Source organism: Streptomyces diastatochromogenes (genome assembly GCF_002242805.1).
Classification (GTDB): Bacteria; Actinomycetota; Actinomycetes; order Streptomycetales; family Streptomycetaceae; genus Streptomyces; species Streptomyces diastatochromogenes.
In genome coordinates this window covers 112367-170037 of the sequence record NZ_MCGQ01000020.1, presented here as the reverse complement: position 1 = coordinate 170037, position 57671 = coordinate 112367, and the positions used below count along the sequence as shown (strand labels likewise).

49 protein-coding genes and 1 tRNA gene (2 of these 50 running past the window's edge) are annotated in these 57671 nt (G+C 69.5%); 27 read left to right on the top strand and 23 right to left on the bottom strand.

The genetic code is table 11. The features are described from left to right. Positions 1-839, bottom strand: partial view of a replicative DNA helicase gene (gene dnaB / locus BEK98_RS23765; RefSeq protein WP_094218675.1) — the 5' portion only. Its footprint begins 640 nt before the window's first position; the window shows 839 of its 1479 coding nt (coding positions 1-839); the start codon lies at positions 837-839; its stop codon lies beyond the left edge, outside the window. Positions 840-1297: 458 nt separating this feature from the next. Here dnaB and BEK98_RS23760 point away from each other — a divergent pair, with 458 nt between their 5' ends. Beyond that, on the top strand, positions 1298-2635 hold the full coding sequence (locus BEK98_RS23760) for an MATE family efflux transporter (protein ID WP_094218893.1): 1338 nt from the start codon (positions 1298-1300) through the stop codon (positions 2633-2635). Between the two features lie 138 nt (positions 2636-2773). Here the strand turns inward: BEK98_RS23760 and rplI are convergent, their stop codons facing one another. From rplI to rpsF, 4 genes are all read right to left on the bottom strand, one after another. Next, positions 2774-3220 carry a 50S ribosomal protein L9 gene (rplI, locus tag BEK98_RS23755; RefSeq protein ID WP_094218674.1) on the bottom strand — a complete coding sequence of 149 codons (447 nt, stop codon included), beginning with the start codon at positions 3218-3220 and terminating at the stop codon, positions 2774-2776. Between the two features lie 18 nt (positions 3221-3238). Then, entirely contained in the window at positions 3239-3475 is a 237-nt protein-coding gene (rpsR, locus tag BEK98_RS23750) for a 30S ribosomal protein S18 (RefSeq protein WP_003949403.1), read from the bottom strand. Between the two features lie 41 nt (positions 3476-3516). Then, positions 3517-4107 (bottom strand): single-stranded DNA-binding protein, encoded by a 591-nt coding sequence (locus tag BEK98_RS23745; protein WP_094218673.1) that lies wholly within the window; start codon positions 4105-4107, stop codon positions 3517-3519. Between the two features lie 74 nt (positions 4108-4181). Next, positions 4182-4472, bottom strand: a complete 291-nt coding sequence (rpsF, locus tag BEK98_RS23740) for a 30S ribosomal protein S6 (RefSeq protein WP_094218672.1) — start codon at positions 4470-4472, stop codon at positions 4182-4184. 263 nt (positions 4473-4735) lie between these two features. Here rpsF and BEK98_RS23735 point away from each other — a divergent pair, with 263 nt between their 5' ends. The 3 genes from BEK98_RS23735 to BEK98_RS23725 all read left to right on the top strand — a co-directional run bounded on the left by BEK98_RS23735 (position 4736) and on the right by BEK98_RS23725 (position 7466). Then, complete coding sequence (locus BEK98_RS23735; protein ID WP_094218671.1) at positions 4736-5050, top strand: hypothetical protein; 315 nt, start codon at positions 4736-4738, stop codon at positions 5048-5050. A 179-nt stretch (positions 5051-5229) separates the two neighbouring features. Next, the gene (locus BEK98_RS23730; protein WP_094218670.1) at positions 5230-6351 is read left to right on the top strand and encodes a lipid II:glycine glycyltransferase FemX; all 1122 of its coding nucleotides are present in this window, start codon (positions 5230-5232) and stop codon (positions 6349-6351) included. Positions 6352-6434: 83 nt separating this feature from the next. After that, entirely contained in the window at positions 6435-7466 is a 1032-nt protein-coding gene (locus BEK98_RS23725) for an alanine racemase (protein WP_094218669.1), read from the top strand. A gap of 81 nt (positions 7467-7547) precedes the next feature. Here BEK98_RS23725 and BEK98_RS23720 read toward each other — a convergent pair whose 3' ends face one another. Together BEK98_RS23720 and BEK98_RS23715 are read right to left on the bottom strand one after the other, a co-directional pair. After that, positions 7548-9080: a glycosyltransferase family 87 protein gene (locus BEK98_RS23720; RefSeq protein ID WP_208643203.1), complete on the bottom strand. Its 1533-nt coding sequence runs from the start codon at positions 9078-9080 to the stop codon at positions 7548-7550. A gap of 129 nt (positions 9081-9209) precedes the next feature. Beyond that, positions 9210-11873, bottom strand: coding sequence for a transglycosylase domain-containing protein (locus BEK98_RS23715; protein WP_244201946.1), 2664 nt, complete (start codon positions 11871-11873; stop codon positions 9210-9212). 364 nt (positions 11874-12237) lie between these two features. On the opposite strand from BEK98_RS23715, the gene BEK98_RS23710 reads away from it, so the two are divergent. The 3 genes from BEK98_RS23710 (at position 12238) to BEK98_RS23700 (ending at position 15453) form a co-directional block, all read left to right on the top strand. After that, a complete protein-coding gene (locus tag BEK98_RS23710) occupies positions 12238-12921 on the top strand; it encodes a PadR family transcriptional regulator (protein ID WP_094218666.1) in 684 nt (227 codons plus the stop codon). A 43-nt stretch (positions 12922-12964) separates the two neighbouring features. Next, a complete protein-coding gene (locus BEK98_RS23705; RefSeq protein WP_094218665.1) occupies positions 12965-14047 on the top strand; it encodes an inositol-3-phosphate synthase in 1083 nt (360 codons plus the stop codon). A 95-nt stretch (positions 14048-14142) separates the two neighbouring features. Continuing rightward, positions 14143-15453, top strand: a complete 1311-nt coding sequence (locus tag BEK98_RS23700) for an MFS transporter (RefSeq protein ID WP_094218664.1) — start codon at positions 14143-14145, stop codon at positions 15451-15453. A gap of 45 nt (positions 15454-15498) precedes the next feature. On the opposite strand, the gene BEK98_RS23695 is transcribed toward BEK98_RS23700, so the two are convergent. Further along, positions 15499-16965 carry a CCA tRNA nucleotidyltransferase gene (locus BEK98_RS23695; RefSeq protein WP_094218663.1) on the bottom strand — a complete coding sequence of 489 codons (1467 nt, stop codon included), beginning with the start codon at positions 16963-16965 and terminating at the stop codon, positions 15499-15501. Positions 16966-17222: 257 nt separating this feature from the next. Here BEK98_RS23695 and BEK98_RS23690 point away from each other — a divergent pair, with 257 nt between their 5' ends. The 7 genes from BEK98_RS23690 to trxA all read left to right on the top strand — a co-directional run bounded on the left by BEK98_RS23690 (position 17223) and on the right by trxA (position 27010). Next, a complete protein-coding gene (locus tag BEK98_RS23690) occupies positions 17223-19589 on the top strand; it encodes a DUF6049 family protein (protein ID WP_094218662.1) in 2367 nt (788 codons plus the stop codon). Between the two features lie 46 nt (positions 19590-19635). Beyond that, entirely contained in the window at positions 19636-22002 is a 2367-nt protein-coding gene (murJ, locus tag BEK98_RS23685) for a murein biosynthesis integral membrane protein MurJ (RefSeq protein WP_094218661.1), read from the top strand. A 118-nt stretch (positions 22003-22120) separates the two neighbouring features. Next, entirely contained in the window at positions 22121-23821 is a 1701-nt protein-coding gene (locus tag BEK98_RS23680; RefSeq protein WP_094218660.1) for a protein kinase family protein, read from the top strand. A gap of 21 nt (positions 23822-23842) precedes the next feature. Continuing rightward, positions 23843-24568, top strand: coding sequence for an RNA polymerase sigma factor SigM (gene sigM / locus BEK98_RS23675; RefSeq protein WP_094218892.1), 726 nt, complete (start codon positions 23843-23845; stop codon positions 24566-24568). Further along, positions 24565-25500, top strand: coding sequence for an anti-sigma factor family protein (locus BEK98_RS23670; RefSeq protein WP_094218659.1), 936 nt, complete (start codon positions 24565-24567; stop codon positions 25498-25500). Before sigM ends, BEK98_RS23670 begins: the two co-directional genes overlap by 4 nt. 171 nt (positions 25501-25671) lie before the next feature. Then, positions 25672-26637, top strand: coding sequence for a thioredoxin-disulfide reductase (trxB, locus tag BEK98_RS23665; protein WP_094218658.1), 966 nt, complete (start codon positions 25672-25674; stop codon positions 26635-26637). Between the two features lie 46 nt (positions 26638-26683). After that, the gene (trxA, locus tag BEK98_RS23660) at positions 26684-27010 is read left to right on the top strand and encodes a thioredoxin (RefSeq protein WP_094218657.1); all 327 of its coding nucleotides are present in this window, start codon (positions 26684-26686) and stop codon (positions 27008-27010) included. Positions 27011-27087: 77 nt separating this feature from the next. Here trxA and BEK98_RS23655 read toward each other — a convergent pair whose 3' ends face one another. From BEK98_RS23655 to rpmH, 9 genes are all read right to left on the bottom strand, one after another. Continuing rightward, entirely contained in the window at positions 27088-27705 is a 618-nt protein-coding gene (locus tag BEK98_RS23655) for a GNAT family N-acetyltransferase (protein WP_094218656.1), read from the bottom strand. Positions 27706-28023: 318 nt separating this feature from the next. Further along, the gene (locus BEK98_RS23650) at positions 28024-29124 is read right to left on the bottom strand and encodes a ParB/RepB/Spo0J family partition protein (protein ID WP_094218655.1); all 1101 of its coding nucleotides are present in this window, start codon (positions 29122-29124) and stop codon (positions 28024-28026) included. Continuing rightward, on the bottom strand, positions 29121-30194 hold the full coding sequence (locus BEK98_RS23645; protein WP_094218891.1) for a ParA family protein: 1074 nt from the start codon (positions 30192-30194) through the stop codon (positions 29121-29123). The genes BEK98_RS23650 and BEK98_RS23645 overlap by 4 nt, the downstream gene beginning before the upstream one ends. Before the next feature lie 265 nt (positions 30195-30459). Then, the gene (rsmG, locus tag BEK98_RS23640; RefSeq protein WP_094218654.1) at positions 30460-31176 is read right to left on the bottom strand and encodes a 16S rRNA (guanine(527)-N(7))-methyltransferase RsmG; all 717 of its coding nucleotides are present in this window, start codon (positions 31174-31176) and stop codon (positions 30460-30462) included. 118 nt (positions 31177-31294) lie between these two features. Beyond that, the gene (locus BEK98_RS23635; protein WP_094218653.1) at positions 31295-31807 is read right to left on the bottom strand and encodes a Jag family protein; all 513 of its coding nucleotides are present in this window, start codon (positions 31805-31807) and stop codon (positions 31295-31297) included. Positions 31808-31822: 15 nt separating this feature from the next. After that, positions 31823-33094, bottom strand: a complete 1272-nt coding sequence (yidC, locus tag BEK98_RS23630) for a membrane protein insertase YidC (RefSeq protein WP_094218652.1) — start codon at positions 33092-33094, stop codon at positions 31823-31825. Positions 33095-33097: 3 nt separating this feature from the next. Continuing rightward, positions 33098-33463: a membrane protein insertion efficiency factor YidD gene (gene yidD, locus BEK98_RS23625; protein WP_094218651.1), complete on the bottom strand. Its 366-nt coding sequence runs from the start codon at positions 33461-33463 to the stop codon at positions 33098-33100. After that, on the bottom strand, positions 33460-33831 hold the full coding sequence (gene rnpA, locus BEK98_RS23620; protein ID WP_094218650.1) for a ribonuclease P protein component: 372 nt from the start codon (positions 33829-33831) through the stop codon (positions 33460-33462). Before rnpA ends, yidD begins: the two co-directional genes overlap by 4 nt. Positions 33832-33852: 21 nt before the next feature. Then, positions 33853-33990, bottom strand: coding sequence for a 50S ribosomal protein L34 (gene rpmH / locus BEK98_RS23615; RefSeq protein WP_005482975.1), 138 nt, complete (start codon positions 33988-33990; stop codon positions 33853-33855). A 374-nt stretch (positions 33991-34364) separates the two neighbouring features. On the opposite strand from rpmH, the gene dnaA reads away from it, so the two are divergent. From dnaA to BEK98_RS23565, 9 genes are all read left to right on the top strand, one after another. Further along, entirely contained in the window at positions 34365-36326 is a 1962-nt protein-coding gene (gene dnaA, locus BEK98_RS23610; protein WP_094218649.1) for a chromosomal replication initiator protein DnaA, read from the top strand. A gap of 918 nt (positions 36327-37244) precedes the next feature. After that, the gene (dnaN, locus tag BEK98_RS23600; RefSeq protein WP_094218648.1) at positions 37245-38375 is read left to right on the top strand and encodes a DNA polymerase III subunit beta; all 1131 of its coding nucleotides are present in this window, start codon (positions 37245-37247) and stop codon (positions 38373-38375) included. Positions 38376-38575: 200 nt separating this feature from the next. Continuing rightward, the gene (gene gnd, locus BEK98_RS23595; protein WP_094218647.1) at positions 38576-39451 is read left to right on the top strand and encodes a phosphogluconate dehydrogenase (NAD(+)-dependent, decarboxylating); all 876 of its coding nucleotides are present in this window, start codon (positions 38576-38578) and stop codon (positions 39449-39451) included. A gap of 52 nt (positions 39452-39503) precedes the next feature. After that, entirely contained in the window at positions 39504-40625 is a 1122-nt protein-coding gene (recF, locus tag BEK98_RS23590; RefSeq protein ID WP_094218646.1) for a DNA replication/repair protein RecF, read from the top strand. Further along, on the top strand, positions 40622-41176 hold the full coding sequence (locus tag BEK98_RS23585; RefSeq protein ID WP_094218645.1) for a DciA family protein: 555 nt from the start codon (positions 40622-40624) through the stop codon (positions 41174-41176). The genes recF and BEK98_RS23585 overlap by 4 nt, the downstream gene beginning before the upstream one ends. A 364-nt stretch (positions 41177-41540) precedes the next feature. Then, the gene (gene gyrB / locus BEK98_RS23580; protein WP_094218644.1) at positions 41541-43610 is read left to right on the top strand and encodes a DNA topoisomerase (ATP-hydrolyzing) subunit B; all 2070 of its coding nucleotides are present in this window, start codon (positions 41541-41543) and stop codon (positions 43608-43610) included. 42 nt (positions 43611-43652) lie between these two features. Beyond that, positions 43653-46247, top strand: a complete 2595-nt coding sequence (gene gyrA / locus BEK98_RS23575) for a DNA gyrase subunit A (protein WP_094218643.1) — start codon at positions 43653-43655, stop codon at positions 46245-46247. An 18-nt stretch (positions 46248-46265) separates the two neighbouring features. After that, positions 46266-46994: a DUF3566 domain-containing protein gene (locus BEK98_RS23570; protein ID WP_094218642.1), complete on the top strand. Its 729-nt coding sequence runs from the start codon at positions 46266-46268 to the stop codon at positions 46992-46994. 112 nt (positions 46995-47106) lie between these two features. Beyond that, positions 47107-47180: transfer RNA gene (locus tag BEK98_RS23565), tRNA-Ile, on the top strand. A gap of 225 nt (positions 47181-47405) precedes the next feature. Here the strand turns inward: BEK98_RS23565 and BEK98_RS23560 are convergent. Then, positions 47406-51617 (bottom strand): NACHT and WD repeat domain-containing protein, encoded by a 4212-nt coding sequence (locus BEK98_RS23560; RefSeq protein ID WP_094218641.1) that lies wholly within the window; start codon positions 51615-51617, stop codon positions 47406-47408. 395 nt (positions 51618-52012) lie between these two features. Next, complete coding sequence (locus BEK98_RS23555) at positions 52013-52504, bottom strand: hypothetical protein (protein ID WP_094218640.1); 492 nt, start codon at positions 52502-52504, stop codon at positions 52013-52015. Between the two features lie 244 nt (positions 52505-52748). On the opposite strand from BEK98_RS23555, the gene BEK98_RS23550 reads away from it, so the two are divergent. Both BEK98_RS23550 and BEK98_RS23545 read left to right on the top strand, forming a co-directional pair. Next, entirely contained in the window at positions 52749-53165 is a 417-nt protein-coding gene (locus tag BEK98_RS23550) for a hypothetical protein (RefSeq protein WP_094218639.1), read from the top strand. A 68-nt stretch (positions 53166-53233) separates the two neighbouring features. Next, a complete protein-coding gene (locus BEK98_RS23545) occupies positions 53234-53422 on the top strand; it encodes a ferredoxin (protein WP_094218638.1) in 189 nt (62 codons plus the stop codon). 97 nt (positions 53423-53519) lie between these two features. On the opposite strand, the gene BEK98_RS23540 is transcribed toward BEK98_RS23545, so the two are convergent. From BEK98_RS23540 to BEK98_RS23530, 3 genes are all read right to left on the bottom strand, one after another. Continuing rightward, positions 53520-54278 carry a glycosyltransferase family 2 protein gene (locus tag BEK98_RS23540; RefSeq protein ID WP_094218889.1) on the bottom strand — a complete coding sequence of 253 codons (759 nt, stop codon included), beginning with the start codon at positions 54276-54278 and terminating at the stop codon, positions 53520-53522. A gap of 8 nt (positions 54279-54286) precedes the next feature. Next, positions 54287-54934, bottom strand: coding sequence for a GntR family transcriptional regulator (locus BEK98_RS23535; RefSeq protein ID WP_094218637.1), 648 nt, complete (start codon positions 54932-54934; stop codon positions 54287-54289). 169 nt (positions 54935-55103) lie between these two features. Beyond that, entirely contained in the window at positions 55104-55436 is a 333-nt protein-coding gene (locus BEK98_RS23530) for a DUF6344 domain-containing protein (protein WP_094218636.1), read from the bottom strand. A gap of 348 nt (positions 55437-55784) precedes the next feature. Here BEK98_RS23530 and BEK98_RS50100 point away from each other — a divergent pair, with 348 nt between their 5' ends. Both BEK98_RS50100 and BEK98_RS50095 read left to right on the top strand, forming a co-directional pair. Next, positions 55785-55913: a DLW-39 family protein gene (locus BEK98_RS50100; RefSeq protein WP_003999697.1), complete on the top strand. Its 129-nt coding sequence runs from the start codon at positions 55785-55787 to the stop codon at positions 55911-55913. A 210-nt stretch (positions 55914-56123) separates the two neighbouring features. Beyond that, complete coding sequence (locus tag BEK98_RS50095; protein ID WP_244201945.1) at positions 56124-57476, top strand: hypothetical protein; 1353 nt, start codon at positions 56124-56126, stop codon at positions 57474-57476. Here the strand turns inward: BEK98_RS50095 and BEK98_RS23515 are convergent. After that, a protein-coding gene (locus BEK98_RS23515; protein WP_094218633.1) for a serine/threonine-protein kinase crosses the window boundary here: on the bottom strand, positions 57440-57671 show its 3' portion. The gene runs 1289 nt beyond the window's last position; only the last 232 of its 1521 coding nucleotides appear in the window; its start codon lies beyond the right edge, outside the window; the stop codon is at positions 57440-57442. The genes BEK98_RS50095 and BEK98_RS23515 overlap by 37 nt on opposite strands.

The following is a 57671-nucleotide window of genomic DNA, read 5'->3' as shown; positions in this document are numbered from 1 at the left end:
AGGTTGTGCTTGATCGACGCCGCACGCGCGAAGTCCAGCGCGAGCGTGGACTTACCCATGGCGGGACGGGCCGCGATGACGATCATCTGGCCCGGGTGCAGACCGTTGGTCAGCGAGTCGAGGTCCGTGAAGCCGGTGGGCACACCGGTCATCTCGCCGCTGCGCGAGCCGATCGCCTCGATCTCGTCGAGGGCGCCCTCCATGATGTCGCCGAGCGGCAGATAGTCCTCGCTGGTCCGCTGCTCGGTGACCGCGTAGATCTCGGCCTGGGCGCGGTTGACGATCTCGTCGACGTCGTCGTCGGCCGCGTATCCCATCTGCGTGATACGGGTGCCCGCCTCGACCAGACGGCGCAGGACCGCCCGCTCGTGGACGATCTCGGCGTAGTACTCGGCGTTCGCCGCCGTCGGCACCGTCTGGACGAGGGTGTGGAGGTACGACGCGCCGCCGACCTTGTTGATCTCGCCGCGCTTGGTGAGTTCGGCGGCGATCGTGATGGGGTCGGCCGGCTCACCCTTGGCGTAGATGTCGAGGATCGCCTGGTAGATCGTCTCGTGCGCGGGCTTGTAGAAGTCGTGGCCCTTGAGGATCTCGACCACGTCGGCGATGGCGTCCTTGGACAGCAGCATGCCGCCCAGGACGGACTGCTCGGCGTCCAGGTCCTGCGGTGGCACCCGCTCGAAGGAGGAGCCGCCGCCGTCCCAGCCGCCGTTCTCCCGGCCCCGGTCGTGCTGTTCGTCACGGCCCCGGCCGCCGTCACTTCGGCGACGGGAGGCGGGCAGACGATCGCTGGGTCCGCTGTCGGCCCACGGATCGTCCAAGGGCTCGGAAATGCTCACCGAGCCACCTCCTCCCGTCCGCACGGCGGACCTCGCCGTGCCCTCTGTTGTACGGCACGACACTGACAATTGAGAGGCCCAACTCCGCTTCTGGCGCGTCGGTTTTGTGACGTTTCCCAGGCCGAGGAAAGGAGCGGGCGCCGGACAACGGTAGGCCTGTCGGCACCGTCAGCCAATCTGGTTATCCACAGGCCATGTGGACGACGGCCCGGATGCTGTGGAGAACCCGCCGAAACCTGTGCACGACCCGGTGGACAGCCCTGTGAACAAGCCCTCGATCCCCTCGATCACAACGCCCTGACCTGCATCTTTACCGTCCACCGGCTGTGCAGAAGAAAAACTTTCCCAGTCGGACCAAGATCGCCTCGAACGATGCGTTCATGTGCACGGATCGAGACGGGAAGTAAGGGGCACTATGCAATTGCATCTCTTACCTGTGGACGATTAGATTAGTGCTCATGACACAGGCTCCAGCGATACCCCAGGCCACCCGCCGCCGGCACGACCGAGAGATCATCGCGCTGGCTGTCCCGGCCTTCGGTGCACTCGTCGCCGAGCCTCTGTTCGTCATGGCCGACAGTGCCATCGTCGGCCACCTCGGGACCACCCAGCTCGCCGGTCTGGGCGTGGCCTCGGCCCTCCTCATGACCGCCGTGAGCGTCTTCGTCTTCCTCGCCTACGCCACCACGGCCGCCGTGGCCCGGCGCGTCGGCGCCGGCGACATCCAGGCTGCCATCCGCCAGGGCATGGACGGCATCTGGCTCGCGCTGCTCCTCGGTGGGGCGGTCATCGCCCTCGTCCTCCCGCTGGCCCCGGGCATCGTGGACCTCTTCGGCGCCTCCGCCACCGCGGCCCCCTACGCCACGACGTATCTGCGCATCTCCGCACTCGGCATCCCGGCCATGCTGATCGTGCTCGCCGCCACCGGTGTACTGCGCGGCCTGCAGGACACCAGGACCCCGCTGTACGTCGCCGTCGCAGGCTTCGTCGCCAACGCCGGACTCAACGCGGGACTCGTCTACGGCGCCGGACTCGGCATCGCCGGATCCGCCTGGGGCACCGTCATCGCGCAGTGCGGCATGGCGGCCGCCTATCTGGCCGTGGTCGTTCGCGGGGCCCGCCGTCACGGGGCCTCCCTGCGCCCGGACGCCGCCGGTATCCGGGCCTCGGCCCAGGCCGGAGTCCCCTTGCTCGTCCGCACGCTGTCGCTGCGGGCGATCCTCATGATCGCCACGGCTGTCGCGGCACGCCTCGGTGACGCCGACATCGCCGCCCACCAGATCATCCTGTCCCTGTGGAGCCTGCTGGCCTTCGCCCTCGACGCGATCGCGATCGCCGGGCAGGCCATCATCGGCCGCTACCTCGGCGCGAACGACGCCCAGGGCGCCCGCGAGGCCTGTCGGCGCATGGTCCGGTGGGGCGTCGCCACCGGTGTCGTACTGGGCCTCCTCGTGGTGGCTGCCCGGCCGCTGTTCCTCCCGCTGTTCACCAGCGACTCCGTGGTCAAGGACGCGGCACTGCCCGCACTGCTGATGGTGGCCCTCTCCCAGCCCGTCTGCGGGATCGTCTTCGTCCTGGACGGTGTCCTGATGGGTGCCGGGGACGGGCCGTATCTGGCCTGGGCGATGGTGGCGACCTTGGCGGTGTTCGCCCCGGTGGCACTGCTCGTCCCCACGCTGGGCGGAGGACTGACCACCCTCTGGGCCGCCATGACCCTGATGATGACCGTCCGCATGCTCACCCTGTGGCTGCGGACGCGCGCGGGCAGCTGGATCGTCACGGGCGCCACCCGCTGAGCAGCTTGCCGGACTCACCGCGTCCCGGTTTCACGTGAAACATGACGCGGCCCGCGCGCAGCCGTCCTGACATCGAACGCGAAGAGGGGCCGCCCCGTAGGAGGCGGCCCCTCTCAGCTGCTCAAGCTGAGCGCAGCGTCACGCCGCGACGACCTCGATGTTGACCTTGGCGGCAACCTCGGGGTGCAGACGCACGGACGTCTCGTGGGCGCCCAGGGTCTTGATCGGAGCGGACAGCTCGATGCGGCGCTTGTCGACCTCGGGGCCACCGGAGGCCTTGATCGCGGAAGCGATGTCGGCCGGGGTGACGGAACCGAAGAGACGACCGGCGTCGCCGGAGCGGACGGCCAGACGGACCTTGACGCCCTCGAGCTGGGCCTTCACAACGTTGGCCTGCTCGATGGTCTGGATCTCGTGGATCTTGCGGGCGCGGCGGATCTGCGCCACGTCCTGCTCGCCACCCTTGGTCCAGCGGATAGCGAACTTCCGCGGGATGAGGTAGTTGCGAGCGTAGCCGTCCTTGACGTCGACGACGTCGCCAGCGGCACCGAGGCCGGAGACCTCGTGGGTGAGGATGATCTTCATGTTTCGGTCACCCTTCCCTTAGCGCGCGGTGGACGTGTAGGGCAGCAGCGCCATCTCACGGCTGTTCTTGACGGCCGTGGCGACGTCACGCTGGTGCTGCGTGCAGTTGCCGGTCACGCGGCGGGCACGGATCTTGCCGCGGTCGGAAATGAACTTCCGCAGCATGTTCGTGTCCTTGTAGTCCACGTACGTGACCTTGTCCTTGCAGAAAGCGCAGACCTTCTTCTTAGGCTTGCGCACAGGCGGCTTCGCCATGGTGTTTCTCCTGTGTGATCAAGAAGTGGGGATGCGAGCCCTTAGAAGGGGGGCTCGTCCGAGTAGCCGCCGCCACCGCCGCCGGAGTTTCCACCCCAGCCGCCACCGCCGCCGCCCTGGTTGCCACCGGCGGGAGCGCCGGTCGCCCACGGGTCGTCGGCAGGAGCGCCGCCGCCCTGCTGGCCGCCGCCGGAGTTTCCACCCCAGCCGCCGCCACCCTGGCCGCCACCGCCGCCGTAACCGCCCTGGCCACCGCGGCCGGCACCGCCGGCGGTCTTGGTGACCTTGGCCGTGGCGTTCCGCAGGCTGGCGCCGACTTCCTCGACGTCCAGCTCGTAGACCGTGCGCTTGACGCCCTCACGGTCCTCGTAAGACCGCTGCTTCAGCCGGCCCTGCACGATGACGCGCATGCCTCGCTGGAGCGACTCGGCGACGTTCTCCGCCGCCTGACGCCAGACCGAGCAGGTCAGGAAGAGGCTCTCGCCGTCCTTCCACTCGTTCGTCTGGCGGTCGAAGGTGCGGGGAGTGGACGCGACGCGGAACTTCGCGACCGCCGCACCGGACGGGGTGAAGCGCAGCTCGGGGTCATCGACAAGGTTGCCGACGACCGTGATGACGGTCTCGCCTGCCATGGGGGAACCTCTCGGCGGGTTTGCTGCTGGCTGCTTGCTGCTACTCGAATCCCGAGATCAGCTGAGCAGAAGGCTCAGTGGGTCTCGGGGCGGAGGACCTTGGTCCGGAGGACCGACTCGTTCAGGTTCATCTGGCGGTCGAGCTCCTTCACGACCGCAGGCTCGGCCTGCAGGTCGATGACCGAGTAGATGCCCTCGGGCTTCTTCTTGATCTCGTACGCGAGACGACGACGGCCCCAGGTGTCGACCTTCTCCACCTTGCCGTTGCCCTCACGGACGACGGCGAGGAAGTTCTCGATCAGGGGGGCGACAGCGCGCTCCTCCAGATCGGGGTCGAGGATGACCATCACCTCGTAGTGACGCATGTAGAACCCACCTCCTTTGGACTCAGCGGCCACGGTCGTTCCGTGGCAGGAGGGTTGTGATGCGTACGCAACGGTATCGGCCACCACTGACAATCGGGGCTCCTCGGGGGATCCCCGCAGCGGCCTGGGCAGACACCGGTGCAGACGGTACAGACTACCTGCACACGTGCTTCCGGTTGAAATCCGGCGGCGAGGGCCCTTCAATCTGTACACATCGGGTGTGTAAGGCGCTACCGTGCGCCGCGATCCGCAGGAGGTGCCTCATGGCACAGGCATTGCGACCCAACACCGCCGGATCCCTCTTCGCCACCGACGGCAAGGTCCGTCCACTCCAGGACACGCTGATGGCGGTGACCCTGGTCCTGGGCCTTGTCTCCTTCATCACGGCCTTCTTCCACGGCCTGCACCTGCTCACGTCCTGGACCGGCCTGCTGGGCATCTTCACCGGCGTGTACGGGCAGTGGATCTCGGAGACCACGCGTGAGCGGACCGGTCTGATCCTGGGTCTCGGTGCCGCCGGAGTCGGCTTCATGCTCGGCATGGCACACGGTGGACTGTTCGGCGGCCTCATCGGCTGACCCGTCCGGCCGTCGGTCCGGCACCTTTCCCGACACCGTGAAAACGCCTCGGCGGCCAGAAGCCGGGGCGAAGGTGCCGTACGCCCCAGTCGGGGTGCGTGCAAGGCGCAGTAGGCTTCGGCGCGAGAGCCGGAGCCCCTGTACCCATGGGGACACACCAGCCCGAGGAGCGCCCCGACATGAGCCTGACCCTGAGGACCATCAGCCGCGAGCAGCATCTGGCCTACATCCAGAGCCTGCCGTCGGCTAGCCACATGCAGGTCCCGGCCTGGGCCGACGTGAAGGCGGAGTGGCGTTCGGAGCACCTCGGCTGGTTCGACGAGCGCAACGGCGAGATGGTCGGCGCGGGCCTGGTCCTCTACCGCCAGCTGCCCAAGATCAAGCGCTACCTCGCCTACCTCCCCGAGGGCCCGGTCATCAACTGGTTCGCGCCGAATCTGGACGACTGGATCCAGCCGATGCTGGCGCACCTCAAGCAGCAGGGTGCCTTCTCCGTGAAGATGGGCCCGCCGGTGATCATCCGCCGCTGGAACGCGGAGACCATCAAGAGGGGCATCCAGAGCCCTGACGTGAAGCGCCTGCGCGACATGGAGGCCGACTTCATCGAGCCCCGCGCCTTCGAGGTCGCCGACAAGCTGCGCCGGATGGGCTGGCAGCAGGGCGAGGACGGCGGCGCCGGCTTCGGCGACGTACAGCCCCGCTACGTCTTCCAGGTGCCGCTGGCGAACCGTTCCCTGGAAGAGGTCCACAAGAACTTCAACCAGCTGTGGCGCCGCAACATCAAGAAGGCCGAGAAGGCCGGCGTCGAGGTCGTCCAGGGCGGCTACCAGGACCTCGCCGAGTGGCAGCGGCTGTACGAGATCACTGCCGTGCGCGACCACTTCCGGCCCCGCCCGCTGTCGTACTTCCAGCGCATGTGGACGGCCCTCAACACCGAGGACCCCAACCGGATGCGGCTGTACTTTGCCCGCCACAACGGCGTGAACCTCTCCGCCGCGACCATGCTGATCGTCGGCGGGCACGTCTGGTACTCCTACGGCGCCTCCGACAACATCGGCCGTGAGGTCCGGCCGTCGAACGCGATGCAGTGGCGGATGCTCCGCGACGCCTACGCGCTCGGCGCCACCGTCTACGACCTGCGCGGCATCTCCGACTCGCTGGACGAGACGGATCACCTGTTCGGCCTCATCCAGTTCAAGGTCGGCACGGGCGGGCAGGCCGCCGAGTACCTGGGCGAATGGGACTTCCCGCTGAACAAGCTGCTCCACAAGGCGCTCGACATCTACATGTCGCGCCGCTGAGCCGCGGGCGTTTGATTCCATAGCCCTCACAGCTTTCGCATTTCTGACACACGGCAGCCACGAGAAAGGTTCCGGGTCCGGCCATGGCGCTCACGCTCTACGTCGACACCGCGCGCTGGCGGGCGCACCACAAGCACGTGCAGGAGCAGTTCCCGGGCCTCGTCCCGGTCTGCAAGGGCAACGGCTACGGCTTCGGACACGAACGACTGGCCGAGGAGGCCACCCGCCTGGGCGCGGACATCCTCGCCGTCGGCACCACGTACGAGGCCGCGCGCATCAAGGACTTCTTCAGTGGCGACCTGCTGGTGCTGACGCCGTACCGGCGCGGTGAGGAGCCCGTCCCGCTGCCGGACCGGGTGGTCCGGTCGGTGTCGTCGATCGACGGCGTGTACGGCCTCGTGGGCGCCCGTGTCGTCATCGAGGTGATGTCCTCGATGAAGCGGCACGGCATCAGCGAGCAGGACCTGCCCCAACTGCACCAGGCCATCGAGAACGTCCGGCTGGAGGGCTTCGCCATCCATCTGCCGCTGGACCGCACCGACGGCTCGGACGCCGTCGAGGAGGTCATCGGCTGGATGGACCGGCTGCGTGCGGCCCGGCTGCCGCTGCACACCATGTTCGTCAGCCACCTCAAGGCTGATGAACTCGCCCGGCTCCAGCAGCAGTTCCCGCAGACCCGGTTCCGCGCCCGCATCGGCACCCGGCTGTGGCTGGGGGACCACGACGCCACCGAGTACCGCGGCGCCGTCCTGGACGTCACGCGCGTGGCCAAGGGCGACCGCTTCGGCTACCGGCAGCAGAAGGCGGCCTCGGACGGCTTCCTGGTGGTCGTGGCGGGCGGTACGTCGCACGGGGTGGGCCTGGAGGCCCCGAAGGCCCTGCACGGCGTCATGCCGCGCGCCAAGGGCGTCGCACGGGCCGGCCTCGCCACGGTCAACCGGAACCTTTCTCCGTTCGTCTGGGGCGGCAAGCAGCGCTGGTTCGCCGAGCCGCCGCACATGCAGGTGTCGATCCTGTTCGTCCCGTCGGACGCCCCCGAACCGACGGTCGGTGACGAGCTGGTGGCCCATCTGCGGCACACCACGACCCAGTTCGACCGGATCGTGGACCGCTAGTCCGATCCGAGATGCCGAAGCGGAAAGGCCGTACACGACGTTCGTGTACGGCCTTCTTCATGCCCAACCAGGGGTGTTCGCTCAGAGCGAACGGTCCTCGTACGGTGGCGGTTCCGGCCTTCCCCAGTTCACCTGAGGAGCCTCGAAATGGGCGGCGTGCCGCGGGGGATGGGCCGCCGCTCCGAGCACGAAGACGTCCTCCGCACCGTCGAGAACCCCGCCCGAGGGATCGTCGTCGCCGGACCGGCGCACCACGTCCCGCTCGGGCATCAGGATGTCCCGTACGACGACGGCGCACAGGTACAGCGTGCCCAGCAGGTGCAGGGCGATCGCCCACTGGTAGCCCTGCGTCGGCAGACCCTTGTGGGCGTCTCCGCTGGTCGTGTACGCGAGGTACATCCAGATGCCCAGGAAGTACGCCACCTCGCACGCCTGCCAGATCAGGAAGTCCCGCCACTTGGGCCGGGCGAGGACGGCCAGCGGCACCAGCCACAGGACGTACTGCGGGGAGTAGACCTTGTTGGTGACGATGAAGGCCGCCACCATCAGGAACGCGAGCTGGGCGAAGCGCGGCCGGCGCGGGGCGGTGAGCGTCAGCGCCCCGATACCGAGGAAGCACAGCACCACCAGCACGGTGGCCGAGGTGTTGACGAAGTCGATGGAGGGCGGGTTGCTGGTGTTCTGCGCCCAGATCAGCCAGAAGGATCCGAAGTCGACGCCCCGGTCGTGGCTGAACGTGTAGAACTTCGACCAGCCCTGGAAGGCGAAGACCATCACCGGCAGGTTCACGACGAGCCAGGCGACGACGGCTCCGCCCACGGCCTGGAAGAACTCCCGCCACTTGCCGGCCCGCCAGCACAGCACGAGCAGCGGGCCGAGCAGAAAGATCGGATAGAGCTTGGCGGCCGTGGCGAGCCCCAGGAGAACTCCGAAGGCCAGGGCGCGGCCCCGCGACCACATCAGCATCGCGGCGGCCGTCAGGGCCACCGCCAGCAGATCCCAGTTGATGGTGGCGGTGAGAGCGAAAGCGGGCGCCAGAGCGACCAGCAGGCCGTCCCAGGGGCGCCGCTGGTGGGTGCGGGTGACACAGACGGCGATGACGGCCGCGCACACCATCAGCATCCCGGCGTTGACGAACCAGTACACCTGCTCCTGGTGCTGGATGGTGCCGCTGCCGGGCGTGAGCCAGGCGGCCACCTCCATGAACACACCGGTCAGCACCGGGTACTCGAGGTAGTCCATGTCGCCCGGGAGCTTGTCGAAGTACGGCACCAGCCCGTCGGCGAAGCCGCGCCCCTGATAGAGGTGCGGGATGTCCGAGTAGCAGGCGTGCGTGTACTGCGAGCTCGCTCCGAAGAACCAGCCGCTGTGGTAGCAGGGCGCCTTCTGGACGAGACCGAGCGCGAACATGCCGATCGCGACGATCGTGATGACCCGTACGGGGGTCCACCAGCCCGTCCCGAGCAGGGCGTACCGCCCGATGGGGCCACCGATCAGCTCACTCCCGGCCGCGGCGACCTCGTCCTCCCTGGTCGGCCGCACCGGCTCCGCGTCGGCAGGCCGCACGGGCTCGGGCTCGTGCATGCTCGCGGGCGTCATCTCTGCACTGGGCATGGGCCACATCCTGCCGTACCTGCCTAGGAATACGCCGAGGGCCGCCGCACCTCGTGGGTGCGGCGGCCCGTGTTTCACGTGAAACACCCTTGGCGGGCGATATGACCGCCAACCGGTCAGACTGCCTGGCTATCCGTTCTGACCTGCGAAGATGCCTCCGTTGCCGTTACCTCTGGTGTTTCCGGTGCCAGTGGTGTCGGTCGCTGTCGGCGTGGGCGTCGTCCCACCGTCCGTGCCACCGGTGTCCGTGCCGCCGCCGTTGCCGTTGCAGTTGTTGCCCCAGCCGAGCTGGCAGGAGTCGCTCGGCGTCGGAGACGGGGACGTGGCCGTGTCGCTCGGCGTCGGGCTCGGCGAGTCGTCCGGCGTCTGGCTCGGCGTGATGGTGACCGACGGGGTCGGGGAAGGCGCGCCCGCCTCGTCCTGGACCTTGCCGATCTCGATGGCGTCCGGGAAGCCCGAGTCGTTCGCGTTCTTCAGCGCGGCCTTCATGTACTCGGTCCACACCAGCGTCGGGATGTCACCACCGTGGATGGAGTCCTTGCCCGCCGTGCCGTTCATCGAGAGCAGCTCGTGGTCCTTGGGGTTCTCACGGAACATCGCGATCGAGGTCGACAGCTGCTGGGTGTAGCCAACGAACCAGGCCGACTTGTTGCTGTCGGTGGTACCGGTCTTGCCGGCCGCCGTACGGCCCAGGGCCTTGGCGTTCTGAGCCGTACCGTTCTGGATCACGTTCTCCAGGACGTTCGTGACGTTGTTGGCGATGTTCGACTCCATGACCTGCTTGGGCTTGGGCTTATCAAAGCCCGGCCAGTCCTGGCCGTCCTTCTTGAGGGCGGTCACCGAGTACGGATCCACCTGCTTGCCGGAAGCCGCGAAGGTCGCATAGGCGTCGGCCATACGGATCGCGCTGGGAGTGGACGTACCGATGGCGAACGACGGGTTGAGGTCCTTCGACATGCTCTGGTCGAGGATGCCGGCCGACTTGGCGACGTCCCGCACGTGCGTCATTCCCACGTCTACGCCGAGCTGGACGAACGGCGTGTTGATGGACTGCTCCATCGCCTTGCGCAGGGTGATGTAACCCCACTTGTGAGGGCTCTCGTTGTTCTGGAAGAAGGTCGAGTTGTCCTTGTTCAGGTAGAACGACCCGTCTGGCTTCATCACCTTGAGGTGGTCGTTGCCGTTGTACTTGCTCAGCGGCGAGACCGGCGTGCCGGGAGACTTGTACGTGCCGTACTCCATGGCCGCGGCCAGCACGAACGGCTTCCACGTCGAGCCGACGGGGACGCCGGAGGTGTCGGCGTTGTTGGTGAAGTGGCCGTTCTCGTAGCCGTCACCGCCGTAGAGAGCGACGATCGCACCGTCATTGGGCTTCACCGACGCGGCGCCGAACTGGACGTTCTTGTCCAGGCTGCGGTGCTTCGGGTCCAGCCGCTCCTTCTGGATCTTCTTCACCGCCGCGCTCAGGGCGTTGACCTTGTTCTTCTGGAAGGTCGTGTAGATCTGGTAGCCACCCCGGTCGAAGTCCGCCTCCGTGATCTTGGAGTGGTTCAGGACGTACTTCTTCGCGGTGTCGGCCAGGTAGCTGATCTGCCCGGTCATGCCCTTGGTCGCCTTGCGGCCCTCGGGCGTGGGGTACTTCTTGAGGGCGTCCTGGTACTGGACATCGGTGAGGTGCTTGTCCTTGTGCATCTCGCCGAGAATCCAGCGCCAGCGATCCTGCGAGCGCTTGGTGTTGTTGGTCTCGGTCGCCGACTTGTCGAGGTCCGGGTTGCCGGCCGGGTCGTAGTACGTCGGGCCCTTCAGCAGCGCCGCGAGGACGGCGCACTGGCTCGGCGTGAGCTTGACCGCGTCCACGCCGTAGTAGGTCTGGGCGGCGGCCTGGATGCCGTAGGCACCGCGGCCGTAGTACGAGGTGTTCAGATAGCCCTGGAGGATCTGCGGCTTCGAGAGCTTGGCACCCACCTTGATGGAGATGAACATCTCGCGGAACTTGCGGGTGACGGTCTGGTCCTGGCTCAGGTACGTGTTCTTGACGAACTGCTGGGTGATGGTCGAACCACCCTGCGTCTGACCGCCTCGTGCCATGTTGGCCAGGGCTCGGGCGATACCCATGGGGTCGACACCCGAGTCCTGGTAGAAGCTCTTGTTCTCGGCCGAGATCACCGCGTACTGCATGGCCTCGGGGATCTTGTCGATGGTGACGTTCTGGCGGTTGACACCAGTGCCGGTGGCCACCATCTGACTCTTGTCGGCCCAGTAGTAGACGTTGTTCTGCGACTGGGCGGCGATGTTCTCGCTGGGGATCTGCACCATCGCGAAGCCGATGCCGACCATGGCGACCAGACCGCCGACGAAGCCGATGAACAGCCCCGAGACGAGCTTCCAGGACGGCACCCAGCGATGCCAGCCGTACTTGCCCGCCCTCGGGTAGTCGATGAACCGCTTCTTACCGGGTGCTGTCGTCGCACGGCCTCTGCCGCGCCCGGGACCATTCGGTCCGCCCGGGCCGCCGCGCCGGCCGCCCGGACCTCCGTTGTCGGCGGCCCGGCGTCGGCCGCCGCCTCTCTGCGCCGCCCGGCGGGCCTCGGCACGGCCGCCGTAGGGGCGCTCTTCACCCCCCGGGCCATAGGCGTCCGACCCATGGGAACTGGAACCATAGGAGTCGGCAGAAGACCCGGTGGCGCCTCGCGGTGCCGCACGGCGGCCGGAGGACGGGCCGGGCTGGCCGCGTCGGGCCGCGGCACGTCCGCCTTCCTGCGGCTGCGGCGGTTTGCGACGGTGCTCGCTCATCGAACGATTACTCCTCGGGCAGGCGCACCCGTGCGCGCCTGGAAACGGCGGCTGGTTTCCGGTCCCCCCGAAGTACGGATGTGGTCGGTTCCGCATTCACCCGTACTGCACCGGGGACGACGACGCTCCCCAGGCGTCACTTGGTTCCCGGTGGTGTGCATGCCGCACAGACTACGCACCGCCAAAACCCACTGAGCCCCGAAGTTCACCCCAAAACAGGCAACTCGCTTCCTACGAATCAGTGATGTGATCCCGTTCACCGTCCTCCCTCTTGTCGCACGCGGAAGGCCGTTCTATCGTCGGGATGTATCGAGTCGATACATCAGCGCGAGATAAAGAAGCTGCGGACCGAGAGGAGGCGATCATGAGCCGACGTTCCGGCATCCTTGAGTTCGCCGTACTCGGGCTGCTGCGCGAGTCCCCGATGCACGGCTATGAGCTGCGCAAACGACTCAACACGTCACTGGGTGTGTTCCGGGCGTTCAGCTACGGGACCCTGTACCCCTGCCTCAAGACGCTCGTCGCCAGCGGCTGGTTGATCGAGGAACCGGGCAACACCCATGAGGACGCCCTCGCCGCTCCCCTCGCCGGACGCCGGGCCAAGATCGTCTACCGGTTGACGGCGGAAGGTAAGGAGCACTTCGAGGAGCTGCTCTCGCAGACCGGCCCCGACGCGTACGAGGACGAGCACTTCGCCGCACGGTTCGCCTTCTTCGGGCAGACCTCGCGCGATGTGCGCATGCGCGTGCTGGAGGGCCGGCGCAGCCGCCTGGAGGAGCGCCTGGAGAAGATGCGCGCCTCCCTGGCACGCACCCGGGAGCGCCTCGACGACTACACGCTTGAGCTCCAGCGCCACGGGATGGAGTCCGTGGAGCGCGAAGTGCGCTGGCTGAACGAGCTCATCGAGAGCGAGCGGGCCGGCCGGGACCTGAAGGGTTCCGCGTCCGGGGGGTCCGCTCAGCAGGACACCACAACTGGAGCGACGGGCGGCCTGCCCCGTGCCGGGGACACCCCCCGGACGGATACGCCCGGCGACACCGCCACGTGAGACCCACTCAGGGCCTCACTCGTACACACAGGGAGCAACCGGAATGGGTTCGGTTCGCGTAGCCATCGTCGGCGTGGGCAACTGCGCCGCGTCGCTGGTGCAGGGAGTCGAGTACTACAAGGACGCCGACCCGGCGTCGAAGGTCCCCGGCCTGATGCACGTGCAGTTCGGCGACTACCACGTCGGTGACGTCGAGTTCGTCGCCGCCTTCGACGTGGACGCCAAGAAGGTCGGCCTCGACCTCGCGGACGCGATCGGCGCCTCCGAGAACAACACCATCAAGATCGCCGACGTTCCGAACACCGGCGTCACGGTCCAGCGCGGTCACACCCTCGACGGCCTCGGCAAGTACTACCGCCTCACCATCGAGGAGTCCGCCGAGGAGCCGGTCGACGTCGTCCAGGTCCTCAAGGACAAGCAGGTCGACGTTCTCGTCTGCTACCTGCCCGTCGGCTCCGAGGACGCGGCGAAGTTCTACGCCCAGTGCGCCATCGACGCCAAGGTCGCCTTCGTCAACGCCCTCCCGGTCTTCATCGCCGGCACCAAGGAGTGGGCGGACAAGTTCACCGAGGCGGGCGTCCCGATCGTCGGTGACGACATCAAGTCCCAGGTCGGCGCCACCATCACGCACCGCGTCATGGCGAAGCTCTTCGAGGACCGTGGTGTGCGCCTGGAGCGCACGATGCAGCTGAACGTCGGCGGCAACATGGACTTCAAGAACATGCTCGAGCGTGACCGCCTCGAGTCCAAGAAGATCTCCAAGACGCAGGCCGTCACCTCGCAGATCCCCGACCGGGACCTCGGCGACAAGAACGTCCACATCGGCCCGTCCGACTACGTCGCCTGGCTGGACGACCGCAAGTGGGCGTACGTCCGCCTCGAGGGCCGCGCCTTCGGCGACGTCCCGCTGAACCTGGAGTACAAGCTCGAGGTCTGGGACTCCCCGAACTCCGCCGGCATCATCATCGACGCCCTGCGCGCCGCCAAGATCGCCAAGGACCGCGGCATCGGCGGCCCGATCCTGTCGGCGTCGAGCTACTTCATGAAGTCCCCGCCGGTCCAGTACTTCGACGACGAGGCCCGCGAGAACGTCGAGAAGTTCATCCGCGGCGACGTCGAGCGCTAGTACCAGCCGCTCGCACGAGAACGCTCCTGCCAGGGCTGTGAGGGTCCCCGGGTTTCCTGACCCGGGGACCCTCGGCATATGTGAGGCTTTGCTCCATGCCCGTCGTCCGTGACCTGCGCGTCCTGCTGCGTCTGCGGGACTTCCGACGCCTGCTGTCCGTACGCCTCCTCTCGCAGGGTGCCGACGGTGTCTACCAGGTCGCGCTCGCCGCGTACGTCGTCTTCTCCCCGGAGAAACAGACCTCGGCCGCGGCGATCGCCTCGGCGATGGCGGTGCTGCTGCTCCCTTACTCGCTGGTCGGTCCCTTCGCGGGCGTCCTGCTGGACCGCTGGCGGCGCCGCCAGGTCCTCGTGTACGGCAACCTGCTGCGCGCGCTGCTGGCGGGGGCCACCGCCGTACTGATGGTCAGCTCGGTGCCGGACTGGCTGTTCTACGTGTCCGCGCTGTGCGTCACGGCCGTCAACCGCTTCGTCCTCGCCGGGCTGTCCGCCGCCCTGCCGCGTGTGGTGGACACCGAGCGTCTGGTGCTCGCCAACTCCCTGTCCCCGACGGCCGGGACGCTCGCCGCGACCGCCGGCGGCAGCCTCGCCTTCCTCGTACGGCTCGTGGCCTCGGGCTCCGATGCCGCGGTCGTCCTGCTCGGCGCCTCCCTCTATCTTTGTGCCGCTCTGACCTCACTGAGCATGGCTCCCGCGCTACTCGGCCCCGACCGGGTGCCGGCGCAGCCCCATCTACGAACCGCGCTCGCCGACACCGCACGCGATCTGCTCGCGGCCGTCCGGCATCTCGCCGAGCCCCGGCGCCGGGAAGCGGTCTGGGCGCTGGCCTCGATGACGCTGATGCGCTTCTGCTACGGCGCGCTTCTCGTGCTGCTGCTCATGCTGTGCCGGTACACCCTCGCCGCCACCCCCGACGAGGGACTCCGGCTGCTCGGACTCGCGCTGGGGGTGTCCGGTGCGGGCTTCTTCGCAGCCGCCGTGGTGACACCGTGGGCGGTGGGGCGGCTCGGCCCCGGCCGCTGGATCGTGGTCTGCTCCGGTGCGGCCACGATTCTGGAACCCGCACTGGGCCTGCCGTTCGCCACCGGCCCCCTGATGGTCGCGGCCTTCGTCCTGGGGCTGACCACCCAGGGAGCCAAGATCGCCACGGACACGATCGTCCAGTCCTCGGTCGAGGACGGCTTCCGGGGCCGGATCTTCTCCGTGTACGACGTCCTCTTCAACGTCGCCTTCGTGGGCGCCGCCGGAGTCGCCGCCCTGATGCTCCCGCCGGACGGCCGCTCGGCGGTGCTGGTGGTACTCGTTGCCCTGATCTATGGCGCAGTCGCTGTGGGCATGGCCCGCTTCGAAGCACGCCGAGACAGCAAAGGGGGCGATGTTTCACGTGAAACATCGCCCCCTCGTTAGGGCTCCGGGTCATGTTTCACGTGAAACATGACCCCGCTCAACGCCTCAGCTCTGTTCGCCCCACCACTCCTTGAGGGCTGCCACCGCCGCATCGTGGTCCATCGGACCGTTCTCCAGGCGCAGCTCCAGCATGTGCTTGTACGCCTTGCCGATGACGGGGCCGGGGCCGACGCCCAGGATCTCCATGATCTGGTTGCCGTCGAGATCCGGGCGGATCGCGTCCAGCTCCTCCTGCTCCTGGAGCTGTGCGATGCGCTCCTCCAGACCGTCGTAGGCCCGCGACAGCGCGGCCGCCTTCCGCTTGTTCCGCGTGGTGCAGTCGGAGCGGGTCAGCTTGTGCAGGCGGTCCAGAAGCGGGCCCGCGTCACGGACGTAGCGGCGCACGGCCGAGTCCGTCCACTCGCCGGTGCCGTAGCCATGGAAGCGCAGGTGGAGTTCGACCAGGTGTGAGACGTCCTTCACCAGGTCGTTGGAGTACTTCAAGGCCGTCATGCGCTTCTTGGTCATCTTCGCGCCGACCACCTCGTGGTGGTGGAACGAGACCCGACCGTCCTTCTCGAAGCGGCGGGTGCGCGGCTTGCCGATGTCGTGCAGCAGCGCGGCCAGGCGCAGCGTGAGATCGGGACTGTCCTCCTCCAGCTCGATCGCCTGCTCCAGCACGATCAGCGTGTGGTCGTAGACGTCCTTGTGCCGGTGGTGCTCATCACGTTCCAGGCGCAGGGCCGGCAGCTCGGGCAGGACATGCTCGGCGAGTCCACTGTCGACCAGGAGACCCAGGCCCTTGCGCGGGTACGCGGAGAGAATCAGCTTGTTCAGCTCGTCCCGGACCCGCTCGGCCGAGACGATCTCGATCCGCCCGGCCATGTCCGTCATCGCGGTGACGACCTCGGGGGCGACCTCGAAGTCCAGCTGGGCGGCGAACCGGGCGGCCCGCATCATCCGCAGCGGATCGTCCGAGAAGGACTCCTCGGGCGTGCCAGGGGTGCGCAGCACCTGGGCCGCGAGGTCCTCCAGGCCGCCGTGCGGGTCGATGAACTCCTTCTCCGGCAGCGCCACGGCCATCGCGTTGACCGTGAAATCCCGGCGGACCAGATCCTCCTCGATGGAGTCGCCGTACGACACCTCGGGCTTGCGCGAGGTGCGGTCGTACGCCTCCGACCGGTAGGTGGTCACCTCAATCTGAAAGCGCCAATCAGTGTCTCCGACACGGGCATCTTTCTGCGCCCCCACCGTGCCGAAGGCGATCCCGACCTCCCAGACTGCGTCCGCCCACGGTCGCACGATCTTCAGTACGTCCTCGGGGCGCGCGTCGGTGGTGAAGTCCAGGTCGTTGCCGAGCCGGCCGAGCAGCGCGTCGCGGACCGAGCCGCCCACCAGGGCGAGCGAGAACCCGGCCTCCTGGAAGCGGCGGGCCAGCTCGTCGGCCACGGGGGCCACCCGTAGCAGCTCGCTCACAGCGCGTTGCTGCGCCTGGCTCAGGGCAGAGGGATTGTCATCGTTGGGGTTCGGCACAACAGAAGAGGGTACGTGGCCCCGGCTACCCGGGGCGCCTCGATTGAGCGGGTACGGACGCCTCCCGCCATAACCGCACAAGCACTGCGCTTACGGCGTACATCCGCTCTCCCCTCGATACTGGATATAGAGGACGGGTCGCCGCTGTTCCCCGATCTTGTGGAGCAGACCGCGGCACTTCCGCTCAGCGCGCCTCGTTACCATGCGTGGACGCACATTCCGACGACCACTGACGACGACGAGGGACGGGCGAGCGCGTGGCCGAGGCGGCTGACTTCCAGGGGACCAGTGCCTCACCTGCGCGCCGGTGGCTGCGGCGCACCGGAGGACTGCTCGCCGGGGCGCCCCTGCTGGCCGGGCTCCTCCAGCTGCCCGCCGCGGAGCCCGCACAGGCCGCCTCCTCGGACACGGTGTCCGTCTCGGTGGACTCGCTCAGCCCCAGCGCCCCCACGGACGGGGACACCCTGACCGTGTCCGGCACGGTGACCAACAACGGCAAGAAGACCGTCACCGGCGCCCATGTGGGCTTGCGGGTGGGTCCCCCGCTGACCACGCGCTCGGCGATCGACAGCGTCGCCCGGCACTCCGACGACCTCCAGAGCGGCACCGGCACCGAGGTCGGCGGAAAGTACGAGGAGAAGTTCTCGAAGCTGCCCCCGGGCGTCGCCGAGCACTTCAGCATCTCGGTCCCGGTGGACAAGCTCGACCTCGGCGAGGACGGCGTCTACGAGTTCGGCGTCGCCCTCTCCGGTCAGACCTCCGCGCAACCCTGGGATCAGCTGCTCGGCATCCAGCGGACGTTCCTGCCGTGGCAGCCGTCCGAGGCCGACACGAAGACGAAGACGACGTTCCTGTGGCCGCTGATCTCCACGGTCCACATGACGGCCAGGACGGGTGCCGGCGAGCTGCAGACGCCGGTCTTCCTCAACGACGACCTGGCCAAGGAGATCGCCCCGGGCGGCCGGCTGGCGCAGATGCTGGAGCTGGGCAAGGACCTCGACGTCACCTGGGTGATCGACCCGGATCTGCTGGCGTCGGTGGACGCGATGGCGGGCAACTACCGCATCCAGGGCGACGGCGGCACCACCACGGCCGGCACCCACCAGGCGCTCGCCAAGCAGTGGCTGGCCGGCCTGCAGAAGGCCGTGGCGGGCAAGGAGGTCGTCGCGCTGCCCTTCGCCGACCCGGACCTGGCCTCCCTCGCGCACAACGGCACCAGCGTCACCGGCTCGCTCAGCCACCTCAAGGACGCCACCGACGTCGCCGCCATCACCGTGAAGACCGTGCTCCACGTCACACCGAACACGGACTTCGCCTGGCCCGTGGAAGGCGCCGTCGACCCGTCGATCATGAAGGTGGCCACCTCGGCCGGTGCCGACCGGGTGATCGCCCGCAGCGACAGCCTCCAGGAGACCGCCGGGCTGCCCTACACCCCCTCCGCCGCCCGCCCGGTCGGCGGTGGCACGACGGCGGTGGTGGCCGACGCACGGCTGTCCACGGCCTTCGAGGGCGATCTGACCAAGGCGGACTCGGCCACGCTCGCCGTGCAGGAGTTCCTGGCGCAGAGCCTGGAGGTGAACGCGCAGACGGACGAGCAGCGCAGCATCGTCGTCGCTCCGCAGCGCATGCCGTCGGCGAGTCAGGCCCAGGCGATGGCAGCGGCGCTGAAGGTGCTCCAGGACGAGGCCTGGTCCCAGTCAGAGAGCCTCACCGCGGCTGCCAAGGCCAAGCCCGACCCGGACGCCACCACGCGCGTCCCGTCCACGTCCGCCTACCCCTCCTCGCTGCGCAAGCAGGAGCTGCCCCGGACGGCCTTCGAGCAGATCGCGCGCACGCAGGACAAGCTCGACAACTTCAAGGTGATCCTCAGCGACCAGTCCCGCGTGGTCACCCCGTTCGGGCGGGCCATAAACCGTGAGATGTCCACGTCGTGGCGAGGCAGCAGTACGGAGGCGGACAGCTTCCGGGGCGACGTGGAGAACTGGCTCGACGAGCTGGCCGACCAGGTCAAGCTGATCGACAAGTCCGAGACCAAGCTCTCCGGGCGCAGCGCCACCATCCCGGTGACGGTCCAGAACAACCTCGTCCAGCCCGTGAACCACCTGATCCTGCGGCTCACCTCGACGAACCCGACCCGCCTGAAGATCGGTGGCAAGGCCTACTACGAGCAGCGCGTCGACGTCTCCGGCGGGCACAGCCAGTCCGTGAAGTTCACCACCTCGGCGAACGCCAACGGCCGGGTCTCGGTCTTCGCCCAGCTGTACACCGAGGACGGCCAGGACTACGGCGACCCCGTCCAGTTCGATGTGAAGGTAACCGAGGTCACGCCCACGGTCATGCTGGTCATCGGCGGCGGCGTGCTCCTCCTCGTCCTGGCCGGCTTCCGGATGTACACCCAGCGCAAGCGCGCGGCCGCCCGCCAGGGCGAGGACGGCGGCCCCGACGCCGCAGGTGAGGACACCGGCGAAGACCCCGGGAACCCCGGCGCCCCGGGGGACCGTCTCCCGGAGGAGTCCGACGCCCCCTCCGGGGCAGACGACCCGGAGCAGCCGAGTGACCCTGCACCGGACACCGCACCGGAAAGCGCCGACCCGTCCGGGACGGGTGAGAGAGTGGACCGTTGAGCGATGTCGTGGCCGGTGTGGCCCGGGACGATGAGGTGGGGTAACCATGAACGCGCCGTACGACGGTGACCGCGGGCAGGGCGCGGCCGGCTCCGGCTACCCCGAGCCGCAGCCCGAGCCCGGTCAGGTCCCGCCGCAGCACGCGGCGGACATGTACCTCCAGGACGCCTACGACCAGGATCCCTACCGGGACCACGATCTGGCCGCCCAGGACCCGGTCGCCGAGGCGCTCTACGACCGCGCCGCGCACCCCCCGCCGGCCCCGGGCACGTACGAGCAGCAGCAGCCGCTGTACGGCACGCCGGCCCAGTCGCCGTACGCCCCCGACCCGCGTGTGTGGGCGCAGACCCCGGCGCCCGAGCCGGAGGGCGCGACCCAGTACCTGCCGTACGGCGACGACCCCCGTACGACCCAGTTCGTGGGCGTGGACGACCTGGTGACGCACTCCGGCGAGGAGTACCACGAGCCGGACGCCTTCGCGCACCTCTTCCGGGACCAGCAGCAGGGCGGTGCGCCCGCGCCGATGGATCCCCCGGCCGTCCCCGGGCCGGCTGTCGCGCCGGGCCCCGGGCAGGGCCCCGTGGCTCCGTACCCGGCGCCGACGCAGGCCCAGAGCCCGCAGTACGGGAACCAATACTCCGAGACGCCGTACCAGGCCGGTCCCCTCGCCGCCGGAAACCCGGTGCAGCCCCCTGTACCGGCCCCGGCCGCGGCCCCCGAGCCCGCCGGTCCGTCCACTTCCGCCGAGGCCTCTGCGCCCGCGGCTCCCGCCACGAAGAAGGGCGGGAAGGCCGGAGGGCTGCTCAAGTCCAGCGCCGTCATGGCGGCGGGCACGATGGTCTCCCGGCTCACCGGTTTCATCCGCTCCGCGCTGATCGCCGCCGCGCTGGGCCTCGGCTTCCTCGCCGACTCCTTCCAGGTGGCCTACCAGCTGCCGACGATGATCTACATCCTCACCGTCGGCGGCGGTCTCAACTCCGTCTTCGTGCCCCAGCTGGTGCGCTCGATGAAGGAGGACGAGGACGGCGGCGAGGCCTTCGCCAACCGGCTGCTGACCCTCGTGATGGTGGCCCTGGCCGCGCTGACCGGTCTCGCGATGTTCGCGGCGCCGCTCCTGGTCCGGCTGCTGTCGAACTCGGTCGCCACCGACCCGGCCGCCAATAGCGTGGCCATCACCTTCACCCGCTACTTCCTGCCCTCGATCTTCTTCATGGGCATCCACGTGGTGATGGGTCAGATCCTCAACGCGCGCGGCAAGTTCGGCGCGATGATGTGGACCCCGGTCCTGAACAACATCGTCATCATCGTGACGCTCGGCATGTTCATCTGGGTCTACGGCACCGCCGCGAACTCCCACATGACCGTCACCAGCATCCCGCCGGAGGGCCAGCGGCTGCTCGGCGTCGGTGTCCTGCTCGGTCTGGTCGTCCAGGCCCTCGCGATGATCCCGTACCTGCGCGAGACCGGCTTCCGGATCCGCCTGCGCTTCGACTGGAAGGGTCACGGCCTGGGCAAGGCCGCGATGCTCGCCAAGTGGACGGTCCTGTTCGTCCTCGCGAACCAGGCCGGCGCGATGATCGTGACCCAGCTGTCCACCGCGGCCGGCGAGGACTCCGGCATCAAGGGCACCGGCTTCGCCGCCTACGCCAACGCCCAGCTGATCTGGGGTCTGCCACAGGCCATCATCACGGTCTCCCTGATGGCCGCGCTGCTGCCACGCATCTCGCGCTCGGCCCACGAGGGCGACGGCGGCGCCGTCCGCGACGACATCTCGCAGGGTCTGCGGACCACCGCGGTCGCCATCGTCCCCATCGCCTTCGGCTTCGTCGCGCTCGGCATCCCGATGTGCACGCTGATCTTCGGCTCCGCGGGCACCGGTGCCGCCACCAACATGGGCTTCATGCTGATGGCCTTCGCCCTCGGCCTGATCCCGTACTCCGTGCAGTACGTGGTCCTGCGCGCCTTCTACGCCTACGAGGACACCCGGACGCCCTTCTACAACACCGTCATCGTGGCGGCGGTCAACGCGACCGCCTCCGCGCTCTGCTACTTCCTGCTGCCGTCCCGCTGGGCGGTCGCGGGCATGGCTGCCGCGTACGGCCTCGCCTACGCCATCGGTGTGGGCGTCGCCTGGCGCAGGCTGCGCAAGCGGCTCGGCGGTGACCTGGACGGCGCACGGGTCCTGCGGACCTACGCCCGGCTCGGCATCGCCTCGGTCCCGGCGGCCCTGCTCAGCGGCGCGGCCTGCTACGGCATCGGGCACACCCTCGGCCAGGGCGTCGTCGGCTCCTTCGCCGCCCTGGTCGTCGGCGGTGCCGTCCTGCTCGGCGTCTTTTTCGTGGCCGCCCGCCGAATGCGGATCGACGAACTCAACTCGCTCGTGGGCATGGTGCGCGGGCGTCTGGGACGCTGAGGCGGGGGTAGGCGCACAACCATCGTCCGCTGCTGTGTGTCGTGCATAGCGGCGGACTGTGGGCACAATTGGTTTCGGCGTCGGACAGCGTGCAACGGATGGGGAGGCAGGGACGACGGTGGCGGAACGGAGCACGGCTGCCGTCGACGTGGCAGACAACAGCGGCGAGCAGCCGCTGACCGCCAAGGCGGACCAGTCCACGGCCGACGGGGTGGCCCAGAACCCGGAGCGGGACACGGACAGCGACGAGGGGCAGGGGAACGGCGGGACGGACGGTCCCGGAAAGAAGGCGTCACCGCCAGAACTGCACAGCGGTCACAAACTCGCCAGACGCTACCGTCTCGAGGAGTGCGTCACCCGTCTGGACGGATTCAGCAGCTGGCGTGCGGTCGACGAGAAACTCCGTCGTGCCGTCGGCGTGCACATCCTGCCGGCGGACCATGTGCGGGCCCGGTCCGTACTGGCCGCCGCCCGTTCCTCCGCGCTGCTCGGCGATCCGCGCTTCGTCCAGGTCCTGGACGCCGTCGAGGAGAACGACCTCGTCTACGTCGTGCACGAATGGCTGCCCGACGCCACCGAACTGACCGCGCTGCTGGCGGCCGGCCCGCTGGAGCCGCACGACGCCTACCAGATGGTCAGTCAGATCGCCTCCGCCATGGCCGCCGCACACCGCGAGGGCCTCGCCCATCTGCGGCTGAACCCCAACGCCATCCTGCGCACCTCCTCCGGCCAGTGGCGCATCCGCGGCCTCGCCGTGAACGCGGCGCTGCGCGGCATCACTTCCGACACCCCGCAGCGCACCGACACCGAGTCGATCGGCGCCCTGCTGTACGCGGCGCTGACCCAGCGCTGGCCGTACGAGAACGACGCCTACGGCCTGTCCGGCCTGCCCAAGGACATCGGCCTGATCGCCCCGGACCAGGTGCGCGCCGGGGTCCACCGCGGCCTGTCCGAACTCGCCATGCGCGCCCTCGTCAACGACGGGGCCACCGCGTCCCGGCACGAGGCTCCGTGCACCACGCCGGAAGAGCTGGTCAAGGCGATCGGTGAGATGCCCCGCATCCGCCCGCCGGAGCCGGCGTTCACGGCCCCGCCGGAGTACCAGCGCACGACGTACCAGCAGGGCACGTACGGCCGCCCCGCACCGCGCCCCGGTGTCGCGCAGCCGATCGCGGCCCCGCCGCTCCCGCTGCAGAGCCGCACCGGCAAGGCCCTGAAGTGGGCGGTCTCGGCGCTGCTCATCGCCGCGCTGGGCCTGGGCAGCTGGCAGCTGGCGGACGCCCTGATGGATCAGGGCGGCAAGTCGGACGACACCAACAAGACGCAGACGCAGGACGGCGGCGACAAGGGCCCGAAGAAGCCGACGTCCGGCACTGCCCTCGCCATCAAGGGCGCCCGTGACTTCGATCCGTTCGGCAAGGACCAGTCCGAGAAGCCGGAAGGCATAAAGAACGCCTACGACAACAGCCCCGCCACGTACTGGCAGACGGACTTCTACCTGAGTCCGAGGTTCGGCAACCTGAAGTCGGGCGTCGGCATCATCCTCGACCTCGGCAAGGTCCAGCAGGTCGGAAAGGTGTCTGTCAGCTTCATGGGGGAGACTTCGGTCGAACTCCGTGCCGCGAGCGCGGACGCAGGAGCGGAGCCGACGTCCTTCGCCGCCTACAGCAAGGTTGCCAACGGATCGGGCACGTCAGTGACACTCCAGCCCGGTAAGTCCCTCAAGACCCAGTACCTTCTGGTGTGGCTGACCCAGCTTCCCCCGGACAACGAGGGCCACTGGCGGGGCAGGGTGGCAGACATCAAGGTGACCAGCTAGGTTCCCCCCGTGGAGGGGCAGATGGCAGAGGGCGCCGGATACGGCGGGGTGAGCGATCAGGACCTGCTCTCCCGCCACGTGGAAGGCGACCCCGATGCCTTCAGTGAGATTGTCCGGCGGCACCGGGACCGGCTCTGGGCGGTGGCGCTGCGGACGCTGGGGGACCGCGAGGAGGCCGCTGACGCCGTCCAGGATGCGCTGGTGTCCGCCTACCGGGCCGCGCACACCTTCCGGGGTCAGTCGGCCGTCACGACCTGGCTGCACCGGATCACCGTGAACGCCTGTCTGGACCGGGCCCGCAAGGCCGCCTCCAGGAAGACCGCTCCGGTCGACGACACCGAGCGGCTGGAGCAGCTGCTGGAGCCGCACGAGTCGGCCTCCGCTCCCGCCGAGCGCAACGATCTGCACCGCCAGCTCCTCGAGGCGCTCGGCACGCTTCCGTATGAGCAGCGTGCGGCTCTGGTCCTGGTGGACATGCAGGGGTACCCCGTGGCCGAGGCCGCTCGGATTCTCGATGTGCCCACGGGGACGGTGAAGAGCCGGTGCGCCCGGGGCCGGGCCAGACTTCTTCCGCTGCTCACCCATCTACGGCCCGGAAGTACCGGTGACGAAAAAGAACCCGGGCCGGGACGGAACCGGGTGGAGGGGACATCCGTCCCACCTGCGACGGGTCCTCATGGCGCAGGTCCTGGACGTACGGGTCCGAGCGATTCAACCGTAGTGAAGGGCGGAGGTGGGCGAGCGTGACTTCCTCGACAGACACGGCCGGGCACCCGGACGTCGCCGAGATCTCCGACCTCACCGAAGGCCTCCTCCCACCGGACCGAAGCGTGGCGGTACGGGGCCACCTGGAAGGGTGCGAGCTGTGCGCGGATGTGCATGCCTCGCTGGAGGAGATCCGGGGGCTGCTCGGCACCATGCCGGGCCCGCCGCGCATGCCGGCCGATGTCGCCGGGCGTATCGATGCCGCCCTCGCCGCCGAAGCGCTGCTGGCCTCCACCGCACCTGAGTCCCTGGACGCGCCCGTCCTCGTTTCCGGGCCCGAAGAGCCGGTCGGCACCGGCGGTCGTGTTTCACGTGAAACATCGGTCCCGTCGGACCGCCCCATCGGGCGCCCCAGCGGATCGACCGGCCCTGGGCGGAAGGGACGCGAGCGCGGTCGGCGCCGCAGGACCGTCGTCCTGGGTGCCGTTCTCACCGCCGCCGTCCTGGGAACTGGGTCCCTCGTCCTCCAGTCGCTCGTCAGTGGCGGCTCCAATCCGGCGGCACACGGCCGACCGCCGGCGGCCGCCAGCGCCTTCTCCGGGGACAGCGTGCAGAGCCAGGTGAAGGATCTGCTCGCCACGAAGAAGAGCACAGAGCCGCACTCCGAAAGCAAGCGCCCACGCTCGGGCGCCGATTCCGAGCAGAACAGCCCCGGGTCGACCCAGAGCGCGAACACCCTGATCCAGAGCCAGCCCCCGGTTCCCGACTGTGTCCGGCAGGCGATCAACAGCAGCGGCGACGTTCTCGGCGCCAAGACCGGCACCTACGCCGGCAAGAGTGCCTACCTCGTCGTGATGCCCGACACCGGCGACAGCACTCGGGTCACGGCCTATGTCGTCGACGCCGCGTGCGTCCGCCAGGAGCCCACTTCCGCCGGCAAGGTCCTGCTCAAGCAGTCCTTCCCTCGAACCTGAGTCCGGGGAAGGGTTCGTCTCCGTCTGTGCGGTCATCCGTACCGTGTGCGATCCCCGTGTGCCCGGACACACCGGGAATGCGCGCCCCTTAGGATCCGTTGGGTGGGGTGAGAGTTCTGAAAGGGGCTCCCACCGGTCGACTGACACAGACCAGAGACGAGGAATCAAGCCGTGAGCGACGTCCGTAACGTGATCATCATCGGCTCCGGGCCCGCGGGCTACACGGCAGCGCTCTACACCGCGCGCGCCTCGCTGAAGCCTCTGGTGTTCGAGGGTGCCGTCACCGCCGGTGGCGCCCTGATGAACACCACCGAAGTGGAGAACTTCCCGGGCTTCCGCGACGGCATCATGGGGCCCGAGCTGATGGACAACATGCGGGCGCAGGCCGAGCGCTTCGGCGCCGAGCTGATCCCGGACGACATCGTCTCCGTCGACCTGACCGGTGAGATCAAGACTGTCACCGACACCGCGGGCACGGTCCACCGGGCGAAGGCCGTCATCGTCACCACCGGCTCCCAGCACCGCAAGCTCGGCCTGCCGAACGAGGACGCCCTCTCCGGCCGCGGCGTCTCCTGGTGCGCCACCTGTGACGGGTTCTTCTTCAAGGACCAGGACATCGCCGTGATCGGCGGTGGCGACACCGCGATGGAGGAGGCGACCTTCCTCTCCCGGTTCGCCAAGTCCGTGACGGTCGTCCACCGCCGTGACACCCTGCGCGCCTCCAAGGCGATGCAGGAGCGTGCCTTCAACGACCCGAAGATCAAGTTCGTGTGGGACAGCGAGATCGCCGAGGTGCAGGGCGACCAGAAGCTTTCTGGGCTGAAGCTGCGCAACGTCAAGACCGGCGAGCTCTCCGACCTGCCGGTGACGGGCCTGTTCATCGCGATCGGCCACGACCCGCGCACCGAGCTGTTCAAGGGCCAGCTGGACCTGGACGAGGAGGGCTACCTGAAGGTCGCCGCTCCGTCCACCCGCACCAACCTGACCGGTGTCTTCGCCGCAGGTGACGTGGTCGACCACACCTACCGGCAGGCGATCACCGCCGCCGGCACCGGCTGCTCCGCCGCCCTCGACGCCGAGCGCTTCCTCTCCGCCCTCGCGGACGAGGACAAGGCCGAGGCCACCGCCGCCGTCTGACCTTCCCCTTCCCCCGCCCCACCGCAGAAGAGATAAGGAGCCCACCGTGGCCCTGAAGAGCACGACCGACGCGTCCTTCGACCAGGACGTCCTCAAGAACGACAAGCCCGTCCTGGTGGACTTCTGGGCCGAGTGGTGCGGCCCCTGCCGCCAGATCGCTCCGTCCCTCGAGGCCATTGCCGCCGAGCACGGCGACAAGATCGAGATCGTCAAGCTGAACATCGACGAGAACCCGGACACGGCCGCCAAGTACGGCGTCATGTCCATCCCGACGCTCAACGTCTACCAGGGCGGCGAGGTCGTCAAGACGATCGTCGGTGCCAAGCCGAAGGCGGCGCTGGTGCGTGACCTCGACGAGTTCATCGCCGAGTGACGTTTCACGTGAAACACGAATGGGCCAACCCCTGCGGGTTGGCCCATTCGCATGAGGCCCTCAGCTGACAGCAGCCGCTACAGCGGCCGCAGCGCTGGTTCCTTCTGTACGGCCCCCAGGAGCCGGTCCAGCGCCAGTTCCACGTCTTCCTTCCAGGAGAGCGTCGAGCGCAGCTCCAGCCGCAGGCGGGGGTGCTTGGGATGCTGCCGGACCGTCTTGAAGCCCACAGCCAGGAGATAGTCGGCGGGCATCAGACAGGCGGGCTCCTTCCAGCGGGCGTCACCGAACGCCTCGATCGCCTTGAAGCCCCGGCGCAGCAGATCCTTGGCGACCGTCTGGACCATCACGCGGCCCAGCCCCTGCCCCTGATAGCCGGGCATGATGAAGGCCGTTATGAGCTGGACGGCATCCGGTGAGACCGGACTCGTGGGGAACGCCGAGGAGCGCGGGACGTAGGCCGGGGGCGCATAGAGAACGAAGCCCACGGGAACGTCGTCGACGTAGACCACCCGGCCGCACGATCCCCAGTCCAGCAGGACGGCGGAGATCCAGGACTCCTTCTCCAGCGCGGAGGTGCCCGCCTTTATCGCGGCTTCGCCGCTGACGGGGTCGAGCTCCCAGAAGACACACGAGCGACAGCGCTTGGGAAGGTCCTGAAGGTTGTCCAGCGTGAGCGGTACGAGCCGACGCCCCATGAAGGCTGTTCCTCGCTTCCTTCGCCCGCTGCGTCGCGAGCGGCTGTCAGAGCGCTCCGTTCCCTCAGCAGGCTGCCGACGAATCCGCCGACGGCCCCAAGGCCCAAGCCAGCGCTCACCAGTCCGGTGCGGCTCATCGATCGCATGGCCCCTGTCTCCCCACTCAGAGATCCGCCAGGTGGATGCGCCATACCCCATCCGCATCGTATCCACGATGCGATTCCCTCGATACTGCCTCACAGCAAAGAGCGGACCGCCTTCCGGTATGCACCGGACGCGATCCGCTCCCCTGCACCATGCGGCGGGACCGCCGGAGGTTCAGTCGTCCTGCTCCTCGGAGTCCCCGTCGTGGAGACCCTTCTGCAGGACCGGACCCTCGCCCGGGGCGAGGGAGCCGAGGATCCGCTCAAGGTCCTCCATGGACGCGAACTCCACGGTGATCTTGCCCTTCTTCTGCCCGAGGTCGACCTTCACCCGGGTCTCGAAGCGGTCCGACAGACGAGTGGCCAGCTCGCTCAGCGCCGGGGAGACCCGGGCACCGGCCCGCGGGCCCTTGGATCGCTGGGTCGTCTGGGGCCGCGAGCCCATCAGGGTCACGATCTCCTCGACGGCCCGCACGGAGAGGCCCTCGGCCACGATGCGGTGGGCCAGCCGGTCCTGCTCCTCCGAGTCCTCGACGGACAGCAGCGCCCGGGCGTGCCCGGCGGAGAGGACCCCGGCGGCGACCCTGCGCTGGACCGCCGGCGACAGCTTCAGCAGCCGCAGGGTGTTGGAGACCTGCGGACGAGAGCGCCCGATGCGGTCGGCCAGCTGGTCGTGCGTGCAGTTGAAGTCCTTCAGCAGCTGGTCGTAGGCGGCTGCCTCTTCCAGCGGGTTCAGCTGCGCCCGGTGCAGGTTCTCCAGCAGGGCGTCCAGGAGGAGCTTCTCGTCATCGGTAGCCCGGACGATCGCCGGGATGGCCTCCAGGCCGGCCTCACGGCAGGCCCGCCAGCGGCGCTCACCCATGATCAGCTCATAGCGGCCGGGACCCAGCTGCCGTACGACGACGGGCTGGAGGAGACCGACCTCCTGGATAGAGGTGACCAGCTCGTGCAGCGCGTCCTCGTCGAAGACCTCACGCGGCTGACGCGGGTTCGGCGTGATGGCGTCGAGGGGCAGCTCGGCGAAGTGGGCGCCCACCGGAGGCGCGGGAGCCTCCGCGACAGGGCTCACCGAGGGATCCTCGGTTTCATGTGAAACAGGCGGCAGCGTGGCCACCTTCGCCGCGGCCACCCCGCGGTCGGTCGTCAGCACCGGGACCGCTGCCGGGGACGTGGACGCTCCACTCCCCATCGCGGCCGGAGCCGGGTTCTTCTCGGTCGGGGCAGCAGGGATCAGTGCGCCGAGTCCGCGGCCCAGCCCCCTCCGTCGCTCGCTCACTGGATCCCCTCCACCATGCTCGGGTCGTTCTGGGCGCCGATATGGGCCTGGCTGGCGTCATAGCTGATGCCGATGCCCTTCAGCGCGATTTCTCGGGCCGCCTCAAGATAGGAGAGGGCACCGCTCGATCCAGGATCGTAAGTCAGCACCGTCTGCCCGTAGCTCGGCGCCTCGGAGATACGGACCGAGCGAGGGATGCTCGTCCGCAGCACCTCGTCGCCGAAGTGGGTGCGCACCTCTTCCGCGACCTGCGAGGCGAGACGCGTCCGGCCGTCGTACATGGTGAGCAGGATGGTCGACACATGCAGGGTGGGGTTGAGGTGCCCCCGCACCAGGTCGACGTTGCGCAGCAGCTGACCCAGTCCCTCCAGCGCGTAGTACTCGCACTGGATGGGGATGAGGACCTCCTGGCCCGCGACGAGCGCGTTGACCGTCAACAGGCCCAGCGAGGGCGGGCAGTCGATGAGGATGTAGTCCAACGGCTGCTCGTACGCCTGGATCGCGCGCTGCAGCCGACTCTCACGGGCCACCAGGGACACCAATTCGATCTCCGCACCGGCGAGATCGATGGTGGCGGGGGCGCAGAAGAGGCCTTCGACATCGGGGACGGGCTGGACGACCTCGGCGAGCGGCCTGCTCTCCACCAACACGTCGTAGATGGAAGGAACCTCGGCGTGATGGTCGATCCCCAGCGCCGTGGACGCGTTGCCCTGCGGGTCGAGGTCGATCACCAGAACGCGGCCGCCGTGCAGAGCCAGCGAAGCGGCAAGGTTGACGGTCGTCGTCGTCTTGCCCACGCCGCCCTTCTGGTTGGCGACCACGATGACTCGGGTCTGCTCGGGTCGCGGCAGGCCTTCGCCGGCGCGGCCCAGAGCCTCCACCGCCAGTTGGGCAGCGCGACCGATGGGAGTGTCGTCCATCGGGGGCGGTGTTTCACGTGAAACATCCGCCCCCATCGACTCGGTACGGGGACCGGGGACCGGATCGGTCATCGGTCCCGCGATGTTGGCGTCGGACCGCACGGATTCACTCTCCTCGACTTCAGGCTCGCAATGAACAGAGCCTCCCATGTCTTCGGGGTCGTGAACCAGTGAGGCCTGGTGTTCTGTGGAGAAATCCACCTCTGTGGACAACTCCGGTGCCTCTCCGAGTGAACCGAGAGGCTTTCGGTCGCGAGGTTCGGCCGCGGCGCGGCCGCGACTGATGATGCCGTGCAGCAGTGAGCGACGTTTCACGTGAAACACGATGCACAGCGATGGCGGCCGGACCTTCGCGACACTCCGGCTTACGTGCGTTTGGCAGCTTGTGTGGAGTACGTCTCGTCCTCAGGACGGATCAGCGACGGCGCCGTACCCGCCCCGTCCGGGCCGCCTTGGCCCGCTTCGCCGCGAAGCGCACACCGCCCGGGCTCTCTCCCACCTCGACCCGCACGACCGTGGACGGGGGGTCCACCACGCCCTCACCCACATGCAGGATGGACGTCGACACCGCACCCAGCTTGCTGAGCGCGGTGGCCGCCGACTTCAGCTCCTCCTCGGCGGTGTCCCCCTTGAGTGCGAGCATCTCGCCGTACGGGCGCAGCAGCGGAATGCCCCAGGTGGCCAGACGGTCCAGCGGGGCCACGGCGCGGGCTGTCACCACATGGACGGGTGGCAGCTTGCCCATGACCTCCTCGGCCCGGCCCCGCACCACGGTGACGTGATCCAGGCCCAGCAGCTCGACGACCTCGGTGAGGAAGGTGGTGCGCCGCAGCAGGGGCTCCAACAGGGTGATGTTCAGGTCGTCCCGGACCAGGGCCAGCGGAATGCCCGGCAGGCCGGCGCCGGAGCCGACGTCGCACACCGTCACCCCCTCCGGGACCGCCTCCGAGAGGACCGCGCAGTTCAGCAGGTGCCGCTCCCACAGACGAGGCACTTCACGCGGGCCGATCAGGCCACGCTGCACGCCCGCCTCGGCAAGCAGCTCCGCGTAGCGGACCGCATCGGCGAAGCGATCACCAAAAACTACCCGCGCCTGCTCGGGCGCGGGGGGAAGCTCCGCTGCCTCCGTCACGGGGACCGTCCTTCCGTACCGCGCCGGTGCTTCGCGCACCGGCCACCAGAACTACCAGGCTGACAAAGTTCGGCCCCGTCTGCTCAACAGACGGGGCCGGTGAAACGTGAGGGACCGATCAGGCGGGCAGCACGACGACGAACCGCTGCGGCTCCTCGCCCTCCGACTCGCTGCGCAGCCCGGCGGCCTTGACCGCGTCGTGCACGACCTTGCGCTCGAACGGGGTCATCGGCTTGAGCTTCACGGGCTCGCCGGTGTTCTTGACATCGGCGGCGGCCTTGGCGCCCAGCTCGGACAGCTCGGCGCGCTTCTTGGCGCGGTAGCCCGCGATGTCCAGCATCAGTCGGCTGCGGTCGCCGGTCTCCCGGTGCACGGCCAGGCGCGTCAGCTCCTGCAGTGCCTCCAGCACCTCGCCGTCGCGGCCGACCAGCTTCTGCAGGTCGCGGCTGCCGCTGTCGCTGATGATCGACACGGAGGCGCGATCGGCCTCGACGTCCATGTCGATGTCGCCGTCGAGGTCGGCGATGTCCAGCAGACCCTCCAGGTAGTCCGCCGCGATCTCACCCTCCTGCTCCAGGCGAGTCAGGGTGTCTGCACCCTCGGCAGCGGCGGAGGTGGTGCCTTCCGTCACGGGATGGGCTCCTTCTTACTTCTTGGACGGGGACTTGGGCCGCTGCGGGCCACCCTTGCGCTGGCCGGACTGGGCCTTGCTGCGGGTGCCGGAGCCGGGCTTCTGGGGCTGCTTGGCAGCGGCGGGCTTGGCGTCCTCCGGCTCGTCGGACTTCTCCAGCGAGGTGGCCGACGTGTCGTCGCCCGCCGGCTTGGTCCCGCCGGTCTGGCGCTGGGCCTTGCTCTGACGCTTGGGCTGCTGGCGCCGAGGGGCGGTGGTGGTCGTCGTGCCGTCCTCGGCCTCCACCACGGCCTGGCTCTCGCTCTTCACCACGGTGCCGTCGGCCTGGGCCGCGAGGCCCGCCTTGGTCAGACCGTTGATGAACTTGCGCTCGAACTCGTTGCGCTCACGGCCCTTGGCGACGATCGCCTTGACGATGGTCTTCTCGCTCCGGCGACGGACCTTGCCGTGGTGCGCGACGTGCTTGGTGAGGCGCTCCAGGTAGGCGGCCTGGGCCTTGGAACCCGGGGTCGGGTTGTTGTGGATGACGTACATCTGCTGGCCCATGGTCCACACGTTGGTGGTCAGCCAGTAGATGAGGACACCGACCGGGAAGTTGATACCGAAGACGGCGAACATGATGGGGAAGACGTACATCAGCATCTTCTGCTGCTGCATGAACGGCGTCTTCACCGTGGTGTCGACGTTCTTCGTCATCAGCTGGCGCTGCGTGTAGAACTGCGACGCCGACATCAGGACGATCATGACCACGGTCACGACGCGCACGTCGGTGACCGAGGCGCCGAGCGCCTCGATGGTGCTGGAGCTGTCCTTGAACTTCGCGGCGAGCGGGGCCCCGAAGATGTGCGCCTTACGGGCGCTCTCCAGCAGCGACGCGTTGATGACGCCGATGGTCTGGCCCGACGCGATGCCGTTGAGCACGTGGTACAGGGCGAAGAAGAACGGGGACTGCGCCAGGATGGGAAGGCACGAGGAGAGCGGGTTGGTGCCCGACTCCTTGTACAGCTTCATCATCTCTTCGGACTGACGCTGCTTGTCGTTCTTGTAGCGCTCCTGAATCTTCTTCATCTCGGGCTGGAGCGTCTGCATGGCCCGGGTCGCCTTGATCTGCTTCACGAAGAGCGGGACCAGGCAGATGCGGATCAGAATCACGAGGGACACGATCGACAGGCCCCAGGCCCACCCGGTGTCGGGGCCGAAGATGGCGCCGTACACCGTGTGGAACTGGACGATGACCCAGGAGACAGGTGTCGTGATGAAGCTGAAGAGGCTGGCAATCGTGTCCACTAATCATGCTCCTTGGGCATGGGACGAAGTCTCTGCGGCCGGGCTCGAGGGAAGCTCGGACTGAGGCTTCTCCTCGGTGGCCGGTTCGGCGGCGGAGGTCCCGCCCTTTCGTGCGCGCCAAGCGTTGCGCAGCATTTCGTGCCACCGCGGGCGCTTGCGCGGAGGAACATGGTCCACACCGCCGAGCGACCACGGATTGCACCGGAGGATGCGCCAGGCGGTGAGTGCCGTTCCCTTGACCGCACCGTGCCGGTCGATGGCCGTGTAGCCGTAGTGGGAGCACGACGGGTAGTACTTGCACACCGGCCCCAGCAGCGGACTGATCGTCCACTGGTACAGCTTGATCAGAGCCAGTAGCGGGTACTTCATCGCGCGCCCCCTCCCAGCAGCCGCTCGAGGGCGGCATCCAGGTCTCGGGCCAGCTGTGCGTGGTCTGCGTCGCCCGCTCCGGGCAGCGCTCGTACGACTACCAGGCTACCGGGGGGAAACAGGGCGACTCGGTCACGCATCAGATGGCGCAGTCTGCGCTTCACTTTGTTGCGCACGACCGCTCCACCCACAGCCTTGCTCACGACGAAACCCGCACGCGTCGGGGGAGCGCTCTCCCCTGGCGCGTGCGGGTCCGTGGCACCGCTACGAAGGTGGACGACGAGAGTCGGGCGGCCTGCCCGACGACCCCGTCGTACCGCGGTCGCGAAGTCCTCGCGCCGCCTCAGCCGATGCTCGGTAGGCAGCACGACGTCATGACCTGATCAGGATCAGGCGGACAGGCTGGCGCGACCCTTGCTACGGCGGTTCGCGAGAATCGCGCGGCCGGCACGGGTACGCATCCGCAGGCGGAAGCCGTGGGTCTTCGCGCGACGACGGTTGTTCGGCTGGAAGGTGCGCTTGCTCACTCGGGGGCTCCAGAAAGAATCGGTAGGTGGCGGGGTGCCGTCCTGGCTGTCACCGTGCGCCCACGAGTAGCTCGCGTCACGCCCGAGTGCACCGCTTCCCGATCACCTGAAGTGATCTGTGCCCATCGGAGGCAGGCGGCAGCAGCCATCGACAACTCGACCTGGTTACGGTACGCGGGGCTACGCCATCCGGTCAAACCGAGGGTCACTGAGAGACACTATCCACAGGCTGGGGACAACAACTTGAACCGTAGCCGCCACGCTGACTACCGTGGCTGGACTCCGATTCGTTCCCTTATCCCCGCCCGCCCCGATTTTCACCCCGACCCGTCCCACAACCACACGTTCGTGGGACCTGTGAGAGAGCGTGCCCTGTGGCTGACGTACCTGCCGATCTTGCCGCAGTGTGGCCACGAGTACTCGAGCAGCTCCTCGGTGAGGGCCGCGGCCAGGGTGTCGAGGCGAAGGACGAGCACTGGATCCGGCGCTGCCAGCCGCTCGCGCTGGTAGCGGACACCGCTCTGCTCGCCGTACCGAACGAATTCGCGAAGAACGTACTGGAGGGCCGTCTCGCGCCGATCGTCAGCGAGACCCTGAGCCGCGAGTGCGGCCGCCCCATCCGCATCGCGATCACCGTGGACGACTCCGCGGGCGAGCCGTCGGCCCCGCAGGCGCCCTCCGCGCAGCCGCAGCGGCAGCGCTACGAGGAGCCGGAACTGCCCTCCGGACCGTACGAGGGCTACGGACGGCACCGTGCCGGCGACCCGCTCCCGGGCAACGAGCCGCCCTCCCGCGGGGACCAGCTGCCGACGGCCCGGCCCGCCTATCCGTCCGAGTACCAGCGACCCGAGCCCGGCGCCTGGCCGCGGTCCGGACAGGACGAGTACGGCTGGCAGCAGCCGCGCCTCGGCTTCCCCGAGCGCGACCCTTACGCCTCGCCGTCGCAGGACGCCTACGGCTCCTCGGGGCAGGACACCTACGGCTCGCCGTCCCAGGACTACCGCCCGCAGAACGTGGAGCGCCCGTCGTACGACCGGCAGCGCGGCGACTACGACGCCCCGCGCCCGGAGTACGAGCGCCCCGACTACGACCGCTCGGAGTACGAGCGCCCGGACTACGGCTCCCCCCGCGCGGAGTACGACCAGCGCGACCCCGTCCGCCGTGAGCTGCCCGACCAGCCGGCCGGCGCCGGCCCGGTGCACCGCGGCGGTCCGGGCCGCCCGGACCTGCCGCCGGCCGGCGGGACCGGTGCGCCCGGTCCGGCGGCCGCGAAGCCCGCGCCGGCGAGCGGTCCCGGTGAGCCGACCGCGCGACTGAACCCGAAGTACCTCTTCGACACGTTCGTCATCGGCGCCTCCAACCGGTTCGCGCACGCGGCCGCGGTGGCCGTCGCCGAGGCGCCCGCGAAGGCGTACAACCCCCTCTTCATCTACGGGGAGTCGGGGCTCGGCAAGACGCACCTGCTGCACGCGATCGGGCACTACGCGCGCAGCCTCTACCCGGGCACGCGGGTGCGGTACGTCAGCTCCGAGGAGTTCACCAACGAGTTCATCAACTCCATCCGCGACGGCAAGGGCGACAGCTTCCGCAAGCGCTACCGCGAGATGGACATCCTGCTCGTCGACGACATCCAGTTCCTGGCGGACAAGGAGTCGACGCAGGAGGAGTTCTTCCACACCTTCAACACGCTCCACAACGCCAACAAGCAGATCGTGCTCTCCAGCGACCGGCCGCCCAAGCAGCTGGTCACGCTGGAGGACCGACTGCGGAACCGTTTCGAGTGGGGTCTGATCACCGACGTCCAGCCGCCCGAGCTGGAGACGCGCATCGCGATCCTGCGCAAGAAGGCGGTGCAGGAGCAGCTCAACGCCCCGCCGGAGGTACTGGAGTTCATCGCCTCCCGGATCTCGCGGAACATCCGTGAGCTGGAGGGCGCGCTGATCCGGGTGACCGCGTTCGCCTCGCTCAACCGGCAACCGGTGGACCTGGGCCTGACGGAGATCGTCCTCAAGGACCTGATCCCCGGGGGCGAGGACTCGACTCCCGAGATCACCGCGTCGGCCATCATGGGGGCGACCGCCGACTACTTCGGCCTCACGATCGATGACCTGTGCGGCACCTCGCGCGGCCGCCAGCTGGTCACGGCCCGCCAGATCGCCATGTACCTGTGCCGCGAGCTGACCGACCTGTCCCTGCCGAAGATCGGCGCGCACTTCGGTGGCCGCGACCACACGACCGTCATGCACGCCGACCGCAAGATCCGCGCGCTGATGGCCGAGCGGCGCTCGATCTACAACCAGGTGACCGAGCTGACGAACCGCATCAAGAACGGCTGACGACGGCCGTGCAACGGCGCTGAGGGCGCCCTCGGGAGGACATCCCGGGGGCGCCTTTTCGCGTCCCGGGCGGCTGCCGGCACCCGTCATCGCGACCTTCGGACGGCTCACCGACGGCTCGTCGCGGCCCCGTGGCCGTTCCTCCCCAGCCACCGAGTGTTCGATTAAGTGCCTGGTTACGGCCACTCTCCACAGATTCGGTGACTTTCTTCCGTCCACATCCTGGGGACTGTGGAGTTGTCCCGAACTGCATCCACAGGGAGCCTGGGGAACCAGCGTCCGCCCAGCTCAGCAGCCTGTGGAATCGTGGACAAACGATCTCCACAGACTGTGGACAAAGCGGAGATCCACAGGCTGTGCACGGAGTTTTCCACGGGAAGCCCACAGGCTGGGGCCGGTTGTCCCCAGCGAACCCGGGCTTCTCCACATGGCTGTCCACTGTTCGGCAACGCGACGCACCCGCTCACCGCGTCGAGTGAAAGCCGTCACACGAAGCTGCCGGGTTGGGGTGTGGGAAACGTGGGTAAACCTGGGGACACAGCTGGGGAGAACTGCCCTCAAGCTGTGGGCGGTGTGTGCAGAACTTTCTGTTCTCCACAGAGACCCTCAGTTGTCCACCGCCTCCGCCCACAGGGCCAGTGGACAAAATTCCCGCTCTGACCTGGGCAAACGAGGTTATCCACGGTATCCACAGGCCCTACTACTACTCCCAACTAGAGAGAGCTGGGAATCCGTTTCGAAGCGGGGCCTGTGCACAACTTGCTCTCTCGAGCCCGGCTGCCCCTCGGACCGACTTGACCCCGACAGGCACCTACTGTCAGTGCGGTGCGTCAGACTGGTCCCCGGTGTCCTGCCCTTCGCAGTGGGCGGTGACACCGAGTCGGAGGACTCAGTAGCAACAGCAGGAGGCGGCTTACGGTGAAGATCCGGGTGGAACGCGACGTACTCGCGGAGGCAGTGGCGTGGGCAGCACGCAGCCTCCCGGCCCGTCCGCCGGCGCCTGTCCTCGCCGGCCTGCTGCTGAAGGCGGAGGACGGCCAGCTGAGCCTGTCGAGCTTCGACTACGAGGTCTCCGCGAAGGTGAGCGTCGAGGCCGAGGTCGAGGAGGAGGGCACGGTCCTCGTCTCCGGCCGCCTGCTCGCCGACATCTCCCGTGCTCTCCCCAACCGCCCGGTGGAGATTTCCACAGACGGTGTACGGGCGACCGTGGTCTGCGGCTCCTCGCGGTTCACACTCCACACCCTGCCTGTGGAGGAGTACCCGGCCCTGCCGCAGATGCCGAACGCCACGGGCACCGTCCCCGGCGAGGTCTTCGCGGCCGCCGTCTCCCAGGTGGCCATCGCCGCCGGCCGTGACGACACGCTGCCCGTCCTCACCGGTGTGCGTATTGAGATCGAGGGCGACACGGTCACCCTGGCCTCCACCGACCGCTACCGCTTCGCGGTCCGCGAGTTCCTGTGGAAGCCGGAGAACCCGGACGCCTCCGCGGTCGCCCTGGTCCCGGCCAAGACGCTCCTGGACACCGCCAAGTCGCTCGGCGCCGGTGACAGCGTCACGCTGGCGCTGTCCGGCTCGGGCGCGGGCGAGGGCCTGATCGGTTTCGAGGGCGCGGGCCGTCGTACGACCACGCGTCTGCTCGAGGGCGACCTGCCGAAGTACCGCACGCTGTTCCCGACCGAGTTCAACTCCGTCGCCGTGATCGAGACCGCCCCCTTCGTGGAGGCCGTCAAGCGTGTGGCCCTGGTCGCCGAGCGCAACACCCCGGTGCGGCTGAGCTTCGAGCAGGGTGTGCTGATCCTGGAGGCGGGCTCCAGCGACGACGCACAGGCTGTGGAAAGGGTGGACGCGCAGCTGGAGGGCGACGACATCTCGATCGCCTTCAACCCGACGTTCCTGCTGGACGGTCTGAGCGCGATCGACTCTCCGGTGGCTCAGCTGTCGTTCACGACGTCCACGAAGCCGGCGCTGCTGAGCGGGAAGCCGGCGGTGGACGCTGAGGCCGACGACGCGTACAAGTACCTGATCATGCCGGTGCGGCTCAGCGGCTGAGGTTGTCCACAGGTGTGCACAGCGCTGGGTGCTCTGGTGGGTGCCCGGTGCTGTGGCTGGGCGGGGTGGGCTGCGCGACCCGGCGCCAAAGTCGCAGGTGAGCGCGTATGCCCACAGCTGTGCGTGAGGGGCCACGACTAGGCTCGGACCGGGTACGCAGGTGCCCCACACGCCACACAGCAACCTAAGGAACACAACTGATGGAGCTCGGTCTCGTCGGCCTCGGCAAGATGGGCGGCAACATGCGCGAGCGGATCCGCCGCGCGGGCCACACCGTCCTCGGATACGACCGCAACGCCGACCTCGCTGATGTCCACAGCCTGGAAGAGCTTGTGGGCAAGCTCAGCGGTCCGCGCGTGGTCTGGGTGATGGTCCCGGCCGGCGAGCCCACGCAGTCCACGATCGACCAGCTCGCCAAGCTGCTGGAGCCCGGCGACGTGGTCGTGGACGGCGGCAACTCCCGCTGGACGGACGACGAGAAGCACGCCGAGGAGCTGGCCGCCCAGGGCATAGGCTTCGTCGACTGCGGTGTCTCCGGCGGCGTCTGGGGCCTGGAGAACGGGTACGCGCTGATGTACGGCGGCGACGCCGAGAACGTCGCCAAGGTGCAGCCGGTCTTCGACGCGCTCAAGCCGGAGGGTGACTTCGGTTCGGTGCACGCGGGCAAGGTCGGCGCGGGCCACTTCGCGAAGATGGTCCACAACGGCATCGAGTACGCCATGATGCAGGCCTACGCCGAGGGCTGGGAGCTGCTGGAGAAGGTCGACTCCGTGGAGAACGTCCGCGAGGTCTTCCGCTCCTGGCAGGAGGGCACGGTCATCCGGTCCTGGCTGCTGGACCTCGCGGTGAACGCCCTGGACGAGGACGAGCACCTCGGTGACCTGCGCGGTTATGCACAGGACTCCGGTGAGGGACGCTGGACTGTGGAAGCCGCCATCGACAACGCGGTGCCGCTTCCCGCGATCACCGCGTCGCTGTTCGCGCGGTTCGCCTCCCGTCAGGAGGACTCGCCGCAGATGAAGATGATCGCCGCGCTGCGCAACCAGTTCGGCGGCCACGCCGTAGAGAAGAAGTAATCCACAGGGTCGCTCAGCGATCCACAACCCTGGGGGAGGTCGGCGAACGACCATGCACGTCACGCATCTTTCGCTGGCCGACTTCCGCTCGTACGCCCGGGTCGAAGTTCCGCTCGACCCGGGCGTCACCGCCTTCGTCGGCCCCAACGGGCAGGGCAAGACCAATCTGGTCGAGGCGGTGGGCTACCTCGCCACCCTCGGCAGCCACCGCGTCGCCTCCGACGCGCCCCTGGTCCGTATGGGTGCCGAGCGGGCCGTCATCCGGGCGCAGGTCAGACAGGGCGAGCGGCAGCAGCTGGTCGAGCTGGAGCTGAACCCCGGCCGGGCCAACCGGGCCCGTATCAACCGGTCCTCGCAGGTCAGGCCGAGGGACGTGCTGGGGATCGTACGGACGGTGCTGTTCGCGCCGGAGGACCTCGCGCTGGTCAAGGGCGATCCCGGTGAGCGGCGCCGGTTCCTGGACGAGCTGATCACCGCGCGCTCCCCGCGCATGGCGGGTGTGCGCTCCGACTACGAGCGGGTGCTCAAGCAGCGCAACACGCTCCTCAAGACGGCCGCGCTGGCGCGTAGGCACGGCGGCCGCTCCATGGATCTGTCCACGCTCGACGTGTGGGACCAGCACCTCGCGCGCGCGGGCGCCGAACTGCTCGCCCAGCGTCTGGATCTGGTCGCCGCGCTGCAGCCGCTGGCCGACAAGGCGTACGAGCAGCTGGCCCCCGGCGGTGGTCCGATCGCGCTGGAGTACAAGCCGTCCGCGCCCGGCGAGGCGCACACGCGCGAGGACCTCTACGCCCAGCTGATGGCGGCTCTGGCGGAGGCGCGCAAGCAGGAGATCGAGCGGGGCGTCACCCTCGTGGGGCCGCATCGGGACGATGTGATTCTCAAACTCGGTCAGCTGCCCGCCAAGGGGTACGCCTCCCATGGCGAGTCCTGGTCCTACGCCCTCGCCCTGCGCCTGGCCTCGTACGACCTGCTGCGCGCGGAGGGCAACGAGCCGGTGCTGATCCTGGACGACGTCTTCGCCGAGCTGGACGCCCGCCGCCGTGAGCGGCTGGCCGAACTGGTCGCGCCCGGCGAGCAGGTGCTGGTCACCGCCGCTGTGGACGACGACGTACCGCATGTACTGGCCGGCGCCCGCTATGCGGTGGCCGACGGGACGGTGGAGCGCGTATGAGCACCGACGAATCCGCCCCGAAGGACCCGAAGGACCCGAAGAAGTCACCGGAGCCCTCCGGTGTCGACCTCGCGCGCGTGGCGTTGCGCGCCGCGAAGGAGCAGGCACGCGCGCGTGGGGACGCGGCGCGGCAGAAGAAGCAGGCGAGGCGCGGCGGCGGTCTGCGCTCCGGCGCGCGTGCCGACGGACGCGACCCGATGGCGCTCGGTGCGGCGATCAACCGGCTGCTCACCGAGCGCGGCTGGGAGACGCCGGCCGCGGTGGGCGGCGTCATGGGTCGCTGGCCGCAGATCGTCGGCGAGGACCTGGCCAAGCACTGCGTGCCGCAGCGGTACGACGAGGACGAGCGGGTGCTGTCCGTGCAGTGCGACTCGACGGCGTGGGCGACCCAGCTGCGGCTGCTGGCCCCGACCCTGGTCGCCCGGCTCAACGAGGACCTCGGCCACGGCACGGTCCGTCTGCTCAAGGTCAACGGTCCCGGTGGTCCCGCCCGGCGTTACGGCCCGCTCAGGGCTCCGGGGAGCACGGGTCCGGGCGATACCTACGGGTGACGTACCTCACGTCACCCGGTTGATGCGCGGCGCCGTCGCACCCCCTGTCGCACCCCCGTGCGCAGGTGTGGATCACGAGCTGACCCCCCAGTAGCCAAGGGTTGACGGCCCGAAGCGCTGAGTGGCGCTGTGAGCCGCTTGGAGCCCCCTTCCGTATATCGGTACCCGGCCGAGACCGGTTGAGGGCGGCACATGCGGACTCAGGTACCGGCAAACCCCCATCACTGTCGGCGCTACCGGTAGACTGGAAGCCAATCCCGCCCCAATCGTGGGGACCGCCCGGGAAAAGCTGAGCAACGCTGATCAAGGCTTACCAACGCAACATGCCGCAGCCGCTCCGGCAACCCGCCGACGAGCCCGGCTCGTGCTGTGCCAGAAAGGGCGCTTCGTGGCCGATTCCGGCAACCCCAACGAGAACATCCCGTCCACCGACGCCGGCGTGAATGCCGAGGCCACCGCCTCCGCGTCCTACGACGCCAGCGCCATCACCGTGCTCGAAGGGCTGGACGCGGTCCGCAAGCGGCCCGGCATGTACATCGGCTCCACGGGCGAGCGCGGTCTGCACCACCTGGTGTACGAGGTCGTCGACAACTCGGTCGACGAGGCGCTGGCCGGCTACGCGGACACCATCGACGTGACGATCCTCCCCGACGGCGGTGTGCGCGTCGTCGACAACGGCCGTGGCATCCCCGTGGGCATCGTCCCCTCCGAGGGCAAGCCGGCCGTCGAGGTCGTGCTGACCGTGCTGCACGCGGGCGGCAAGTTCGGCGGCGGCGGTTACGCCGTCTCCGGCGGTCTGCACGGTGTGGGTGTGTCCGTCGTGAACGCGCTGTCCACGAAGGTCGCCGTCGAGATCAGGACCGACGGCCACCGCTGGACGCAGGACTACAAGCTCGGCGTCCCGACGGCCCCGCTCGACCAGCACGAGGCGACGGACGAGACCGGTACCTCGGTCACCTTCTGGGCCGACCCGGACATCTTCGAGACCACCGAGTACTCCTTCGAGACGCTGTCGCGGCGCTTCCAGGAGATGGCGTTCCTCAACAAGGGTTTGACGATCAAACTCACTGACGAGCGCGAGTCGGCGAAGGCCACCAGCGGTGCGGACGAGGCGGGTGCGGACGAGAAGGCCGAGGTCAAGTCGGTCACGTACCACTACGAGGGCGGCATCGTCGACTTCGTGAAGTACCTCAACTCCCGCAAGGGAGAGGCGGTGCACCCCACCGTGATCGACCTGGAGGCCGAGGACAAGGACAAGAGCCTGTCCCTCGAGGTCGCGATGCAGTGGAACAGCGGCTACACCGAGGGCGTGTACTCCTTCGCGAACATCATCCACACGCACGAGGGCGGTACCCACGAAGAGGGCTTCCGCGCCGCGCTGACCTCGCTGATCAACAAGTACGCGCGCGACAAGAAGCTGCTGCGCGAGAAGGACGACAACCTCACCGGCGACGACATCCGTGAGGGTCTGACCGCGATCATCTCGGTCAAGCTGAGCGAGCCGCAGTTCGAGGGCCAGACCAAGACCAAGCTGGGCAACACGGAGGCCAAGACCTTCGTGCAGAAGGCGGTCTACGAGCACCTCAACGACTGGCTGGACCGCAACCCGGTCGAGGCCGCGGACATCATCCGCAAGGGCATCCAGGCGGCCACCGCGCGTGTGGCGGCCCGCAAGGCCCGCGACCTCACCCGCCGCAAGGGCCTGCTGGAGTCGGCGTCCCTGCCGGGCAAGCTCTCCGACTGCCAGTCCAACGACCCCACCAAGTGCGAGATCTTCATCGTCGAGGGTGACTCCGCCGGCGGCTCGGCCAAGTCCGGCCGTAACCCGCAGTACCAGGCGATCCTCCCGATCCGCGGCAAGATCCTCAACGTCGAGAAGGCCAGGATCGACAAGATCCTGCAGAACCAGGAGATCCAGGCGCTGATCTCCGCCTTCGGCACGGGCGTGCACGAGGACTTCGACATCGAGAAGCTCCGCTATCACAAGATCATCCTGATGGCGGACGCCGACGTCGACGGCCAGCACATCAACACCCTGCTGCTGACCTTCCTGTTCCGCTTCATGCGGCCGCTGGTCGAGGCCGGGCACGTGTTCCTGTCCCGTCCCCCGCTCTACAAGATCAAGTGGGGCCGGGACGAGGTCGAGTACGCGTACTCCGACCGCGAGCGCGACGCGCTGCTGGAGATGGGCCGCCAGCGCGGCAAGCGGGTCAAGGAGGACTCGATCCAGCGCTTCAAGGGTCTCGGCGAGATGAACGCCGAGGAGCTGCGCGTGACCACCATGGACATCGAGCACCGCGTCCTCGGCCAGGTCACCCTCGACGACGCCGCCCAGGCCGACGACCTGTTCTCGGTCCTGATGGGCGAGGACGTCGAGGCCCGCCGCGCGTTCATCCAGCGCAACGCCAAGGACGTCCGCTTCCTCGACATCTGAGTCGGTCTCAGCTGACCGCACCAGGAAGGATCTTGACCAGCAATGGCCGACGAGAACACTCCAGTCACCCCTGAAGAGGGCGGCGACGCGATCGTACGCATCGAGCCCGTCGGGCTCGAGACGGAGATGCAGCGCTCGTACCTCGACTACGCGATGTCCGTCATCGTGTCCCGCGCGCTGCCCGACGTCCGGGACGGTCTCAAGCCCGTCCACCGCCGTGTGCTGTACGCGATGTACGACGGCGGCTACCGCCCCGAGCGCGGCTTCTACAAGTGCGCCCGTGTCGTCGGTGACGTCATGGGTAACTACCACCCGCACGGCGACTCCTCGATCTACGACGCCCTGGTGCGCCTCGCCCAGCCGTGGTCGATGCGGATGCCGCTGGTGGACTCCAACGGCAACTTCGGCTCTCCGGGCAACGACCCGGCGGCCGCCATGCGCTACACCGAGTGCAAGATGGCGCCGCTGTCGATGGAGATGGTCCGCGACATCGACGAGGAGACCGTCGACTTCACGGACAACTACGACGGCCGCTCCCAGGAGCCGACCGTTCTGCCCTCCCGCTTCCCGAACCTGCTGATCAACGGCTCGGCCGGTATCGCGGTCGGCATGGCGACCAACATCCCGTCGCACAACCTGCGCGAGGTCGCGGCCGGTGCCCAGTGGTGTCTGGAGAACCCGGAGGCCTCGCACGAGGAGCTGCTGGACGCGCTCATCGAGCGCATCAAGGGCCCGGACTTCCCGACCGGCGCGCTCGTCGTGGGCCGCAAGGGCATCGAGGAGGCGTACCGCACCGGCCGCGGCTCCATCACGATGCGCGCGGTGGTCGAGGTCGAGGAGATCCAGAACCGCCAGTGCCTGGTGGTGACGGAGCTGCCGTACCAGGTCAACCCGGACAACCTGGCGCAGAAGATCGCCGACCTGGTGAAGGACGGCAAGATCGGCGGCATCGCGGACGTCCGCGACGAGACGTCGTCCCGTACGGGCCAGCGCCTGGTGATCGTCCTCAAGCGGGACGCGGTCGCCAAGGTCGTCCTGAACAACCTGTACAAGCACACCGACCTGCAGACGAACTTCGGCGCCAACATGCTGGCGCTGGTCGACGGCGTGCCGCGCACCCTGTCCCTGGACGCGTTCATCCGCCACTGGGTGACGCACCAGATCGAGGTCGTCGTCCGCCGGACCCGCTTCCGGCTGCGCAAGGCCGAGGAGCGCGCCCACATCCTGCGCGGTCTGCTGAAGGCCCTGGACGCCATCGACGAGGTCATCGCGCTGATCCGGCGCAGTGAGACCGTCGACGTCGCGCGCACCGGCCTGATGGGCCTCCTGGAGATCGACGAGATCCAGGCGAACGCCATCCTCGAGATGCAGCTGCGCCGGCTGGCCGCCCTGGAGCGCCAGAAGATCGTCCAGGAGCACGACGAACTCCAGGCGAAGATCCGCGAGTACAACGCGATCCTTGCCTCCCCGGTCCGCCAGCGCGGGATCGTCAGCGAGGAGCTGGCCGCGATCGTCGAGAAGTACGGCAACGACCGCCAGACCAAGCTGATCCCGTACGAGGGCGACATGTCCATCGAGGACCTGATCGCCGAGGAGGACATCGTCGTCACCGTCTCGCGCGGCGGTTACGTCAAGCGGACGAAGACGGACGACTACCGGGCGCAGAAGCGCGGCGGCAAGGGCGTGCGCGGCACGAAGCTGAAGGAAGACGACATCGTCGACCACTTCTTCGTCTCCACCACGCACCACTGGCTGCTCTTCTTCACCAACAAGGGCCGGGTGTACCGGGCGAAGGCGTACGAGCTGCCCGAGGCCGGCCGGGACGCGCGCGGCCAGCACGTGGCGAACCTGCTCGCCTTCCAGCCGGACGAGGCGATCGCCGAGATCCTCGCGATCCGCGACTACGAGGCGGCGCCGTACCTGGTCCTGGCGACCAAGTCCGGCCTGGTCAAGAAGACGCCTCTGAAGGATTACGATTCGCCCCGCTCCGGCGGTGTGATCGCGATCAACCTGCGCGAGCGCGAGGACGGCTCGGACGACGAGCTGATCGGCGCCGAGCTGGTGTCGGCCGACGACGATCTGCTTCTGGTCAGCAGGAAGGCACAGTCGATCAGGTTCACCGCCTCGGACGACACCCTGCGCCCGATGGGCCGCGCCACCTCCGGCGTCAAGGGGATGAGTTTCCGCGAGAGCGATGAACTTCTGTCGATGAATGTTGTTCGACCCGGTACGTTCGTGTTCACTGCGACGGACGGCGGGTACGCGAAGCGGACCGCCGTCGACGAGTACCGCGTCCAGGGTCGCGGCGGCCTCGGCATCAAGGCCGCCAAGATCGTGGAGGACCGTGGTTCTCTCGTCGGCGCGCTGGTTGTCGAGGAGAACGACGAGATCCTCGCGATCACCCTGTCCGGCGGTGTGATTCGTACGCGAGTCAACGAGGTCAGGGAGACGGGCCGTGACACCATGGGCGTCCAACTGATCAACCTGGGCAAGCGCGATGCCGTGGTCGGTATCGCACGTAACGCCGAGGCGGGGCGCGAGGCGGAGGAGGTCGACGGCGAGGATGCCGTGGACGAGACCGCCGAGGGTGCCGCGACCACCGGCACGGACGAGGGTGAGGCGCCCTCGGCCGAGTAGCACGAGGAGTGAGTCATCGTGAGCGGAGCCACGGGCGCGGGATCGGCCGGTACCTCTGTGGGTACGGAAACGGACGGCGGCGGCCGTGGCTCCGCCGCGCGTGCGGGGGACCCGCACACGACCCAGCTGCGCAAGATCGACGCAGGCAAGGCCGACTCGTCCTCGCCCGACACGCATGGATCCCAGGGGGGAACTGTGACGGACACCCGTGGCGCGCAGGCCCAGCCCGGCCCCGCCGAGCGGCAGCAGGCGTCCCCGCTGCCCGGCGAGCGCCGGCCCGAGCCCGCCGAGCCGTACCACCCGCCGCAGGCCTATCCGGCGCAGGCCCCGACCGGGGCCGTGCGCCGGCCGCGCACCGGCGCGAAGACCGCGCCGCGCACGCGCAAGGCGCGGCTGCGTGTCGCCAAGGCCGACCCGTGGTCGGTGATGAAGGTCAGCTTCCTGCTGTCCATCGCGCTCGGCATCTGCACGGTCGTCGCCTCGGCGGTGCTGTGGATGGTCATGGACGCGATGGGCGTGTTCTCGACGGTCGGCGGCACGATCTCGGAGGCGACGGGCTCCAACGAGGCGAACGGCTTCGACCTCCAGGCCTTCCTCTCGCTCCCGCACGTCCTGACGTTCACGGCGATCATCGCGGTGATCGACGTGGTCCTCGCGACGGCTCTGGCCACCCTCGGCGCGTTCATCTACAACCTCTCCGCGGGCTTCGTGGGCGGCATCGAGCTGACGCTGGCCGAGGACGAGTGACCCCACCTGCCGGGCTCTCCTGACAGTCCCCCAACAACCGATTTTGGGACTGCCCCCCTCGTGCGCTAATCTTCAGGAGTCAGCGCGCGGGACACACACCGCAGAGCGCGGCGGGGCTATAGCTCAGTTGGTTAGAGCGCATCCCTGATAAGGATGAGGCCACAGGTTCAAATCCTGTTAGCCCCACAGAACGAAGACCCCCGGTCCACTTGGGCCGGGGGTCTTCGGCGTTCGAAGCTTCCGCGGCACGGACTTGGCAGTACGGCTTCCGCTTCACGGTACGAAAAAAGGCCCGACCGCTGGCGACGGGGGATGCACCAGCGATCGGGCTATGGCCAAGGGTAACAAGGTTGGGCGGCCTGCGGGAGATAACGGGTCTGTTGGTTGGGGTAGTTGGCTGATCTTGATCGGTCAGTCGGCGCACGGGGGGTCGTACGACAGGCGGGGGAGGTACTCGTGCCACCTCTCCCGGGTCAGAACGCCGCTGGTCACCGAGCAGATGTGCTTGATGGCCCGGTCGGCGTCCAGGCGCCACAGGCGGACCGTGTCGGCGCCGCTGGACACCCCGAGGACGTGGCTGTTGGGGCTGAAGGACAGGAAGTTGCCCGTCTTGGCGTAGGGGCTCATGGACTGGCCGATGGGGGAGGCCGAGGAGGGGTCGGTGACGTTCCACAGGCGGACCGTGTTGTCGTTGCCGCCGCTCGCCAGGGTGTGGCCGGACGCGGCGAACGTCAGGGACGTGACCGCCTCGGTGTGGCCGGTGAGCGGGGAGCCCAGCGCCCTGGCCGCGGCGGGGTCGGTGACGTCCCAGAGCCGTACGGTGTCGTCGTCGCTGCCGCTGGCCAGGGTGCGGCCGTCGGGGCTGTAGGCGAGCGCGTTGATCGGGCCGGTGTGCCCCGTGAGCGGGTGGCCGGTCCGGGTGGGACGGGCCGGGTCCATGACGTCCCACAGCAGGACGGTGCGGTCCGCGCTGCCGCTGGCGAGCGTGCGCCCGTCCGGGCTGAAGGCGAGGGCGTTGACGTAGCCCCGGTAGCCGGTGAGCGGCTTGCCGAGCGCGACGGCACGGGAGGGGTCGGCGACGTTCCACAGCTGGATGGTGTTGTCGTCGTAGGCGGTGGCCAGGGTGCGGCCGTCGGGGCTGTAGGCCATGGAGTTGTGGCCCGCGAAGCGGGTGTGCAGGGTGAGGGGCGGCCTGGCCGGGACCGGGTGGGCCGGGTCGGTGACGTTCCACAGGTACAGCGCCGCGTGCCCGGTCCGTACGGCGAGGGTGCGGCCGTCGGGGGAGAACACCAGCGCACGCTGGTAGCCGTCCGCGGGCATGAACGGTTTGCTCAGGGACATGGGCCGGTCGGGAGCCGACACGTTCCACAGCCGGACCCTGCCGTCGTGCGCGGACGTGGCGAGGACCTTCCCGTCCGGGCGGAAGGCCCCGCTGCGGCCGATCATGTCCTGCGTCGGTACCGACCACAGGCGGACCTTGCTGTCCCCGCTGCCGGTGGCGAGGGTCTTGCCGTCGGGGCTGAAGCCCAGGGCGTACATCTCGCCGCTGCTGCCCGCGAGCGGCTCGCCGACCTGCGAGGGGGAGGCCGGATCGCTGACGTTCCACAGGCTCGCGGTGCTGTCCGCGCTGGCCGCGGCGAGCCTCTTGCCGTCGGGGCTGAAGGCCACCGACCAGATGGGGCCGGTGTGCCCGGTGAGCGGGGAGCCGATCGGGGCCGCGTGCGCCGGGTCGGCGACCTTCCACAGGCGGATGGTGTCGTCCGCGCTGCCGCTGGCGAGGGTGCGGCCGTCGGGGCTGAAGGCCACCGAGTGCACGATGTCCGTGTGGCCGGTCAGCACCGTGGGCAGGGGCTTCGGGTGCCGGGGATCGGCCGTGTTCCACAGCCGGATGGTGTCGTCGTCGCCGCCCGCCGCGAGCGTGCGCCCGTCGGGGCTGAACGCCACGCAGCGCACCGCCGCCGTGTGGCCGCCCAGCGTGCGCAGCGGCTCGGGCCGGCTCGGGTCGGCCACGTTCCACAGCCGGACGGTGCGGTCCTCGCTCGCGGAGGCCAGCGTCCTGCCGTCGGGGCTGAAGGCGACCAGGTAGATCGTGCCCGTGTGGCCGGTCAGCGGCTTGCCCAGCGGCACCGGGTGGGCGGGGTCGCGGACGTCCCACAGCCGGATCGTTCCGTCGTCGCCGGCGCTGGCCAGGGTGTGCCCGTCCGGGCTGAAGACCGCGCTGCTCACCCAGCTGGTGTGCCCGGTGAGGGGCTTGCCGAGCGGCTTGGGACGGCTGCGGTCGGCCACGTTCCACAGCCGGACGGTCTGGTCGTAGCTGGCCGTGGCCAGCGTCTTGCCGTCGGGGCTGAAGGAGGTGAGGTAGACGGCGCCGGTGTGGCCGAGCAGGGGGGTGGCCAGGGGCGCGTTCACGATCGAGATCAGACGGCTGTACGTCCCCTCGTCGTCCGGCCGCAGGCGATGGGCCACCAGGTCGAGCTGGGCGGCCAGCGAGGGGTCCGTGTGCTGGACCCGGTCCGCCTCGGCGAGCACCTGTTCGAACACGGCGTCGTCCCGCTGCTGCCACGCCACCACCGCCGAGCCGGCGGCGAGCACGGCGAGGACCACCAGCGCCGCCACGGCCCCGCGGCTGATCAGGACCGTGCGCTTGCGCAGCCGGACCGAGGCGGCCAGGAACTGCACCGCGCCGCGGGTCAGATAGGTGTCCCCGGCGGACTTCGCCCAGCCGCGGGCCTGCTCCAGGCGGGAGCCGCGGTAGAGCAGCGAGCTGTCCCGGGCCGAGGCCTCCCAGGCGCGGCCGTCCTCCTCCAGCCGCTGGCGCACCAGATGGTCGCTGCGGTCCTCGTCGATCCAGTGGCGCAGCCGCGGCCAGGCGTGCAGCAGCGCCTCATGGGTGATCTCCACGGTCTCCGCGTCGAGCGTCACCAGCCGGGCGCGCACCAGCGCCTCCAGCGACTCCTCCGTCTTGCCGGGGTCCGCCGACTCCTGCGCCAGCTGGCGCCGTGTCCCGCGCCGGCGCGTGGCCTGGGTGTCCTCGCCCAGCCGGACGAGGCGCAGCAGGAGCAGCCGGGCGGCCGTGCGGGCGGCGGGGTCGAGGCTGGACCAGGCGCGCTCGGCGGTCGCCGCGACCGCGCCCTGGATGCCGCCGGCCGCGCGGTAGCCGGCCAGGGTCAGCCGTCCCGACTTGCGGCGCTGCCAGGTGGCGAGCAGGGCGTGCGAGAGGAGCGGGAGCACCCCGGAGTCGTGCGCTCCGCGCGGGCCGTCGGCGCTCACCTCCCGCACGATCAGCTCGGCCAGGCCCGGTTCCAGCTCCAGTCCCACGGCCTTGGCGGGTCCGGTCACCGCCTCGCGCAGCTCGGCGGTGGTCAGCGGCCCGAGCACCATGTGCCGGTGCTGCAGCGCGTCGGCCAGCTCCGGGTAGCCCAGGCACTGCTCGTAGAAGTCGGCGCGGATACCGAGGACGACGAGGACGGGGGCGGGGGCGTCCGTCGGCGAGTCGGCGGGCGGGGTGCAGGCCGCGTGCAGGAACTGGAGGAAGGTACGGCGGTTGGGCTCGTCGGGGCAGAGGGTGAAGGTCTCTTCGAACTGGTCGACGATGATGACCGGGCGCCCGCTGCCGGCCACGGCCACGGCCGTGGTCGGGGATGCGTCCGCGGGGGTGACCGGGGGTGCGACCGGGCGGGTGGCCGGGGAGGTGCCGGCGCGGGAGGTCCGGGATGCGTCGGCGGAGGTGGCCGGGGATGCGTCGGCGCCGGCCGTAGCGGTGTCGCCCGGTGCCCCCTCGTCCGGGGACGTCTCCCTGCGCGCCCACGCCGTGACGGCTTCACGCACCGCGTCGGCGAAGTGCGGAGCGTCGGATCCCGGTGCCGTCGGGTTCTCCGCGGCCTCCTCCTCGGCTTGCCGGGCCTCCGCCGCGAGGGAGGCGAGTTCCGGGATGCGGCGGGTCAGCTCGCCGAGCGGATCGGCGCCCGGCACGAGCTGGAGCACGGCGCTCGGCCGGCCGCTGCCGTCCCCGAGCGCGCCGCCCCGCACCGCGGGCACCAGACCGGCGTTCAGCAGCGACGACTTTCCGGCACCCGAGGCGCCGACGAGCATGATCAGACCGCCCGACCGCTCCGCGGAGTGCAGTTGGGCCACGAGGGCCTCCGTGCTCCGCTCCCGCCCGAAGAACCAGCGGGCGTCCTCCTGGCGGTAGGGAGCCAGACCCCGGTACGGGCACACCCCGCCGGCGACGGGCGGGGCCTCGGCCGATGGCCGCCGGTTCTCCTCTGGGGGCACCGCGGGGCGCTCGCCGGCCGGGTCGGCCAGCGCGCGCTCCCACAGGCGCTGCCACTGCGCGATGTCGTACAGGCCGCCGGAGACGGGAACGGGCCGTGCGCGCCGGGCCTCCGGGATCAGGATCTGCAGGACGGCCGCGAGGGCGGCGAACTGGGCCGGTACGTTCTTGGCCCGCCGCCAGTCGCTGATGCGCTGGGCGGACACCCGCACGGGCCGCCCGCGCTCGTCCACCCGCTGCAGCCGTACGACCGCCTCGGACACGCTCTTGAGGGGAGGGTTGCCCGCCTCCTTGTACAGCAGCGCGAGGCGCTCGGCGAAGGCTATGCGTGTCCCTGAGTCGGAACCCAAGGTCCCACCCCTTACTCCCCCCGTGTCTGGACGTCCGGACCGGAAAACTCACCCTATACGGCTGACCTGCGGTTACACCGTGGTCCGGAGACCGGAACCTCCTCGTCCTGGACGACAAATGGCAGGATCACGACGCGGTATCCGGCTCGTCACACACCGTCCGGACAGGCCACCTGCACAGCGCTCGGAGAGACAGCAAGGCAGCGAACGTTCTCGGTCAACTTCCGCCGAGGACGCCGGCGACATCCAGACGACATCACGGACGCACTTCGGACACGCACTTCGGTCCGTGCCGACACGCCGACGCGGCACGGGTCGACGAACACCCGCTCCGTTCGGCACCGGCCCCCACGTGGGGAGGGGCCGGTGCCGAACGGGCCGGGTAACAGCTCCCTCTAGGACAGGCCCTGGGCGATCCACCCCGCCGCGCCGGCGGCGGCGACCGCGCGGCGTTCGGCCTCGTCGGCCGCGGCGTTCAGCGCCGCGTTCCGGCCCGGCGCGGTCCCGCCCGCGGCGGCAGCCGCGGCCTGGGAGGCGGCCAGGGCGGCGCGCAGGGCCGAGGCGGCGCCGGGGGTGTCGTGCGACGCGGCCACCTGGGCCGCCAGAGCGGCCGCCGCAGCGGCGTTCCGGGCGCAGCGGGCGTCCGCCGCGGGATCGGGCGTACTCGCGGCCAGGGCGTCGAGCGATCCGGCCGACAGCCGCAGCGCGGCCCCGGCCCTGCCGACGGGACTCGTCGGGACGAGCTGGGCGGCCTCCTGGGTGATGCCCGCGTGGCGGCAGGTCGCGACGGCACGGTCGTACGCGCTGTGGGCGCGGTCGGCGTGGATCCTTCTCAGCGCCGCCGCCGATGTCGAGGTTCCGGTGACTGCCTCTTCGAGTCCGCTCATTTTCGGTCTCCCTCTGTCGGGGACGGGGCGCGGGCAGGGTGCCATGCCGGCCGTGAAGAGACCAGAAGCGCGCCACGGATCGCGCCGTGGATCGCATCTCGGATCACCCTGGAAACCTGACGGACCGTCAGCTAAGGTCGGCCCGCCTGCCGTTCCCGAAGGGGTGAGTGCCATGGTGAACCGTCCTGATCGTCTTGATCACCCTGATTGCCCGCAACCTCCCGGTGTCCCGCGTTGGGTCGCGATGTTCTACCAGCCGTCCAAGGCCGCTTGGCAGGTCGGCGCGGAGTCCCCCGAACGGACTCCGGTGCTGTACGCCGTGGGGGACATGGCCCAGACGGTCCGCGCGCGCGGAGACGTGGTGACGGTCGCGCTGTGGGGCCCGCAGGACGGCGCCTGGCACCGGGTCGACACCCCGGCCGCCAAGCCGTCCGCGCCCGAGCCGTCCCCGGAACGCCCCGCGGAACCGGTCAAGCTCGCCGAGCGCATGTCGGACCGCCGCCACCAGGTGCTCATGGCCGGTCTGAGCAAGGCGGGTCTGTACGACCTCTCCCCCGAGGACGCGGAGGCGGTGCGGGCGCTGGTCGACCGGCTCGACGAACCGACGGTCCGCCGGGTCGCCCACTGGCTCTCCACCGCGGGCGGGCCGCGGCGCGGCTAGGAAGCACCGGTTCGCCGGACGGCCCACAGGGCAGTGACGTCCTGAAGTCACTCAAGGCTGGAGGACGTATGAAGGTCTCCGTCGACCGCGGCGTGTGCTACGGCTCTGCCGAGTGCGCGCACCGGGCTCCGTCCGTGTTCGCGTTCGAGGACGGATACGGGGTCGTCCGGCCCGGCAGGGACAAGGCCGGAGAGGATCCTCAGGTGCGCGAGGCGGCCGAGAAGTGCCCCTCACAGGCCATCGTGCTCACCGAATGAGACACGACGGCACCCGGTGAGACACCGCAGGTCCCGGTGAGACACCGCAGGTCCCAGTGAGACACCGCGGCTTCCGGTGAGACACGACAGCTCCCGCTCAGCCACCGGCCGGGTAGGTCCACCCGAAGTCCGCCAGCGCCCGCGCCCTGGCCTCCGCCACGGCCATGCGCGCCTGCCGCTCGGCCGGGTCGACATGCGAGGCCTGGCCGGTCGCCTGCCCCTCCCACTTCCGGTACAGCAGCCCCACCTCGGCGGAGAACCAGCCGCGGCTGACCGCGTTCAGCGCCAGCAGCAGGCCCGTGTCCTCGGAGGCGGGCAGGGCCATCCAGCCGCCCAGGGCCGTCAGCAGGTCCCGGCGGACGAAGAGGGTCGCCGGATGGACCTGGGCCCGGAACCCGTTCTCCCGCCAGAAGCTCAGGACCGCCCCGCGCTCGACCGGGCCCTCGTCCGGGTCGCCGGGGAAGCCGGCCGTGGTGCCGTCGGGCAGCAGGTCCAGGACCCGGGAGGTCGTCCAGCCGATCGTGCGGTCGGCCTCCAGCACGGCCAGGTCGCGGGCGAGGGTGCCGGGCGGGAGCTGGTCGTCGGCGTCCAGGACCTTCACGTACTCGCCGCCGGCGTGCGCCAGCGCGATCGTGCGGGCGATGCCGGGCCCGCCCGGCCGGCCCTGGCGGAAGCTCACCCGCTCGTCGTCCGGGACGTACGGGCGGACCGCGTCCGTCGCGCCGTCCTCCTGGATCACCCAGTCCCACTCCCAGCCGTCCGGAAGCCATTGCTCGCACAGGGACTTGTGGGCCTCCGGCAGGAAGCGGGCGGACGGGGCGTGGACAGCGGTGACTACGGTGATGCGCCTGGGCACGGCGGCATTCACCACCTTTCCAGACGCGTGGTGAAGAACAGTTCCGTACGGTCGCCGGGCAGCACGACGTCGGAGACGTCCACGACCCGGCCGCGGGTGTCGTACGAGGTCTTCCGGACCAGGATCACCGCCGTCCCGGCCGGCAGCTCCAGCTCCCGGGTCTCCTCCGGGGTCGGCGGACGCGCGGTGAACCGTTCCTCGACGCGCTCGATCTCGACGCCCACGGTGGCGAGCTGGTGGTGGGTGCCGCCGGGCCAGGGCTCCTTGGACGCGTCCAGCAGGTCGGGGTTGGCCGCCGCCACGGCGTGCAGGAGATAGGAGGTGACCAGGCTGAAGGGGGCCGTCTCCGCCGCGCACCGGGTGCGGTAGCTGCGTTCGAGGAGCGCCGTACCCTCTGTCACCCCGAAGGCCTCGGCCAGTTGCCCGGGTGCCTCGATCGTGCGGTACCGCGCGAGGAAGACGAGGTCGGCCGGTACCAGACCGGTGTCGTGCTCCGTGGCGCCGGCCGCGGCCCGGGTGGTCCGGGGCTGCCTGGCCCGGTCCTTCTCCCACTGGTGACGGCCGTTGTCGCGCACCACGGGGGTGCGAGGACGCCGTACGAACGTGTCGCGCCCGTGCTGCCTGTCGTCCGTGAACTCCTCGTAGGCCTGGGGCACGCGTCCAGGCTACGACTCCTGAAGAGGACCTGACGACTCGGCGGGCGTGGTGCCCGTGAACAGCGCAAGACCCCCGGCCGAGCCCGGCCGGGGGTCTGTCCGTGTCGACTGATGCGTACGCAAGTCGCCGTGATGTCGAAACGTCTGCGCTCCTGCGTGCTGCCGTGTTTCAGCAGTCGAGGGGGGCTGTCAACCAGGGCGCCGCGTCCGTCTCCGCTTCCGTCTGGTTCAGGGGCCGGTGCCGGCAGCTGGGGGACTTTCCGTGGGCCTCGGCCCGGATCCGCTGCTTCATCGTGGGGGGCAGTGACCTGCCATGGGACCAGGTCCAGGGGCTCATCGCCGGGATCGTCGGGACCGTCCGCTGCGCGGTGGCGCCGCGCGGGCTCTCGGTCCGGGGTGCGGCCGTCGCGGTGGTGGCGGTGACGAGTCCGAGCGCCGTGCACAGCGCGAGGAAGGCGGTGACGATGGCGGTCCACAGCTTCATGACCCTGTTTCCGGTCATGGCCCCTCACTTTCGGGTTGGGCGATTTGCGTACTTTCCTCATGATGTGTATGTGGGCCGCGAAGTGGTGGACCTACGCCCGTGGCGCGTCGATGTTCAGATGAACACCACACGGATGGGTGCAAGCAGGTCGGAAAACCGCCAAAACCAGGTGAGGGAGAGCGAAGGGGGAGCAAAGTCACGGTCCGTGGAGGTGTGATCACCCTCCGATCGGAGCGGCGCCGACCTGGCCTATTGGGCTGCCGGAGGCGGGAGTTGGGCCCCGACGCAGGTCACCGATCGATATCGGTCGGTGTGTATAGTCGGGCGCCAGAGGTCCCCTACGTCAAGGAAAGACGAGGTCGCGCGGTGAAGAAGCTGCTCCTGGTCGCACTGGCCGCCATCGGCGGGCTCCTCGTGTACCGCCAGATCCAGGCGGATCGCGCCGAGCAGGATCTGTGGACGGAGGCGACTGACTCCGTGCCCACGGGTTCGTGAGTACCGATCCAGAATCTGATCAGACCCCGGCCGCCCGCGCGGTCGGGGTTTTGTGTTGTCCGGGCGGGGCCGTCGTCATGACTCGAATTGCGGGTCATCGAGAGCTGGTGTAGACGGCGCCGGGACACGCCGGGACACAGGACCGGGCGGTACGGGCGTTTCGGACGGCCGTACGGATTCCCCGGATGGCGCAGGGGCGCTCGGGGCAGGATGGGCCACGGTCGGGTACGGAGCGACAGGGGGTGGCACGTGCGGGGGCGAGGCCGTACGACGTGGTGGCGGCGGGGCGGCCGGGCAGCTGTCGTGACCGCCGTCCTGTGCGCCGTCGCCGCGCTGCCGGGCGGGATCGCGGCGGGCAGCGAGCCGGGGACGTACGCCTTCGCACCGGACGCCCTGCGGGTCACCGGCGCGGCGAGCCCCGCGGACGCCCCGCGGCTGACGCCCGGCCGGACCTACCGCAGCTCCCTCCCCAGGAACGGCAGGCTCTACTACCGCCTCGACCTCGCCACCGCGACGACCACGACGTACGTCCCCGTCACCGCCGTACCCCCCGCCCACGCCACGGTCACGGCCACCGACGGCATCCGTGTCTCGGTCCAGGACGCCTCAGGCAGCTCCTGCGCCAACGCCTCCGCGCTCTTCGGCGCCGCGCGGAGCCCCCGTCCGGTCACGGCCCTGGCCGAGCGCGAGCCCGGCCGGACGCTGTGCCCGGGCGCGGGGACGTACTACGTGCGCGTGGAACGCGTCGACTCCGGTACGGCGGAGGCGGCGCAGCGCTGGGACCTGGAGATCAAACCGGTCACGGAACCGCGCCTGACCAAGACCGGGCCCACCACCGCGCCCCGGTGGGACTCCGCCTCCCCCGAACCCCTCGCCGGCGACCCCCGCGACCGGACCGGCGGCGCCGGCTTCGTCACCGCCGCCCCACTCGGCGAAGGGGTCTGGCGGACCCGCATCACCCCGGGCCGGACCCTCTTCTACAAGGTGCCGGTCGACTGGGGCCGCCAGGTGCACGCCGTCGCCGAACTCGACGGCTCCACGAGCGGCCACGGCTACGTCGGCGGCGCCCTGAACCTGTCGCTCTACAACCCCGTCCGCGGATACGTCGACGACGCCTCCCTCGGCTACACCGGAACCCGCAAGCCCGTCGCCCTCGCACCGCTGCCGCCCGTCGAGTACACCAACCGGTACGCCGTGCTCAGCGGGGAGAGCGCGATGCGCTTCGCCGGTGACTACTACCTGGTCGTGCACCTCAGCGAGCAGATGGCCGGGACGTTCGGGCAGGGGCCGTTCGAGGTGACGCTGCGGGTACGGCTCGACGGGCAGGCGCACGGCGGGCCCGGGTACGCCGGGCGGCCCGTGCCGGACGACGTCTTCACGCTCACCGAGCAGGACCGGGAGGCGGCGGCGACCGGGGGCAGCGGGGGCGGAGACACCGCGATGAAGGCGCTCGCCGTCGGGGGGATCGGCGCCGGGACCGTGCTGCTGCTGGTGCTGGGCGTCTGGACGGTGACGGCCCGGCGGGCTCAGACCCGGGTCAGCGCCCAGAAGCCCACGGCGTAGCAGGCCAGCGCGAGGAGCAGGATCGGGATCGCCGCCTTGGCCGGGGGGCCGGGGCGGCGGTCGGCGCGCCGGGCCCGGCGGCGGCCGTGTGCGCGGGGCGGCCGGGTCGGCTGTGCCAGAGGTGGAACCTGCGGGTCCTGAGCGGTGTACGCGGCGGTGGAGGTATCGATGCGTGGCCGCCCTTCCGGGACGGGG

What these genes read in the sequence shown, in the direction of transcription:
- gyrA (WP_094218643.1), top strand. Translation starts at nt 43,653, where the DNA reads ATGGCCGACGAGAACACTCCAGTCACCCCTGAAGAGGGCGGCGACGCG.
- rpsR (WP_003949403.1), bottom strand. Translation starts at nt 3,475, where the DNA reads ATGGCGAAGCCGCCTGTGCGCAAGCCTAAGAAGAAGGTCTGCGCTTTC.
- BEK98_RS23585 (WP_094218645.1), top strand. Translation starts at nt 40,622, where the DNA reads ATGAGCACCGACGAATCCGCCCCGAAGGACCCGAAGGACCCGAAGAAG.
- BEK98_RS23710 (WP_094218666.1), top strand. Translation starts at nt 12,238, where the DNA reads ATGAGCCGACGTTCCGGCATCCTTGAGTTCGCCGTACTCGGGCTGCTG.
- BEK98_RS23550 (WP_094218639.1), top strand. Translation starts at nt 52,749, where the DNA reads ATGTTCTACCAGCCGTCCAAGGCCGCTTGGCAGGTCGGCGCGGAGTCC.
- BEK98_RS23760 (WP_094218893.1), top strand. Translation starts at nt 1,298, where the DNA reads ATGACACAGGCTCCAGCGATACCCCAGGCCACCCGCCGCCGGCACGAC.
- BEK98_RS23705 (WP_094218665.1), top strand. Translation starts at nt 12,965, where the DNA reads ATGGGTTCGGTTCGCGTAGCCATCGTCGGCGTGGGCAACTGCGCCGCG.
- rplI (WP_094218674.1), bottom strand. Translation starts at nt 3,220, where the DNA reads ATGAAGATCATCCTCACCCACGAGGTCTCCGGCCTCGGTGCCGCTGGC.
- BEK98_RS23715 (WP_244201946.1), bottom strand. Translation starts at nt 11,873, where the DNA reads ATGAGCGAGCACCGTCGCAAACCGCCGCAGCCGCAGGAAGGCGGACGT.
- BEK98_RS50095 (WP_244201945.1), top strand. Translation starts at nt 56,124, where the DNA reads ATGGGCCACGGTCGGGTACGGAGCGACAGGGGGTGGCACGTGCGGGGG.
- BEK98_RS23725 (WP_094218669.1), top strand. Translation starts at nt 6,435, where the DNA reads ATGGCGCTCACGCTCTACGTCGACACCGCGCGCTGGCGGGCGCACCAC.
- recF (WP_094218646.1), top strand. Translation starts at nt 39,504, where the DNA reads ATGCACGTCACGCATCTTTCGCTGGCCGACTTCCGCTCGTACGCCCGG.
- rpsF (WP_094218672.1), bottom strand. Translation starts at nt 4,472, where the DNA reads ATGCGTCACTACGAGGTGATGGTCATCCTCGACCCCGATCTGGAGGAG.
- BEK98_RS23645 (WP_094218891.1), bottom strand. Translation starts at nt 30,194, where the DNA reads ATGGGAGGCTCTGTTCATTGCGAGCCTGAAGTCGAGGAGAGTGAATCC.
- BEK98_RS23735 (WP_094218671.1), top strand. Translation starts at nt 4,736, where the DNA reads ATGGCACAGGCATTGCGACCCAACACCGCCGGATCCCTCTTCGCCACC.
- BEK98_RS23720 (WP_208643203.1), bottom strand. Translation starts at nt 9,080, where the DNA reads ATGCCCAGTGCAGAGATGACGCCCGCGAGCATGCACGAGCCCGAGCCC.
- BEK98_RS23730 (WP_094218670.1), top strand. Translation starts at nt 5,230, where the DNA reads ATGAGCCTGACCCTGAGGACCATCAGCCGCGAGCAGCATCTGGCCTAC.
- gnd (WP_094218647.1), top strand. Translation starts at nt 38,576, where the DNA reads ATGGAGCTCGGTCTCGTCGGCCTCGGCAAGATGGGCGGCAACATGCGC.
- BEK98_RS23555 (WP_094218640.1), bottom strand. Translation starts at nt 52,504, where the DNA reads ATGAGCGGACTCGAAGAGGCAGTCACCGGAACCTCGACATCGGCGGCG.
- yidD (WP_094218651.1), bottom strand. Translation starts at nt 33,463, where the DNA reads ATGAAGTACCCGCTACTGGCTCTGATCAAGCTGTACCAGTGGACGATC.
- sigM (WP_094218892.1), top strand. Translation starts at nt 23,843, where the DNA reads ATGGCAGAGGGCGCCGGATACGGCGGGGTGAGCGATCAGGACCTGCTC.
- murJ (WP_094218661.1), top strand. Translation starts at nt 19,636, where the DNA reads ATGAACGCGCCGTACGACGGTGACCGCGGGCAGGGCGCGGCCGGCTCC.
- BEK98_RS23545 (WP_094218638.1), top strand. Translation starts at nt 53,234, where the DNA reads ATGAAGGTCTCCGTCGACCGCGGCGTGTGCTACGGCTCTGCCGAGTGC.
- BEK98_RS23745 (WP_094218673.1), bottom strand. Translation starts at nt 4,107, where the DNA reads ATGGCAGGCGAGACCGTCATCACGGTCGTCGGCAACCTTGTCGATGAC.
- BEK98_RS23700 (WP_094218664.1), top strand. Translation starts at nt 14,143, where the DNA reads ATGCCCGTCGTCCGTGACCTGCGCGTCCTGCTGCGTCTGCGGGACTTC.
- BEK98_RS23530 (WP_094218636.1), bottom strand. Translation starts at nt 55,436, where the DNA reads ATGACCGGAAACAGGGTCATGAAGCTGTGGACCGCCATCGTCACCGCC.
- BEK98_RS23655 (WP_094218656.1), bottom strand. Translation starts at nt 27,705, where the DNA reads ATGGGGCGTCGGCTCGTACCGCTCACGCTGGACAACCTTCAGGACCTT.